The sequence below is a fragment of the Smaragdicoccus niigatensis DSM 44881 = NBRC 103563 genome (assembly GCF_000380645.1).
GTDB classification, from domain to species: domain Bacteria; phylum Actinomycetota; class Actinomycetes; order Mycobacteriales; family Mycobacteriaceae; genus Smaragdicoccus; species Smaragdicoccus niigatensis.
Window position 1 is genome coordinate 115,344 of the sequence record NZ_AQXZ01000011.1, and the last position, 56,552, is coordinate 171,895.

Below are 56,552 nucleotides of genomic sequence, written 5' to 3' on the forward strand. Positions count from 1 at the left end.
GGGTCGTCGCAGCGATGGGCGACTGGTGGTGCGCAACCCGCTCGACGGCCTCCTGGCCGGGCCAGCCGACAAGGGTCTGACGCCGGTGGTACTGACTGTCCTCGGTTCGACGGCATTTGACGGCATCACGCGACTGGGGTTCTGGTCGAAAATGGACAGCGCAGCCAAAGCTTCCGAGCTGCGGCCCTGGCCGTCGATCCTGCTCGGCACGACCGGGCTCATCGTGACGATCCTGCTCATCGCGGGTCTGTACGCCAGCACGATCTGGGCCATGGAACGCTTCGTCAAGCCGGAGACCGGATCGGCGTTCGATCTGTTCGTGCACACGTTGATCCCGATCATGCTCGGGTACACCATCGCGCACTACTTCTCGTTCGCGCTGTTCCAGGGCCAAGCCGGCTACCGGCTGATCTGGGGCGATTCGACGATCGACTACACGGTCGTCGGTACCGCGACGATCGCGTTCGTGCAGATCATCGGCATCGTCGCGGGCCACATCGTGGCGGTGTTCTCCGCGCACGATCAGTCGGTCAGCGTGCTCCGGCCCGGGTTCATCAAGTTCGGGCAGATCCCGATGATGGGCCTGATGATCAGCTACACGATGGTGGGAATCACGCTGGTCAGCGCCGGCTAGTTTCTCGCCCTTGCCCACTCGGCGAACGTTCCGGTCCCGACGGCTTGCTCCGGGCAGGTCAGGCCGCCGGCCCGGAGCGCTTTGCCCAGCTTGCCCGGCACCCGAAGTCCCAGAACGGGCTTCTTCTTGCCCTGGATCTCGACGTACGTCTTGGCCATGTCTTTCAACGTCGTCACGGTCGGTCCGCCGATGTCGGCGACTCGGCCCTGCGGTGCCTGGACCGCAAGTTCGGCGAGACGGTCCGCAACCTCGGTGACCTCGATCGGCTGGATCTGCGCACCCGGCGCGATCACGAACGGAAGCTTGCGCTGCGGCTCGAGAAGCATGGTTCCGACGAGGTCGTGGAACTGCGTCGCACGAAGGATCGTGAACGGAATTCCCGAGTCCTCAACCAGCTTCTCCACCTCGAGTTTGATGCGGTAGTACGGCATCGGGATCTTCTCGATCCCGACGATCGAGATGTAGATGAAATGGTCCACGCCGGCACTCTTTGCGGCAGTGAGGAGGTTCCGCGCCTGCTCGACGTCGGTCTTGCCGAAGCGCTTGGTGTCCGACGCGCAGTGCACGATCGTCGTGACGCCTACCAACGCGGTCGCGAGACCGTTTCCAGTCGTCAAGTCACCAGCGATATCGTTGGCACGCTTCGGATTTCTCGTCAGGACCCGAACCTGAAGACCACGCTTGGAGAGGTTCTCGACGAGGGGCTTGCCAACGGTTCCAGTACCACCAGTCACGAGGATCACAGCGCAACCTTAAGCTCTTCGACACCCTTCCGCAGAGCCACATTGATCTGTTCGGTGATCGATTCGATCGTCGCGTCGGGTCCGATCTCGAGTGGTTCGAAGATCAGAATCCGGTGTTTGGTTCGCTTGAGCCACTTCAGCTTCTTGTTGTAGAAGTCGAACGATTCGTGCACGCCCCACTGCACAACAGGAATCACCGGAACACCGGGCGCAGCGAGCGCGATGCGGGCCGCGCCGGTCTTCGCTGGCTGCGGCCAGTATTCGGGGTCTTTCGTGATCGTTCCCTCGGCCATGATGCCGACGATCTTGCCGTCGGCGAGGGCTTCGGCCACCGTCTCGATGACCGCATCCGAACCACCGCCACGCTTGACCGGGATAGCCCCGATGCCACGAATGGCTCGCCCGAGGATGCTGTCGAACATCTCCTGCTTGCCGATCATCGTCGGCAGTCGCTTGGCGTCGCCGACCATCATGCCGACCATGATCGGGTCAACGTGCGAAATGTGGTTGCTCACCAGCAACGCGGGACCGGTCTTCGGTATGTTGGCGAGCCCCCGGTAGCGAACCTGCACCAACATCCGGAAGAAGCCACCGATCAGATAACCGAAGTAAAACCAGAATCCGGGAAACTTCTCGCCGCGCCACACACGCAGTGGCCACGGAATCGGCTTCTCCCAGGTCTGGGCATCCTGCCTCGCCATATGAATATGAAACCCGCTGCCCGACAACGATGTATCAGAGTTCGCGCAAACCCGTGTCAGGCGATGCGAACACCTCGACCGAGCACACCCGCCGGTGCCCGCAACCGGCGTATGGTCGTCGCCACCGCGAGTGCGCCGATCAGCACATCCATCGCCAATCCGACGGTCCACGCGGGCACCACTGACTGTGCCGGTTCGTAGGGTGGACGCCGCGTCGATTCGACCGAGTTGGCGATTCCAGTCATGGGATCGAGGTCGTTGGCGACGAGTCGCCCAGACCGGTCGAGGTACGGCGGTGCAGTCGGCGCGGCATCGGCCAGGATGACGAACGGGTTCGGCGCCAGGAGCCACCACACCTTCTCGAACTGCGGGCGGTTCGCGGCGTAGCGCTCGGTGTGCCACTGCGCCGGAGTCGTCGAACCGTCCGGATTGACGCAGGTTTCGGGATGAATCGAATCGAGGTGTCCCTCTTCCGCGCACGCCGGGAATCGGTACATCTTTTCCACGTATTCGCTGGTCGCCGAAGCTGCCAACCCGAATCCGATGACCGATCCGACCGTCAGCACAAACACGGCGACGTACGACATCACCGCCGAGGTGGTGCCACGCAGGAAGATCGCCGAGAAGCATTGGGCGATTGCGCACACGATCCCCAGCAGGATCACGACCACGAACAGCGTGACGACGGCCTGCAGAAACCCGACTCCACCTTCGATCATCGCCCACACGACCATCGGCACGGAGACCAGCACGAACACCGCGGCGGTCGCCCACGCGGCCAGCAGCTTCCCCAGTGCGATATCGGCCGGCGTCAATAGAGTCACCTGCAAGGACGCGAGAACTCCGCGCTCACGATCGCCGTTGACCGACTGCGACGTGAGGGCCGGCACCACCAGAAGTCCGAGCCCGAGCAGGAAGAGCATCAAGCCGCCGAACATCGGCGTCCCGATCTTCGGGCTGTTGGACGTGACGAGCGCCTCGCGAAGCAAAGCGGTGAACGCCAACAAGACGGCGAACCAGATTCCGAGAATCCAGCGCCACCGCCCAGCGCGAAGGCGCAACCGGAACTCGTGACGCGCGACAGTCGCGATTCCGTTCCAACTCACCAGAGCAGGGCTGATCACAATCCGATCTTCCACCTCAGCCCAGGTCCCCGTCGACACTTCGAGGCGGACCTGGGCCTTCTCGTGCGGGTGCGGGAATCCGTCGCGCTAGGCCAACTGTGCAGTCAGGAGACCCCGCCGGCAGGCGGCTGAGGAGGCGCTTCGCGCTGCCAGCGGGGCGTGATCTTGGAACTTCAGTTCGGACGCGGTCTCGGGTGCGTCGTCACTGGTGGCAGTCAAGAACCGATCCGGCAGAGCTAGCTTGTGGATGGTTCTCAGCGTGAGCAGGTACTGATGCGCAAGCCCGCCGGTGGTGTATGGCAAGTCGTATTTGGCGCACAGCGCACGCACTCTCGTAGAGATCTCGGCGAGTCGGTTGCTGGGCAGATCCGGGAAGAGGTGGTGTTCGATTTGGTAGCAGAGATTTCCGCTCGTGAACGCCATCACCCGGCCCGCCCGGAAGTTGGCCGAACCGAGCATTTGCCGTAGGTACCATTCCGCTCGGGTTTCGTTCTCGATTGCCGCTCGCGTGAACTTTTCAGCACCGTCTGGGAAGTGTCCACAGAAGATCACGAGGTAGGCCCACAGATTACGGAGCAGGTTGGCCACAGCGTTTGCGGACAGCGTGCGGCGCCACCGACGTCCGCTCAGTGCCGGCACCATCACATAGTCTTTGCCGACCTGTCGCGCGATCTTTGCGATGAATACTCGGGTGACTGTCTTCTTCTCCCGGGCAGTCGCGGCACGGTCGCGTTCGGCGTGATAGTCGGTGAGCGCGATACCCCACTCGAAAGTCGCCGCGAGAATGACATTCTGCAACGGCTGCAGCAGGTACCCCTTCTTCCACGGCTGGTCTCGCGTCATCCGCATGACACCGAAACCGACGTCATCGTCGAGCCCAAGGACGTTGGTGAATACGTGGTGGCGGTAGTTGTGTGCATACCGCCACTGCTTCGATGGCCCCGCCATATCCCATTCCCACGTCTGGGAATGGATTTCCGGATCGTTCATCCAGTCCCATTGGCCGTGGGAGACGTTGTGGCCGATCTCCATGTTTTCCACGCTCTTGGCCAGGCCAAGTGACATCGCACCGATAGTCCAGGCGATTTTCGAACGCGTCACGCCGATGAACACGCGCGCTGCAACGTCGAGAGCGCGCTGGAACGCGATGGTCCGTCGGATGTAGTTGGAGTCGCGAGTGCCACGTGATTGTTCGATGTCGCAGCGGATCGCATCAAGTTCATACCCCAACGCCTCGACATCCGCGTCGGTCAGATGTGCATATGCCGGGACGTCCGTGATCGCCATTAACTGTCCTGACAAGTCACTAGTACTGACGGCGACCGAAAGTGGGTCGACCCATCGAGCCCATCACGAGCAGAACCACTCCAGCGACAACAAGGACGAGTCCGATGGTCGTGATGACAGGCATTCCGAGGAAGATCCCGGCGAGAAGGAGTACGACCCCGAAGACAGCCCCGACGACTTCCGCTCTGTTGATTCCGCGCGTTGGCGACAAGAGCGTGTTCTTCAGTTTCACGCCCGCTTGTTTCGAGTTGCCCCTGGCCTGATCGACTGCACCCCCGGCCTGAAGACTGCGGTTGCGGGTGACTCGGCCAAAGTTCTTCTTCATCGAGCCTTTGGCGGCCTCGGCCTTATTGGCCATGTTCTTTGCGATTCCCATGACGGCAACCAGCCTTGCGATACAGCTTCTTGATGAAGCCTCTGCGGCAAGTCTACGCCGTATACAGACGTCGTAGTTCTACGGCTCTTAGTCGTCTGAGGAGTTGTGCTGCAGGAGCCACGCGAGCGCTGCAATGGCGAGAACCGCGACGACCATCCAGATGAAAGTCCCAGCGTCCATCTTTGTTCCTCACGGCCAGATACCCCCATTGCACGCTGGCTTTGTCGCCATGTCAATGCCGTAGGACTACACTGCCAATATACAGCGTAGACAGTCTCCTTCAATTGATTATGGAAGCCAGGTGTCGATTCTGATGATCGAACCACCGACCGAATCCGGCACCTCCGACCTGAGTCAAGGTAGGGGGCCGCCCAAGTCTGGCCGCCTCACCCGCGCTCTGGTGCTGGCCGCAGCACTCGAGGTCATCGACCGAGACGGCATCGATGCGCTGTCTATGCGGCGACTTGGCGATGCGCTGGGACGGGACCCGATGGGCCTCTACCGGCACACCCCAAGCAAAGCGGCCCTGCTGGACGGCGTCGCCGAAATGGTTCTCGACCAACTCGCGGTCGATACCACCCAGGGCGACTGGGCCGGCCAACTGCGGAACCTGGCACGCGACTTCCGGATGCTGGCACTGGACCATCCGAATGTGGTGCCGCTCTTGGTAACCCGGCCACTGGCCACCCCGCTTGGACTGCGCCCGCTCAGCTCACTACGACCGCTGGAGAGCATCCTCACCCTGCTCACCCGGGCGGGGTTCTCCGTCACCGACGCTCTGCACATCTACCGCGCCCTGTTCGGGTTCCTCTACGGGCACGTCCTCAACGAACTTGCGGAGCTCGTCAAGCGGCCCGAAGAAGCCGAAGATCTCTTGCGATTGGGTTTGCACCGGCTCCCTATCGCCGAGTTTCCGCTCCTGCGTGAGCTTGCCTCGATCCTCGCCGCATACGACGGCGCCAGTGAGCTCGAACGCGGCCTCGACATTCTTCTCACCGGTCCGCTCACCGACCCCGGCCATCAAACGCGTGAGGTCGTAACCTGAAGTCGAGGATGCGCAGTGCCCATTCCGGAACGAACCCAGGTCGCCTTCGTACTCGGAGGCGGCGGGATACTCGGCGCGACGCAGGTCGGGATGCTGCGTGCACTCCTCGAATCGGGACAGACCCCTGACCTGGTACTCGGCACCAGCGTCGGCGCGCTCAACGGTGCAATCCTGGCGGGTGGACCGACACTCGCCGTTGTCGACCATCTGACGACCTTGTGGACGTCCATGTCGACGAGCGGGGTATTTGCCGAGTCACTGTTCGAACGAGCTCGGACCCTGGTCAAGCACGGAACTCACCTGCATTCCCCAGGCCCGTTGCGTCAGCTGTTGGAACGGCAGTTGGCCGTAGAGCGAATCGAGGATCTGCCGATCCCGTTCCAATGCGTTGCCGCGAGCATCGAACGTGCGGCGGCCCACTGGTTCACCGAAGGCTCGATCGCAGATGCCGTACTCGCATCGTGTGCGGTGCCGGGGTTGCTGCCCCCGGTCCGGATCGACAGCGAGACCTACATCGACGGTGGCATCGTCGACAGCGTTCCGGTTGGCCGGGCGGTTCAGCTCGGCGCCACGGAGGTCTACGTGCTGCACGTGGGGCGAATCGAGCAGCCGTTGACGGCGCCCCGCCGTCCGTGGGAGGTGGGGCTGGTTGCGTTCGAAATCGCGCGGCGGCACCGCTTCGTCGAAGCGATGGCAAATTTGCCCGACGGCGTGAAAGTGCACCTGTTGCCCAGCGGCAGTGACAGCACGCCATCGGTCTCCTTGCGCTATCGCAGTCCATCCGGCGTTGCCGACCGCATCCAACGCGGCTACGACGCGACGAGCGCGTTCTTGAGCGGAGGAGCGTCACCACAATGAGCGTGCCGCTGCCGCCGCGCTGGTTGCGGCGGTCCGTCATCGTTCCCCTCTGGCTACCCGTCGGGGTCGTGCTCATTGTCGTGTTTGCACTGATTGCGATGGCAGCCGCTGTGGTGGCACCGATTACGCCGCGTCGTCGCGTGTTGCGATTGGCGGCGTTTGCGGTCATCTATCTGGCCATCGACCTCGGCCTCATCGTGGCGTGCACCGGGCTTTGGTTGCGCCATCCGACCCCGGCAGGCCACGAAACGAAGGAATGGGACAGTGTGCATACTCGGCTGTTGTTCTGGACCCTCTCGCGCCTGCTGAAGGCCGCCAGAGTGCTTTTCGCGTTTGACGTGATCGTCGAGGAACCCCCGGACGCCGCTGCCATGCGATCCGGCGGGCCGTTACTTGTCCTGGCACGCCACGCCGGTCCGGGCGATTCGTTCACGATCGCCTATCTGTTGATGTCGCGATATCGGCGCCGGCCGCGAATCGTCCTCAAAGATGTTCTGCAGTTTGATCCGGGGCTCGACATGCTGTTGAACCGCATGTCGTCGTGCTTCTTGCATTCGCGCACCGGCGCCGGTGACGACCTCGCCGACCAAGTCGCCACGCTGGCAGCCGACTTAGAGAACGACGACGCGCTCCTCATCTTCCCCGAGGGAATGAACTGGACACCCCGCCGTCGCCGACGAGCTATTCGTCACCTTCGCCGTTCACAAGAACCTGAAGCCGCCGCTGTCGCCGAAGCGATGACACACGTTCTGTGCCCACGTCCCGGCGGCGTTTTGGCTGCTCTTGACGCGCGCCCCGATGCCGGGGCGGTGATCGTGGCTCATACCGGATTAGACACTCTCGTCACCCCACGACAAGTCTGGAAACGCCTGCCGTTGATCGACACACCAATGCGTTTGCACTGGTGGTTTCAACCTCCCGGCGAGCTTCCGGCCGGCGATGCCGAGCGAGTCCAGTGGCTGGAGCGTCAATGGACTCAAGTGGACCAGTGGGTAGAAGAGCGACAGACGCCGTGACAACGAACGGCACCCGAGAACATCGAGTGCCGTCCGCGTGCACAAGGCCCGGTTACCAGGCGTGCAGGATCACGCGGTGCAATATGGCCTCGGCGTAAGGAGTCGTTGTCTTCCCCGTACGCAAGCCCACCGCGCTTGGCCCATTGAGTGGGCCTTGCTTTGCGTGGGTGCCTGGAACTCATGCTGGGCGCCACGACCTCCAGAGGAAGTGTGTCCGACCTTCGTCTGTCGTGGCGCCGTACCCTCGGTCTACCCCGCATATGCAGGGAGCGCAACCACCTGAGCTTTCAGGAGACCGCGGGATCGTTGCCGTAGAAGGAGAGATAGGCCGTCTCAAGAGCACCGGCGACCGGCGCACACGTCGTCAACTGCACGCCGTGGCTCACCAGGTTGGCGATCAGCTCGGCGGCCTCGGCGTCGGAGTCGAGCATTATTTCGGCGCTGTCCCCGATTGGCTTCGGATCGCGCCCAAGCCGCAGGAGTGCGTTGAGCAGCTCTGTCGGGTCAAGTGCCCGGAGCCGCCACTGCTTGTTTTGTTCGCGGCCCAGGTGAGCGATGGTCTCTTCGCCGATGGTCCGACCCCGGTCGACGAACACAGCGCGATCGGCCATTTCCTCGAGCTCGGCAAGGACGTGGCTCGACACGATGATGGTCTTCCCGAGGGCAGCAAGGTCCCGCAGCAGGGTGCGAAGTTCGATGCGGCTGCGTGGGTCCAGGCCAGCGGCAGGTTCGTCGAGCAGGACGACGCTCGGGTCGTGGACCAGCGCCCGAGCCAAACCGAGCCGCTGCTTCTGACCTCGGGAAAGGACGTGGACGGGTCGATCCGCCAGATCCGAAAGAAAGAGCAGAGTGAGCAGCTCCTCCGCCCGTTCCCGACCCTGATCCTTGGGCACCCGGTACACGGCGGCGACGAACTCGAGAATCTCGCGGGCGGTGAGTGTTTCGTAGGTTCCGAACGAATCCGGCATCCAGCCGAGTTGCTCGCGCACCTTTCGCGGATCCTTCGCGGGGTCGAAACCGCCAACTCTGACGTCACCGGAGTCGGCTTTCAGCAACGTGGCCAGAATGAGAAGGAGCGTGGTCTTGCCCGCGCCGTTCGGACCAACGAGCGCGGTGACCTGGCCCGGAAACGCCGTCAGATCGATCGACTCCAGCGCGGTGAACTTGCCGAACGTCCGCCGGACGTTGCGACACTGGACGCCGGGTTCGGGCGCGGTCATATTCGCGACAATACAGACGACTGCTGAGCGAATCCTGAAGCTGGATCATGGACTTCGCGGTGAGGGCCTCGCAACGGAATGCGACTGTCGGAGGTCGGCCGTAGCATCAGACCTATGCAACCCGGCCCCGGCGAACCTGGTGCGAGCCAGCCGAAGCCCTCGCCGTTGGCGGACACGCGCCGCTTCGCCGCATACGAACGCAAGTCCGTGATCGACTGTGCGGTCTACGTCGACGGCTGTCGCCAGCCCGGTAACCCGGCGTTCGATGAAGCGCTCGCCGAAGTTCGCGAGAATGGTCAGGGATTCTGCTGGCTCGGCCTGTACGAGCCCAACGCCCGGCTAATGACGAGCGTCGCGAAGACGTTCGGGTTGCACGAGCTGGCCGTGGAAGACGCCGTCCACGCACGTCAGCGACCGAAACTCGAACGCTACGACGACCAGCTCGTGATGGTCCTCCGGACCGTTGCGTACGTCGCCGCCAACGACCTCAGCGCGAGCAGCGAGATCGTCGAAACCGGCGAGATCATGATCTTCGTCGGACCGGACTTCGTCATCACCGTCCGGCACGGTGCACACGGCACGCTGCGCGGGGTTCGTCGTGCTTTGGAAGCCCGGCCGACACGCCTGGCACAGGGCCCTGGGGCGGTGCTCCACGCCATCACCGACCACGTCGTCGACGACTATCTCTCTGTCATCCGCCGCGTCGAAGCGGATGTGGACCACATGGAGGAGCTCGTCTTCACCCCGGGCAACCAGAGCATCATCGCCTCCGTTTACCTGCTCAAACGCGAGATCGTCGAGATGCGACGCGCGGTTCATCCGCTCGGAAGCCCGCTGCACACCTTGGTGACGAACACGGACCTCGGGATTCCGAAGGAAATCCGACGCTACTTTCGAGATGTCGCAGACCACCACACGCAGGTGACCGAGCGCATCGCGGAATTCGACGGCGCCTTAACTGCCCTCATCAACGCCGCCCTGGCCAAAGTCACCAATCAACAGAACGATGACATGCGCCGGATCTCGGCGTGGGTCGCGATCATCGTCGCGCCGACGCTCATCGCCGGCATCTACGGCATGAATTTCGACCACATGCCCGAACTCCACTGGCGGTACGGCTACGAACTCGCGCTCGGTCTCATGGCCTTCATCGGGATCGGGCTGTACCTCGGGTTCAAGCGCAAAGACTGGATCTGACTAGGGTGGGCCGAGCCCCGACCGACGTGCCAGCGCGATCGCCTCATCCCGGGAGTCGACGCCCAGCCTGCTGACCATCGTCGAGATCCGATTGCGGATCGTCTTTGGCGCCAGAAAGAGCCGCGCGGCGACCTGCCCCGTCGTCAGCCCTTGGGCCAACAGCTCGAGAATCTCCATCTCACGCGCATCCAACGCCCCAAGTACGTCGAGACGAGGTGCTGACGCGGCCGCGGCAACCACCGCGCGACTGGCACCCGGACCGAGCACCATCGAACCCCGTGCGACCGAATGAATCGCGGCGAGAAGGTCTTCGGGATCGGAGTCCTTGAGAACGTATCCGTCGAGTCCGGCTCCGAGACTTCGAACAACGGCACTGTCGTCGGCGTGCATGGTCAGAATGAGCACTCGGAGTCCTGGATTCGCTCTCTGCAGCTCGACGCCGAGAGAAATGCCGTCGCCATCGGGCAACTGGAGATCGACGACGGCGACGTCAGCAAGGGCGCCGATAGATCGCGCTTCGGTCGCCGTTCTCGCTGTCCCGACAACAGCGAAGGCGGGATCCGACTCCACGAGGGCAACCAAACCGGAGAGGACGATCGGATGGTCGTCGACAAGGATCACTCGAGTCACGAACGCTCCCGCAGCGGCACTGTCAGCCAAAGCGTTGTGCCCTCGTCGCTCGATTCGACGACGAGTCGGCCACCGAGTTCCTCCGCCCGCTTCTGCAGTGACGTGAGCCCGATGCCGGGCGCTATCGGTCCACCGATCCCGTCGTCGACGACCGTGACGCTGACGTCGGCCCGAGAAGCCTCTACTCGAATCGAAACTGATTGCGCTCGAGCATGTCTCATTGCGTTCGTGATCCCTTCCGCCGCCGTCCGATAGATCGCGACCGCTGCGTCGGCCGGAACCGGCACGTCAAGAGACACGTCGAGCGACACGGCCGGATCTGCGCCATCAAAGGACCCCACGAGCCGATGCAGGGCCGCCTCGAGGTTGCCATCATGCAGGGCTGACGGGGTCAGCCCCGACACAATGCGCCGCAGATCCCCACGACACTCCGAGAGATCCGCCGCCAAGGTTCGCAACCACTCTGCCGGATCCGAACGCAACCGTGCCTGCACTTTCATACTCATCCCCGCCAAGACGGGCCCGACGCCATCGTGGAGATCTCCGAGAATCCGCGCTCGCTCCGCTTCGCGTTGCCGGACCGCATCTCGCCTCGCATGATCGGCTTCAACGGCCAGCCCGACTGCCTTCGCGACGAGGGCAACGGTCGGAATCAGCTGGTCGACGGTTCGAATCTGACGGAACTCTGGCCCCTCCGGGTGGACCGGAACGAGCACCAGGTCACCAACGTGATCGCCACCGACCACGAGGTGATGGACGACGGTGCCGGAGGGGACCTCGTCCCCTTCTTCCAGAACGATCCGTACATCACGATGCCCGCTGGCGGTCGCGACCATCGTGGCGGCTTTACCGAGGAGCAACCGTGGATCCGGGTGGCGATGCAGGTCGGCGGTAATGGCCGCGACGTCGTCGGGGGTCAGGGTGCCCCGCCCATACCGTCTCTCCAAGAACACTTTTCGTGCCGCCAATAGCGCCGGAAGCGACAGCGCTGCGGCCGAAACTGCCGCGAACATGACGGGCACTTCACTGTGTCGCATGCCTGCATTGTCGGCGAGGAGCCGAGCCAGCACTCCGACGCCGGCACCGATGACCAGCGGAATAACACCGGCTGCAACGTCGACCAACGGCTCATCGATCGGACGGAGCTGATCGGCCATCCCGAGAACCGCGATGACTCCCGAAAGAACCCACAGTCCGAACATCGTCGCGTCTGCGGCAAGGGCTGCGTCACCGACCATCCAGACAACGACGAGAACGGCGACGAATGCGCTATCCCAGACCACGAGCCAGGTAAGTCGGCGAACGGACAAGCGATCCGGCGCGTATCCCACGGCCCAACCGATGGCCGCAAGGACTGCGACGATGATCGCAATTCCGAGTGTGCGCCAAGTGGTCTCCAGCTGCGCCCACGAGGGTAGTTCTCCGTGTCCGATCGCTGTTCCGAAGAAGACGACAACCGGCACCAGCGGAACCATCGCGAGCGTCCAGCCGAGCCGAGTCCGTGGATCGCGATCGAGCAACAACGCCGCGGGGACCGCGAATCCGAACCACCCCGAGCCGAAGAGCGATGCCGTCGTAAGGCCGTTTCCGCTGGCCGATTGAATGAAGATGAACATGCCAGGGGTCGCAATCAACGCCGCAATGATGACTCCAGGAGAGATCGCGACGGGCCGGGGCTCGATGTGAGGCACAAACAACATCAGATGCGATTCGGGGCGTATGCGCCAGTGCTCCCCACGTGTGCGGGACAGTGCGGGACGGGACGGGACGCCACGGGTCTCGTTGACGGGACACCCGCTATCTCACGATGTGACGAGAAGCAATCACCGCCGAAGGAGCACACAATGTCTGCCGCCACCCGTAGCCGCCAGCTGCCCGCACCGATTCTGGTTTGGGAGCGTACTTCCTGAGCACCGCTGTCAGCGTGCTGATCTTCGTTGCGATCATCCTGATCACGAACGTCGACCCTCACAAACCCGAGGGTCCCATCGAATCGATCACCGGGATCGCCATGTTCGGCTCCTTGGCGCTGATCGTCGCGCTGGCCATCGGTTTCGCACTGCGCGGGCCGCGCTCGAACATTGCCGCGATCGTGCTGGGCGCTCTGGCCGTCATCACGCTCCCGTTCTTCTGGTCGGGCGCACCGGCCACCTTCGGTGCAGCCGCAGCCTGGCGAGCCGGCTTCGTCCAAGGCGGTGAGCCTCAGACCGGCGCTGCGCGCGGTTTCGGCATCGTCGGGATCGTCGTAGCCGTGCTGGTGATCGTCGGCGGATGGGCTGGGTTCGGGGCCTCGATCATCAGCGGAAACTACTGAGCGGATTGCTGGCCGATCGAGTCACGGAATCAGGCGGTAGAACCGCCAGAAATCGTGCTCGATCGGCAAGATGTCAACCTGCGAGAACCCGGCTTCCTGCGCATATTTTCGCACTGTGCTCGGCCGGATGACCGTGCCCGTCGCCGCGGTGCCGGGCTCCCCCATCGCCGCCGCCAGACAGTGCAATGCACTCCATCCGTAGTTGAAGCGCTCGAGCTCATCGCCCGGCGCCGCGAACTTCTCGGCGACCTTCTCATCACCGACCAGGACCGCTCCCCCGTCGGTCAGCATTTCGCGGGCCGCGCTCAGTGCAGCAACCGGATGTGCCATGTCGTGCAGCGTCTCGAAGAAGGTCACCACGTCATACCGGCCGGCGAAGGACGGACCGGCCGCATCTCGACAGATGAATGTCACCCGATCTGCGAGATCGGGTTCGGCTGCGAGCGCTGCCGCGGCTTCGGCAATCGACGCTTCGTCGAGGTCAAGGCCGTCGACATGCGCTTGCGGATATCCGCGGGCGAGGGACAACGTCGAACAACCGGTCCCGCACCCGAGGTCAGCCGCCCACCCACCGTTGCGCAGGCGCTCGTCGATGTCGGGCATCGCCGGAATCCATTCCGACACCAGGTGATTGACGAACATCGGCCGGTTCAGCCGGGCGATGCCGACGCGGACGTCCGCGCCATAGTCGGCGTAGGGCACCGCTGCGCCCGTCCGAAATGCCTCCACGACCTTCGGCAGCGCCGCCGCGACCCCGGCGATCAACTGCGCACCGGCCGCCATCTGAAAGTCGCTGTCCGGGTTGCACAGCACCTCCTCCGCTTCTGCAGACAGGGCGTAGCGCCGATCGTCCGAAACGTCGATGACCCCGGAAACCGCTTGTTGCTCAAGCCATTCCCGCGCGTACCGGGGGTTGATGTTCGCGGCCGCAGCGAACTCGTCGGCGGTCACTTCGCCACTCGCTGCCAGCGTCGAATACAGCCCAAGGCGGTCTCCGACGTACACGTGGAAGATCTCGAGGGCGCCCAGCATCGACGTGAAGATCTGCTCGGCGAGTGCGGCCCTGCGGTCGGTCGTGGTGGTCATCGGGGATGTCCTTTCGCGTGCTCTATCGCGATTGTCGCGGTCCGCCACAGAATCCGACAGAGGGAACAAAGCGGACATCCCCGAATCGCCGGGATTCTTGGGAAAAGTTGTTTGGCGCGGCCCACGGGTGTGCGCCCGGCCAAGTCGCTCAGTCGCTCACTGTCGCTCGTACTGGTGGCTGCCGAGGCTTGCGGCCCCGACAACAAGATCGCCTGCCCCGGTGTTCCCTCGCGGACAGGTAGCGTTTGGAGTGACTGGAGGTCTTGAAGCATGGTTGGGCGAACTGCGACCGACGCGGAGCTCTGCTCTCGAATTCTCGAGGGCGACAAGGCAGCTTTCGCGACGGTTTATGACCGCTACGCCGACCCTCTTTATGACTACGCATATTCGGTGCTTCGTGATCACCGCGAGGCAGCGGATGCCATCCAAGAGACGTTCCTCGTCGTCGCCAACCGCTTGAATCAACTCGACGACCCGGATTGCCTCCGCCCGTGGCTCTACGCCATCACGCGAAACTGTGCACTGCACACGATCCGGGAGCATGAACGGGAAGTTCCCGACGAGGTGGAACGGGAAGCCGAGCTCAACGAGTTGCGGGACCTCGTGTGGGCCGCAGCGGCAGAACTGAGCGAGAACGAGCAATCGCTCCTCAACCTGCACCTCCGCCACGGCCTCACAGACACCGAACTCGGTGCCGCGCTGGGCATCTCGTCGATTCAGGCGAACGTGACGGTGTCCCGCCTCCGGGATGAGGTCGAGAAGTCGATCGGCGCCCTGCTTGTCACGCGCCAGGCCCGAAAGGACTGCGATGGACTCCGGCAGCTGCTCGGCGACCGGAAGCGCGTGGTCCGACATGTCGAAGCATGTCCGACATGTTCGGACCGACGCAAGGCTCTCGTCTCACCGCTGGTTCTGCTCGGTTCTATTCCGTTCTTCGTGGCTCCGCCGTCGTTGCGGGATCGGGTGCTGAGCAACGTCCAATTGGTCGCGCTCTCCACTCCGATCCCTGTCTATCGGCGCCCGAAGATCGTCGCGTCTGCGGCGTTGATCGTCATCGTTTCGATCATCCTGGCGATCCTGCTGTGGCCGCGTCCGAAGGCCGAGCCGCGCCCAGTCTCGCTCGCCGACGTGACGCCGCCCGAGATCTTCAATCAGTACGCCTCGGCCACCGCGATTTTCGAGGACGGTTGCCAACCCCAGCAGGTCATCGTCAAGGCTGACGTCACCGACAACGACAGGCTCGAAACCGTCGAGATCCACTGGGACGGACCGGCTTCAGCTCCCATGGAGTACCAGGACGGCGACTGGTCGGCGACCCTCGGCCCGTTCGAGAGTGCACAACTCATTCACTGGCAGATCGTCGCGACCGATGTCGCGGGCAACGTCCGGTTCGGCGATGACCAGGTGCTGCGGGTCGAGGCGTGCACCGGCTAGCGCCTACTCGCCTTTACCGGCCTTCGGCGGCAGTCCCGCGGCAATGCGCTCCCGGTACTTCTTTGCGGTCTTCTTCCGCCCCGGAACCACATACGGTGCACGACGCCGGATCTCCTCGGTCACCCGCGTAGCGAATTCGGCTGGCGTCTCGTCGGGTCGCTTCTGCCCGCCCTCCGGCTCGAAGAAATCGATCCGAATCTTCGGTCGCTTCGGAAAGCGCACGATGTCGACGCTGCCCGTGATCGCACCGAGGACGACACGACACTCCGGCACCGCCTCGGCCAGTCGACCGGCACCACTACGCGGACGCAGGTAGGCGCCGCGGGAGATCGTGCCTTCCGGGAAGATGCCGATGCACGATCCGTCCGCAAGTTCCCGGATCGCGACGGCGAGCGCCTCAGCATCGCCCGCGCCCCGCTTCACCGGGATCTGCGCCATGCCGGTGACGACTTTCGCGACGAGCTTGTTCTTCCAGAGCGAGTCCTTGGCGAGGGCGCGGATCTGTCGGTGTTCCCTGCCGGCCACACCGAAAATCACCGGGTCCCAATAGCTGTCGTGGTTCCCGATGGCCAGCACCGGATCCGGGCCGTCGAGCAGTTCGAGGCCCGTGGTCTCGAGCCGGCCCCACGTCTTGACGATGGGTGCGGCGAAGGCCATGACGCGGCGGTAGGCCGGGGTGAGTGTCGTAGACATGCTGACCAATCTAGTTGCAGCGAACGTGTCAGCCCCCAGTCCTACCGTCGAAGAGTGGATCTGACGAAGACACCTGCTGGTTGGATCGAACCCGCCCCGGAACGTTGTCCGAATGGTCACCAATTGGTCGGCCAGGCGTTGGTCGGTTGGCAGTGGTGTCTGTGCGGCGGTCATCGCACATTCTTCTGCCGAACGTGCGAAACGATGAGCTATCTACCGCCCTGGACCGACCAGTGCCATTCCGCGAACTTCGACGGGAGGTGAGTCAGGCCCGTACGTACGCCTCGATGGCGTTCGAACGTTGGTAGTCGTCCATGCCCATCAGCGCGATCGCCGGCGAGACCTGCGAGTACATCGAGGCCAACGCCGCGATCTTCTGATCGAGAACCTCACCCGACAGCTTGACGCACAGATCGACCTCGGCCTCGGGGACCCCGATCGGCCGCTCGTCGGTCATGAACACGCCCCACTCTTCATACCGCTGCTGCCACACCGCGTAGTGCTCACTCGTCCCCACACAGTGCAGAAGTCGAGCCGTCGGCCGGTACGTGTGCACGGCTTCGGTAACCCACTTCGACACTGTCTGATGGTCGGGGTGGTACGTCATGCCATCGGGACCGAACGTCAGGACCGTGTCCGGTCGGACATCCTCGAGGAGGGCACGAAGCTTGCCGATCGGTTCGGACGGGTCAAGGGCGGCAAGCCCGCCGTCTGGATAGCCGAGAAAGCGATGCTCCGCGACACCGAGGACAGCCATCGCGGCCGCGGCCTCCCACCGTCGTAGCCGACCCAAACGATCGGGAGGCCAGACGTCGGGATCCGGCGTGCCGAGCTCACCCGCAGTCGCGCTGACGCACACCACCCGCTGACCGTTCCGCCGCGCGAGGGCCATGATGCCGCCGGACAGATACGTCTCGTCGTCGGGGTGAGCCCACACCGACAGAATCGTGCCGAGTTCGGCGACTTGGGTACTCATGACGGAATCCGAAGCTGCAGGTAATAGCCTGATCCGACCTTCTTGAGGACCCGGCGTGCAACCGGCGAAGCCCAGCTGACCTCGGGGTCGTGAATGACTTCGGGCCGGTCGAGCGTGATCGTCTGGCCGCGGTCCACGAGCGAACATCCTCCCTGAGCCACGACGTTTCGCACCCAGTCGACGCCCGGACCGTAGTCGAGCGAGATCCGGTAGCCGCCGTCAAAGCGGTGCAGGTTCACCGGGGTGCGAAATTCCTTGCCGGACTTGCGGCCGCGATGGATCACCGCACCCATCCACGGTGCACGTCCAGCGAGACGGCCGTACGTCTTGTTGAGGGCAACTCTGTTTACCCTCGCCAGCCACATGGGAAGCACAGAGACAGGATCGCACCCGATGTACTCCCGTGCGCGCTAACGGATCAGAGGGCTATGTCGGCATCCAGGCGGGTGTTCGCTCCGCGAGCTCTTCGGTGAGCGCCTTGGTCTCCGCGGACGCCTTACTCATGTGCCCACTGTCGAATGGCGGATGCGGGTCGTACTCGATGACGAGCTGAATCGCTTCGGCGTGGGCACGGTCTTCGAGTTCGGCGGCCAGCCACAGTGCAAAGTCCAATCCCGCCGACACTCCTGCCGCGGTGACGATCTTTCCGGACCGCACGATTCGCTGGTCGGCCTGCGGAATTGCACCCAGTTCCGCGAGAACCGAAAGGGCTTCCCAATGGCTCGTCGCAGGTACGCCGTCCAGAATTCCGGCGGTCGCGAGGACCACGGACCCGCTGCACACCGAGGTCGTCCACGTGCTCGTCTCGTTGACCTTGCGCAGCCAATCGAGCAGTTTGTCGTCCCGGGCAGCCGTCATCCGCACCACGGGTGATCCACCAATGAGCACGATGTCCGGCGCTGGCGTCTCGTCGAACGTATGCGTCGCACTCAGCTCCAGAATCCCGCTGTCGGTCATGACCGGACCTGGCTCGTGCCATACGAATCGGATGTTCACGTCCTTCACCAGACGGAGAACTTCGTACGGTCCGACGACGTCGAGAGCAGTCATGCCTGGGTAGAGCACGATCGCGATTTGCATACCTTCATCGTGCCGAACTATCCGCTTCGTCCCAATAGCTCGCTAGCATTTGATTTGGCGCCCAATGGAATTTGAGGAGTCGCCATGGCGAGGGTTTCCGGCAGTCGAATCGGGGCCTGGTGGCTGCTCGCCGCGACCCCGGTAATCCTCATCCTCACGCATTACGCCGCGGTCCTCCCGCACGAGTTCGGGCACTCGTTCATGGCGTGGGCCTTGGGCCTCAAGCCCGATCCGCTGAACATTCACTGGGGCGGCAGCAGCATCGCGAACGTCCTCCTGCTGATCAATATCGACGAGCATGTCGACTACTCGGCCGCGTTCGACGCGGGAAAGAACTGGCAGGTCGCGGCCGTCGCCTTCGCCGGTCCCGGACTCGCCAACGGCGGGATGCTGCTCCTGTCCCGATGGGGGCTGACGAGGCGCTGGCTCCGGTCTCATTCCATCGCGGGTTATGTGCTGTTCTGGTTCTACTTCTTCAACGTGGTGAACCTGTACTGCTACATCCCGCTGCGGGTTTTCACGACAGGTGATGTCCACAACTTCATTCGGGGCACGGGGATTTCGCCCTGGGCGGTCTACATCGTCGGCACCTACGTGGTGGCGTGGGCAATGGTCGATCTGTACCGCAACGCTCTGCCTTGGGTGCTGGCTACCTGCGGATTCCGGAAGGCACCCCAACGGGCCATCATGCTCGTCCTTGTCACCCTGATCGCATTCGTTTACTACGACGTACCGGCACTTATGAAGGACGACGTGGCGACGACGCTGCTGGCCCGTACCTCGTTGGCGCTCGTACCCGTCGTATTGCTGTTCAACTGGAGACAGATCGTGGGATCGAGGAGCCGACATTGACAGACCTGGCGAACGACCGACTCGAACTCCTCGCCCGTTTCCGAACCATGTACGAGCAGTGCCATTTCGACCTCGACCTCTTCGACGTCGACGGCGGACATCTCCAGACCACCCTTTCCGATGACGCGAAGATGCCGCTGCGCTTCTTCGTCGAGTACAACAACGTCTGGTGGTTCGCCATCATCACGGGCGTCACCGTGCCGTCCATCGGATACGACGCCGAAACCGACACCGGCTCAATCGTTCTCGATATCCACTACGAGGGCGATCTGCTCCGGGCGATGCAGCACGTGCACTTCGGCGACGGCGTGATCGACAAGATCCGAACGTACGCGTCGTCGAGTTTCTTCGCCGGACACAGCCCCCTCGTGCGGCTCGATGCGCGCGGAAATTCGATCTGGTTAGAGACGGGATACGACCTCGAGTCGTCGAGGCGGACTGCGGAGATCTTCCTGGAGACGCCGCTGGGGAAGTACTTCGCGGAGCTGCCGGCGACGGCTGCCGCGGTCGAGCGGATCAAGGTGAATCTCGCTGATCTTCGGGAGCGTTCAGCCCGCTGATCCTGATACTTGGGCGGGGCCTGGACCCCGTTTATGTATCAGGATTCCGCGGCAAGGGCTTACCGCCAGACAAGCCCCACGAACATGATCGCGACCGCGATCATGTCGGTGATCCCCACCAGGATGAGCATCGTGGTGACGATTCCCTCGTGAACGGGCTTGCCGGTCCGTCCACCGGAGCCGATCGGCGAGATCTTGCCGGTTCCCCAAATCGCCGCGAGGAGGGTCGCGCCCCAGTTCGCCCAGGTGCCGTAGAGAAGGCACCAGAAAGCGATCTGAAGCCACACATCGGACAGATCGATCCGATCCCAGATCAGGCCGGCGAGGATGAGGAACATCCCGTTGCTGGTGCCCTCGAGGTGGCTCGTGAGACCCATGCGGGGGATGGCGAGCTTGGGGATGACGAGGCCGCTGACCAGGCCTGCGAAGAACAGGGCGAGGCCAGAAGCGAGGAGAGCATCGACCATGGCGTCACGATAACTGCGGGCCCGGGCAAATATCAGAAAAAGGCCCCGCTACCGAACTGGTAACGAGGCCTTTTGAAGTGCGCCCGAAGAGATTCGAACTCCTAACCTTCTGATCCGTAGTCAGATGCTCTATCCGTTGAGCTACGGGCGCGTGTGTATTCAGTTATGTGGCGGAGGCGAGAGGATTTGAACCTCCGGTTCCCTTTGGGGGGAACAACTCATTAGCAGTGAGCCCCATTCGGCCGCTCTGGCACGCCTCCTCGCACTCGACCTTACGGTCTAGTGCGTGGTGGTCCTCGTTGAACCGCCGGACTGGAACGTTACATGGTCCCGCAGCGGCAACGCAAAACGCCTGGTCAGCGTAGGTAACTGTCGAACCAGTCGAGAATTCGGTTCTGCGACTCGATCAACGCATCGGCCGAAGCAACGACATTCGACGCCACTCCCGAACGCCCGGCGGCCTCACGCAGGAGACTGAGATGTTCAGCCGGGATATCGGGATCGTCGGTGGCGTACAGCCCGAGCCACGGCACTCGGATATTGGCGGCCGCGTCGACGAGCGTCGGCGCATCCTCCGCAACCGGTGTCAGGATTCCGCGTGCGGCAATGCTGATCGCGGCCCCCAGGGGGCGGTTCGTCGCCACGACCAGCGCCGCAACTCCGGCGTCATTGAATCCCAGAACGCCGACCGTGTCTTCGAACACTCCCCGACCGACGAGCCAGTCGTGGCAGGCATCGAAATCGGCGAACAGGTCCGCACCGAAAACCTCACCGTCTGTCTTGCCGCGATGAAACAGGTTCGGCGACACTACGATCCAGCCTTCGCCCGCGAGCAACGCCATGACCTCGAGAAGGCCCGCAGGCAGGGTGTTGGCTTCGTGCAGCAAAATGATGCCACCGCGTGGCGGCCGATCCGGCTCAATGGCCGTCAGCGGCACAGAACCCGCGGCATCTCGCAGCGGCGCCTCGTCTTCGTAAAAGCCGGGCATATTTCCAAGGGTAGGACGCTGTGAGTCGTTCGCCCAGGACTGATTTACTACCACCATGACTGTGCGCCTCCGCGGAGATCTGAGCTCATTGCCTAGCTATATCCCGGGCGTCAGCAGGCCAAACGCAATCAAGCTCGCGAGTAACGAATCCACCGCTTCGTCGCATTCGAAAGTGGTCGACGCGATCACTCAAGCGGCACAGGGCATCAACCGCTACCCGGACAACGGGGCAGCCGCGCTGACCGATGCGCTCGCGGATTTCCTCGGGGTCGACCCGGCGAACCTCGTGACCGGCTGCGGCAGCGTGGCGTTGTGCCAGGAACTGATCCAGATCACGTGCGAGTCACCCGAAGACGAAGTCGTGTTCGCGTGGCGATCCTTCGAGGCCTATCCGATCGTCACTAAGGTCGCCGGCGCGACTGGAGTTCCGGTTCCGCTCCGGCCGGATCACAGTCACGACCTCGGTGCCATGCTCGCCGCGATCAACGACCGCACGCGATTGATTCTGGTCTGCAACCCGAACAACCCGACCGGCACCGTCGTCACGACGGAGGATCTGACCCACTTCCTCGACGCCGTTCCGTCGGACATCCTCGTCGTGCTCGACGAGGCCTATGCCGAATACGTTCGCGACCCCGACAGCCCGAACGGGATCGAACTGTTCCGCACGCGACCGAATGTGCTTGTCCTGCGCACGTTCTCGAAGGCTTACGGCCTCGCCGGAATTCGCGTCGGCTACGGCATCGGCGCACCGGAGATCGTCGATGCACTACGGAAGGTCCACCTCCCGTTCAGCGTCAACGCCATCGCCCAAGCCGCGGCTCTTGCCGCGCTCGAAGTTCGCGACGAACTTCTCGAGCGCACGAATGACGTTGTCGCCGAACGCGAACGCGTGAGCGCCGCACTCACCGATATGGGCTACCCGGTGGCGGCGACCCAGGCGAACTTCGTGTACCTGCCGCTCGGCGAAGCATCCGTCGACTTCGCGCGCCGGAGCGCGGAAGCCGGCGTCATCATCCGGCCCTACGGGACAGACGGCGTGCGGATTACCATCGGCGACCCGCACGAGAACGACGCTTTCCTGTCGTTTGCGACAACCGTCAGCCGAGAGTTCGCTTGACCCACTTCGGGAGTTCCTTCTTCGCCCCGGCGGACCGCGCGATGCGGTGGTTCTTGCCGGTGAGAAGTCGGGCCTGAAGAACACTCTCGGTCCAGAAAGCTGACCGCGGGGACTCGGTCCACGTCTCGTGGAACAGCTTCTTCGTCGCGGCAAGGGCGTCCGGCGAACGCTGGATGAGTTCCTTCGCGAGCGCTTCCGCCGCCGCCATCGGGTCCTCGGACACCTCAGTGGCCAGACCGTATTCCTTGGCCTTCGCGCCGTTGAAGATCTCCGCGGTCATCGTGAGGCGCTTGGCGAGATCCATCGGCAGGAGTTCGCGGAGGGTTACCGAACCGGTCATGTCCGGGATGAGGCCCCAGCGGCCTTCCATCACCGAGTAGTTGCAATCCGGGGTGGTGAACCGGAAGTCGGCCGCGAGGGCGAGCTGAAGACCGCCGCCGTAGCAGTGACCGTGCGTCACGGCGATGACCGGAACCGGCAGCTCGCGCCACTCCCAGCAGCACTTCTGGAACAGGTTCGTCGACTGGACCGGGAGCTTCGCGAAGCTCGTCAGGACCTTTTTCGTGTCCTTGAAGGACGCGAAATCGATGCCCGCACAGAACGCCTTTCCTGCGCCCTTGAGGATGACAACCCGAATCGACTTGTCCGCCGCGATCTTTGCTGGAACCGAAGCCATCGCTTCGATCATCGGGAAGTCGAGCGAGTTCAGCTTGTCCGGGCGGTTGAGGGTCGCGTAGGCGATGCCGTCAACAACTTCTACGGTGATGCGTTCGGTCACCCGGCGAGCCTAACCCGTGGCATTCCTATGCAACAAGTGGCATATGCGCTTACCGCAATCGGCGGTGGAAAAGATCCGTCGCAAGGCCGAACACCTGGCGCGCCAACTCAGCGTCGTAGCGGGCGCCTTCGTCGCGGACAAACGCGTGCTGACCATTCACTTCGTGCCAGCTGTATTCGACGCCGGCGTCGTCGAGCGCGGCGTGAATGAGTTCACGGCCTTCGCGCGGAATGTGCGGATCCTGACGTCCCCACACCGCCAGCAGTTCGCCGGAAATGTCTCCGAACCGAGTGATGGTGTCGTCGTTCGTGCCCTTGCCCAACGTGCGCGAATGAACATCGGTCGCGTAGAAGCAGACCGTGGCCTTCACATCCGGCTGGAAAGCCGTGCGCCATGCGAGGTGACCGCCGATGCAGATACCCATGGCACCGAGGGCGCCGTTGCAGGCGGGGTGCGCCGCCAGCAGGTCGAGCGCGGCGCGAGCGTCGGCGTCGTACGACGACAATTCCTTGGTGATCTTGTGGTCATTTCCGCGGTCGGCACCAGCCTGGTCGTACTCGAGGACGACCCCATGCTCGCCCTCGAGTTCGTGGAAGATCTCCGGCACCGCGACCACGTAGCCGTGCCCCGCGAGGTACTGCGCGACGCGACGAATCGGGCCCGTGACCTGGAAGATCTCCGAATAGAAGACGATTCCCGGATAGGTGCCTTCCGCCAGCGGGCGCAGCACATAAGTCCGCATCGGACCGGTCGGCGTGGCTACGTCAACGTACTGTTCCGGGGCGAGAATCATGAGCCGAACCCTATCGCTGGAGACCCTCCTAACTCGTGCAACCCAGGATCCCCAAAAGCACAATCTCGCAACAATTGTCTCGATAGACTTGCGCCATTCCCCCGCCAGGACCTCGAGGTAACCAATGATCAAGCGACCATTCGCGAAAATCCCAGTAGCCCTTGCGGTCGCCGCTGCGGGTCTCACCATCGCCGCACCGGCGTCGTTTGCTGCCGGCCCGAACGACGGTCCGCCGCCCGGCGGCATCCTCGGTCAGATCTTCGGGTTCCTGCTGTTCCCGCCGCCGCCGCAGGTCGAAAGCCCCCACCTGTTCCCGCCGGTTCCGGTCGAGGCAATCCCCTACGTCGACGTTCCGGACAGCTGGTTCGGCACGGCCAACAACATCGGCCAGCAGTCGAACGACTTCATCCTCAACAACCAACAGCCGATCGAGCAGGGTGCGGGCGCTGTCGGGGGCGCAATCTGCACGATCACGCCGATCCTCGGCGCTCCGTGCTCGCCCATCCCGTAAGCCGGTTCCGTACGAGGACGAACTACTGAATGATCCGCCGGGCGCCAATGCACCGGCGGATCATTCGTTTGCGTCCGGCTTGTCCGTCGGCTTGACGATGTCGTTGATCGCCTTGCCCGCCGCCCGTGCGCGGCCGATCAACGACGCGGCGATTCCCGATGCGACATCTGCCGCCGACGTCACCGCATCCGTGACGTTTCCCGACTGAAGATGCCCGGCCAGAATTTTGAGCGAGTTCGCGTTGTCCTCGACGAGACCCATCGAGATCTCGACCGCGCTGCCGGCCACCCCCCGAATCACTTCGGAGGTCACGATCGCCGCGTCATCGAGCGCCGCGGCCACCGCCGGATCGTGTGCGAATGTCGAGAGAACCTCACGCGCAAACCAGAACCGCTCCGCGAACTCCTCGTTCTCCGCGGCGCGCGCAGCCGCGCTCTGCAGGAGTCTCAGCGGGATACGGAACTCGACGGGAACGCCCTCACGGCGAGCGCGGTCGTGTATTCCGCTGACGATCGCGAAGCTGGCGGACCAGGCGTTCGTCAACTCTCCCGCCTTGAGCACCGACGGCAGCAGGCTCTCGAGCGGGAGGAACGCCGCCTTGTGAGACAGCTTCTCCAGCAACGGAAGTGGCACATCCGCGGCCACCCGCAACAGCTGGTTCCAAACGGCCTGCTGCTCTTCCGGCTCGAGCGCCGCACCGAGGAGGTCGTCGTCCGAGGCGCTCTCGGTGATGATCGAAATCGCTTTCTCCCGGGCCGCGATCGGCATGCCCGCCATGATTTCGAACAGTTCCGGAAGTGTGCCCTGCTCGCTGGCCTGAACCAGGGCGGTCCGCATCGCCTTCGGTGAATACTCGGCGACGATCGCGGACATGTCCACGATCGTCTCCGGCGGAAGCATCGGCACCACAGCGAGGAGGTCCGGCAAGCGGCCAGCGACGAACGATTCCTCGAAGGCGATCTCGAGCTTCTCCGCATCAAGTTCAGCCACCGCATCGGCGAAGGTCTGCCGGACGTCCTCCCCCGCGCGACGGAACAGCACGAGCGTCTCCGGGAACGCCTTCTCCACGAGGGAATCCGACACGATCTTGCCGATGACGCGGTGGTCCTGAAGTCGCGGCGCGGCAGCCAGCGCGGTCAGCGCCCGCTCGGACAGGCGGGGCAGGATCGGCAGGAGTGCGGCCACCATGTCCTCGCGGATCGCCGCGTCCATGAGCGCCGCGATGACCTCTTGCTTACGGAACGCGCGGGCCTGCGCGAATCGGTGCAGGTTGCCCGGGTTCACTTCGAGCAGAGCCGGCAGAAGCAGGCCGAGGTGGTTGCTTCGGTAGACCGCCTCGATGAAGCCATCCAGCACCGCATCCGATTGCTGCGCAACGATATTCGTCATACGGATGCGTGGTTTCGCGCCGATCGCGGCGTACATCTCGACCGCGACGTCGAGCAGATCTGCCTCGCGGGCGGTCTGCAGAATTCGGCCCAGCCGCGAATCCGACAGCAGGCTGAATATCGTCTCGAACGGTTTCGTACCCTCGGCGACCTCGAGCACGCGGAGAACCGAACGATCGTCGAAGTCCGGCAGGACGCCCTTGAGCGCCCCTGGCGTCAGATACTGGAGGATCTGGCCGACGGTGATGTACTCGCCACGCTCGAGCAGGATCGGCATGAAACGCCGCGTCGTCTCCACGGGCGTTTTCGCGATGAGGTTGGCCGCACGTCGCGCGTCGACGTAGGTGTAGGCCTCGGCGAGGAACGCCGGCGGCAGCTTCGGAATGAGCTTGAGAGCCTTTTCCGAGTCAACGACGCCCGACAGCGCCGCGGCCATCCGCGGATCGATGTGCTTCGGTGCGAGTTTGAGGATCACCGGATTCGGCACGAACTTCGTCGCCTCGGCAAGCCTGTTGAGTCGATCCTCCGCGGCCTCGAAGAACTGATCCATCACCAGATGGCGGAACTTGCGCAGGTCAGCCCAGCCGATGGGTTCCAGAAAGCGCAGCGCGTTGACGTCCTCGCCGAGTACCCGTGCGAGCTTGAGCAACTCGGACTGGGTATCGGTCGCCTCGCTCACTTCGTGCCCCCGAGGATTCCCCGTACCGGGCCTCGCAGCATCAACGGCAGGCGCGCGACCGCACGTTCGGTGCTGGCGTCGAGTTCATCGAGGTGCGCTTGTTTCGCATGACTGAGAGTCGTTGCGAGCCAACGCAACTTCTCCTCACTCAGCGCACGGAAGCCAGATGGCATCGGTCCGCCGAGTTCGTGTGCGACTTCCGAAGCCGCATCGGTCATGTCAAATCTCCCCACGCCTGGTCATTCGACCAAACTCGTATCGATTTCCTGCTCCGTTGCAGGTGGGCCCACTGGCGCCGACCGTTGTGGTTGGCTGGGGCCATGACGGGAATCAGTCTCCAAGACCACCTGTTTCCGACCATGAACTGCTTCGGCTGCGGCCCCGCGAATCCCCGTGGCTTACAGCTTAAGAGTTACCCCACAGAAGGATTCACATACGCCCTGTTTTCGCCGTGGCGCGAGCACGACAACGGGATGGGCTTTCTCAACGGTGGCATCATCTCGACGATCCTGGACTGCCACAGCGGAGCGACCGTTCTCTACGAAGCAGACCGGCAGGGCTGGCATGCGCCCGAAGGAGCGCCGCTCGCGTTCGTGACCGCAGGACTCGATGTTCGATTCCTGCGGCCGAGCCCGCTGAACTCGCCAGTGGAACTGCGCGGATACATCACCAGCGCAAGCGAATCCGAAATCGTGTGTGAGGCCGAGCTGGTGCACGACGGAAAGACCCGGGCAGCCGCGACCGCGTTGTGGAAGCGATGGCGGGCCCGGTAGCTATCTGACGCCCTCGAAGAACACCCGGTCTTCATCACCGAAACCGAGATCGATCAGGACGCTGCCCCCGACCGTGCTGTCGATCGGGACGGACCAGCAGACGTTTCCCTCGACCGTCGAATTCGGGAATTGTTCGCCCTTGTCGGTGAGGCTGTCCGGGATGACCCCGCAGTAGTCCTCCATCGAATTACCGAACGTCACGCGATTCGAACCGAGATAGCTGTCGCTCAGGTCGACCCAGGCCTCGCCGGATTTCTTTCCGAGGTATTCCGCCCGAATCCGGGCCATGACAAACTGCCGGCCCGCCGCGGGCGGATCGTTGAACTCGTTCTCCGCTTTGATGACGTCCCAGGCATCGGGATCGATCGACACCACGGTCACGTTCCACTCGTCGCCCACGGCATGCGCCGTCCCGATCGGAACCGGATGGTCGCGCGTTCCCAGGGCGGCATCGGCGGAACGGGTGGTCACCGAGATCGACGGCTTCTGTAGCCCGGACTTCGGAGCCACACCGCTTCCCGTGATCGTGTTGGCGCCACACCCCGCCAGCACCAGCAATCCCGCCGCCAAGAGAACCGCGCGGAGCTTCATGGCCGACGTGTCAGACGTCGAAGTCGAGCTCCACTTCCGAACTCGCACACTTGGATTGGCACGTCAGGATGATTCCGTCGGAGACCTCGTCGTCGGTCAGCGAGTGGTTCTCGACCATCGGAGTGGTCTCGCCGGAGACCTTCTTCGCCCGGCACATTCCGCACACTGCCTCGCGGCACGACCACGGGATGTCCTGGCCCGTGCGAAGCGCGGCGTCGAGAAGCAGTTCGTTCTCTTCGACCGCGATCGTCTCCTCGGACCCTTCGAAGCTGAACTTCAGCGTGGCAGTGCCAACGCCGACCACTTCGGCCGCCGCAGCCGCCGCCGGTGCCGGCTTGACGCCGATCGTGTTGAACAGCTCGATGTGAACCTTTTGCTTCTCCACGCCGAGGTCGGCGAGCGCCGCCTGAATACCCTCGGTCATGGGGCCGGGGCCACACATGAACCAGTTGCCGACGTCACCCTTGGTCGCCAGATCCGACAGTTTCTCGGCGTCGATTCGACCGACGGCGAATCCTGGTCCGGAATCGCCGCCCTGCTCGAGGACGTGAATGACCTTCAGACGGTCGGGATACCGGAACTGGTAGTCCGTGATCTCGCCGAAGAACATGATCGACTCTGGGTCGCGGTTGGCATAGACCAGCGTGAACCTGCTGTTCGGCTCCTCTTCGAGAACACTCGTCATGATCGAGAGGATCGGGGTGATACCGCTACCGCCGGCGATTCCGCAGTAGTGGATGAAGTTGTCCGCCGACAGCTCCGTGAAGAAGCGTCCGGCAGGTGGCACGACGTCGACCGCGTCGCCAACCTGGAGTTCGTCGACGACGTAGCTCGAGAACACACCTCCCGGCACTTTCTTGACGCCGATCCGCAGCTCCTGCTTGCCTACCGACGAGCAGATCGAGTAGTTGCGACGAACCTTTTCATCGTTGAGGAGCGCCTCGATGGTGACGTGCTGACCCTGCTTGTAGCGATACAGCTCAGCAACTTCCTCGGGAACCCCGAAGGTGACCGCGACGGAGTCCTCGGTAAGTGGTTCGATGTCGATGACCGCCAACCGGTGCACACTCTTGGAGGTCTGTGGCTTCTTGCGGGGGCGCTTTGCCGGGGCGAGCGGGTCGCCCAAGAGTCCCCAGGGCAGGAATCCGGTGGCCTTGCGGATGGCCTGCACGGGCGTGAAGTCCGCGATCGCCCGGATCGGGTTTCCGAAGCCCATGTGGTGGGTGTCGAAGTCGGCCGGCTTGGGCTGCTTGCCGGGTCCCTTACCGATGCCGGCGAGAGTGCCGCTGACGAGCCGGTTCAGGCCCGGAATCTGGGTCAACACGGACTGCGCGGCATGCATCGCGGCCGACGTGCCCAGGTCCACACCCTTGCCGAGAATGCCGCGTTCGACGTCAGCGTCCGTAATCAGGTGACACGCGCGCCACAGGCCGGCCGCCGGGCCGCCGATGAGATCGTTCTCCGCGAGGAACTCGACGACGCCCTTGCCCCAGTCCGCGCGAGCCTGGTGCATGTGCGGGTTATTGCGCACCTGACGAAGGGCTTCCTTCTGGTCGAGTCCGACCGCCGGGTAAACACCGGGGCTGATGAGCGACTCGACGATCGCGAAACCGACGACAGCGCAAATGGTCTGCTGGGCGAGCTTGTCCGCCGGGTCTAAACCGGCACGCACCATGTCCGCGATCTCTTCGCGAGCGAAACGCATGTGCCGCGCTTCTTCGGTGACGTGGATTTGATTGACGCGGCGAACGAGCGGCTCGACGCTTTCGTCGATCATTCCCTCGCGCTGCGCTTCATCGAGAATTTCTTCAGCCACCAGAATTCCGGCGTAGGCCATTGGTCCCCAGGCAATGGTCTTGAAGATCCGGCCCAGTTCGTTGAACATCTTCGAATGCCGGTGCGGCGGCATGCCGGTCTTCTCGAGGGCCTTGCCGAACATGATCGAGTGGTGGCACTCGTCGGCGATCTCGGTGAGTGCCCAGTGGACGTGCGCGGTCCGCGGGTCCATGTCGTAGATCGTTCGCAGAATCATCTGCATGAGGATCATCTCGAACCAGATGCCGGAACTGGCGATACTGCCGGCCTCGTGGCGAGTGAGCAGAATTCGCTGCTCCTGAGACATCGACTCCCACATCTCGGTGCCGTAGAGCGTGGACCGGTGCAGAGGGAGGAACGGCTTGTCGGTACTGATCGGCTGGTCCCAGTCGATGTCCGTCCACGGGTCGTAGGACTGCTTCAACGACGACTTGATCAGTCGCGACGAGATCTTCTCGGAAGCTTCGAACCGTTCGTCCATAACGCCAGTCACGGGTTCTCCCAACACGTTTCAGTGCGACGCAGCACGGCCTAGATGTGATCTAACTCACTGTTTCGGAGACTACACCTGAGAATGGGCGTGTCACGGCGGTTCGCGTACGGGAAATGACGCCGCCTCGCATTTCGACATTTGCTACGTGAATGTCGAATTCGGTGGGCGCGCAGCAGAAATCGAATTAGCGACGCTCTAGAACCGCGACCGGAATTTCGCGAGTTGACCGCTCCTGGTACGTGGCGAAGGACGGATAGGTCGCATTGACGAGGCGCCAGCACTCGGCACGCTCGGGGCCTTCGACGACGCGGAACGTCACCGGCCAGGTCTCGCCCGCCACTTTGACGGTCGCTTCACCGGCCGCGCGCAGATTGCGGAACCAGTTGGGCTCCGCCTCGTTTCCGGCGTTCGATCCGGCGACCACGATGTCGTCGCCGCGCTTGGTGAGGATCAACATGACGGTCCGGAGTTCGCCCGTCTTTCGACCACGGACGGTCATCTCGAACACCGGCGCGCCGAAGTACCGGTCGAAGAGCCTGCCGACTGGAGTTCCGTGCACCTTGACGTGCAGCCTCGCGAAGGCCCGTGCCACGGGGTCGAGACGAGTCGAGGCGAAGTTGTTGAACACACCTTGCAGGTCGAACTTCATGGTTGGAAGGTACCGGTCAGGAGTGCGTCGAGAGTGCCAGTCGGAACGTGAATCCACCCTTCCCGAGCGGCAAGACGCTCATTGTCGGCCGTCGGCATCGCGGTTCGGCCCAGCGCGACGGCCCGGGCGATGAGTGCGGACACGACTGCGTCAAAGGCGTCGTCATTCGAAGCGAAGAGGGGCCGGAACTCGCCGAGCGCCAACCATGGGGCGGCACCCTCGATCGCAGAGACAAGTGCGTCGAATCCGACGGAGCCACTCCCTTTGTAGCCCTTCGATGCCATGTGCCACGTTCGCAGGGCAGCCGCGGGATAGACCTCGCAGACCGCGCCGCGGACCCGGTCGACGTCGACGCCTATTGCACGGAACTCAGCCAACAGTCCGGCACAGCGCAGGGCCACATGCGCGATGCGGTCGGCCGAGACACTGAGCGGAACGGCACCCGTGGTGGCCTGGACAACGACGTCCGTGTGCCGCTTCGTCATCGGTCGGCGGTCGTCACGCGTGGCCAGTTTGGTGGCCGGCGCCTGGTGATCATGGTGAGCGGCCACGAATTTCACGAAGGCGTCAGGCCAACCAAACGGCGCGTCGATCCCGACACGTTCGGCCCCGGACGCCATTCGAAGAATCTGTTCGTCGCCGGCGCCGATCGTCAGCGACATGACCGTCGCCCCGCCCGCCGCCCAATCGAGAACGGCGACCGCGGTCTTCGCAGGTTCAGCGGCCAGGTCGACGCCAACGGTTCGCACACTCGGACGCTATCGGATGGCACGTCACCAGGTGAACGGGCGAACCCCCGCCAACTTCTTCGCGGCGAGCGCGGTCAACAGTGCCGCGGCCATGACGGCGAGACTTCGGCCGATCGCCGCGAAGAGCAGGCCGCCGGTCCAAGCACCGACCAGCGCACCCAGCCCCACGGCGATGGCACCGATAAGAGTGCACAGGACCGCGATGTGTTCCCGGTCCTGGTACACCAGCACCGTGCCACCTTGCCCGAAGGCGAGAACCGCGACCTGGCCGAGCGCCATGATCACGAGTTCCGGCCAGCCGACGGTGAATTCAGGACCGAAGGCGGACAGCACGAGAACCGGGGTCAGGATGAACGGTGCGGCGACGAGAGTCCCGACGAGCAGAACCCGCCGGCCCGCGGTGCGAACGAGAGCACCCATTTCCTCCCGCTGACCGTCGCTCGCGGACGCGACCTTGGGTGCCAAAACGGTGTTGATCGCGACCGACGCGATGGCGACCGCCAACGCCAACTTCGAGACCGCGGCATAGATGCCAGCCTCGTGGGGAGGGAGCACCGCCACCACGACGAGCAGGTCGATCTGGGTGGCGATGAGCCCGAGCGCGGAGAAGAGCAGCCACATCGGTGCCCGACGTGCCCAGGCACCGGTTGGGACACGCGGGACAACCGCCGCGACCCCGATCGCGCTGCTCAGCGAAACAAGCTGTACGACAACGACTATCAACGCAGCAGCGACCGAAAGGGCCAGTGCTCGCGGAACGTCCGCAACCCAGCCGGCAAGGCCCGCGACGGTCACCGCGGCAATCAGCACGGCCGGTCGCAACGTGATCGAGGCGCCATAGGTCGAGATGTTCCGACCCGCTGCGCGCCCGACGTCGCTGCCGAAGTTCACGACCGCGATCGCGATGACGAGCAGCGCGAGAAGAACCGCCGTGGGGATCGACGTCCGATAGATGACGAGCGTCGCGCAACCGGTGATCGTCCCAACGACCGCTCCCCCGACGATGCAGCCGAACAACGCGGCACCCGAATACCGGCGCGCGGCCGCGAGGTCGTCATCTCGCAGAGCGACCGGGACGAAACGCGAAGCAGCGCCGGTGAGCCCGAACGTGGCGATGAGGCCACTGATCGTCGCAATGGCGAATAACGCACTGAACGTTCCGAATTGGGCAACACCGAGCCAGCGGGCGAGAACGATCTGACTCCCGTAGGCCGCAACCGCTCCGGTGAATTGCACGATGATCGCGGGCCCGAAGGTGAACCGGCCGACCTTGAGGTCGAGGTGGCCAGCAGTCACTGTGGCACCACCATTCATCAGCGAGAGGATCGGGTCGCAGTTTACAAGGCGGCGTTCCTTCGGGAGGTTTTCGAAGACGCGGCGATAATCAACTTCTGAACTGAATTGACGACGAAGGGACGCGGGTGACCGTCGCGATCGGACTCGTCGTTGCGTCGATCCGCCCCGACGAAGCGGCCGCGCAATTCGAGTCAGTGCTCGCCCAAATGCCACTCCCGGCATATGTCAGCATCGCGTTCCAGGGGTCCGACCAAGACTTCAGGCAGTTGCGGGACGCCGTCCGGATCACCGCTGACAACGCGGGATTCACCGACTACTCAGTGGTTCACGATCGAGGCCAGGGCGCGAGCCGCGCACGCAACATCGCACTCGCGAACGTTCCCGAAACCGTCACCTGGGTGTGGACCCCGAACGACACCACACGACCCACTGAACAGTTTCTGCAGAACCTTTCGCACAGTCTCACAACGGCGACCGAGGACGTCGGCGTTGTCGGGCTGAACTATCGCGTTGGCGACCGATTCCGCCGGCACGTCTCCACGAACAAAGAGCTCACTGGGTGGCAGGTATGGCACGTCATCGAGCCCGCGACCGTGTGGCGGCGGGACCACCTGGTCCGCGCCGGAGGCTTCGACGAGCGCATCGGACCGGGGAGCGACGGCTGGACGCAGGCGGGCGAGGGCACCGATGCGATCTACCGCGTCACCGCTCGAGGCCTGACCGTGTCGTCCGCACCGCTTGCCGTGATGGGACGCGAGCAGCACCTCGATCCACGCTCGAAGTTCCAGCGGCGCAAGGAGTTCTACTACGCCGTCGGCGTCGGCTGCGTGATCCGACGGCACTACCTGACGCTGCGCGGCCTCCTCGCGATCGTGACTCCGCTCGTCAACTGGGCTATCGGACGCTCGACGCCCGGCGAATCTCGCACACTCAGCCTCGCACTCGCCGCGTCATCGGGCCGGTTCCTCGGCATCGTTCTGGGCGACCGCGCCTGCCGCATCGACCGACGCACGGAACACTGGCACTGACGACAACGCCGCGAACGTGAAGAAGAAGATGTCGAGCGGGAACACCCGATGCGGCGGCAGGTTGATCATGGCGAGCAGGAACGCGATCTGGAACGTCATGGCGGCGACGTACACCGAGCGAACGGTCCCATCCGAGGCGAGCACATGCCGGCGCAAGCGGACGACCGAGCCGATCCCCACGATGAGAAAAAGCACGAAACCGACCGCACCGAGATGTGCGATCAAGCTGACGTATCCCGACTCCGGCGGCTCGATGCCGGTGTTCGTGCCATGCAACAACGCACGCCAGCCGAGTCCGAACAGCACGTCGAGTGACTCGCCGTGGTACTCGATGCTGCCCTGCTTCTGCTGGAGAAGTCGCTGGAATTGGTGCGTCGGCACGATGAGCGCGGCGGCGGCGAGACCACAGGCAATCAGTCCGCCACCGACTGCGAGTACCGTGCGGCGATGGCTACTCCAATAGGCCGCAACCGCGACGATCGACACCGCCACACACGTTGCCACGGCCCCGGTAAACGACTGCGTCAGTAGCAAACTCACGAACACCGACACCGTCAGGCCGATGCGAGCCCACGGGCGGCGAGGCCAGACCCATGCCACGACGATCAGCAGAGCGCAAAGGATCGCGTACCCATTCGGGTCGTCGAGCAGCGATCCGAACCGGACCGACAGGCTGTGGGCGTAACCCAGCGCCGGCAGACGCCCGGTCGTGAAAAAGAGCAGAACCTGGATCGCGTCAACGATCACCGCGACGATCGCGAACACGCCGAAAATGGGCAGCAAAGCCGAGACGTCGCTTCGATAGAACTCACGCAGCGTGACGATCGTGGCCGCTACGAATACAGCGAACGCGAAGGTCAGCACATCGTCGCGGGACACCAGCCAGGCGAATACCGCCCACGCGGAGAGCACCGGGAACCAGACCACTCCGCCGGACCAGTCGCGCGGCAAGCGCCGTTGGTGGCGCCAAATGTCAAGCAGCGCAAGGCAGGCGAGCCCGCACACGGCGAGAAGTACGACGTATTTTCCGTACTGGAGCACGACCGGTGTATCCGAATACGTCGAACTCGTTCTCTTCGAATTGATCCGGAACGGATAGCGATAGGCCAGGTAGTACAGGCCCACGAGCGTGATGCCCGTGATCAGCCACGTCGCGAATCTGGAGTCGCGGAGCAGGGTCGTCACCGGCACCTAGGAAGCCTCCAACCGTTCCCGAATCACGGCCTCGACTTTGCGCGCAATCGTGGGCCAATCGAAATCATCGAGACGTGCCGGGGCGACGAAAGGATCATCGAGCGCGGCGGACATCGCCGCGGAGAATGCACCGGGATCTCTGCTGTCCTCGACCGCGAACTGACTTCCCGAACAAATGTCCGCGACCGACGTTGCTTGCACGCAATAGACGACCTTGGTGTTGGACCGCATCGCTTCGAGAACCGGCAATCCGAACCCTTCCCAACGCGAGGGGAACAGCAACGCCGAAGCGCCCCGGTAGAGCTCCGCCAGGTGTTCGTCGTCGACATCGGACAGGATTCGGGTTCGGTCGGCGATGTCGTGTCGATCCGCCAGTTCCGCGGCGTGTTCACGATCTGCGGTGACAACCACGAACAGATGGTCGCCGAAGTCGCGCATCGCGGCGAACGCGAGCTCGGGATTCTTGTGCTCTTTCAGATTGCCGACGTACAAGAAAAAATCGCGGCCAATGTCCGCAGCCGGACCGTGTGGTGTGAAGGCATCCGAACATCCGGCGCCGCAATTGATGATCGCGATCCGATCGTCGTCGAGCCACTCGCGCAGCCATTCGACGCTGTTCCTCGAGACAGTGAGCACCGCACCCGTTCGACGAATGACGGGCGCGACCAGGCGGTCGTAGTAGAGCCGATTCGCCCGTCGCCGACGCGGATCCTCGACCTCGAGGTGGGTCAGATCGTGCACCGTCAGCAACTGGCGGCACCGCGACGGGCCCGTGCTGTACCCCGGCGAGTAGAGCAATGCGTTGCGCGGCAACCGCATTCGTGAAACGTTCAGGCCGTCCCGAGCCGATCCCGGTCGCACGCCGGACACGAACGATCGACCCTCGAGATTCAAGCGCGGCAGCACCTCACGCGAGTACCGTCCGATACCGAAATTGCCGACATATCGGCGATCGACGATCAGCGGGACCGTCACCTCAGTGCGACCCGGTCCACTCGAGGATCTGGTTCTGGAACGTCGACACCGAGAACATGTCCAGCCGGGAACGGGCAGCAGCCATATCGCATGCCATCGCCAACTCGGCCGCCTCGACGAGCCCGCCGGCACCCGCCTTCGGATCGAATTCCACGCCACCGCCGAGCGCGAGAACACTCTCCCGAGCGCCCCCCTGCGCGTTGATGAGGACGGGTGTGCCCGCCGCGATCGACTCGACGGGCATGATTCCGAAATCCTCGATGCCCAGGAAAACGAACAACGACGCAGCTTGGTACAGCGCATAGAGCATCTCGTCGGAGACGCGTCCGGTGAAGTAGACCGGCACCTTCGCGTAGGTGGCGCGAGTTCGAAGATCGGACATAGCCGGACCGCCACCGGCGATCACCACCGGAAGACCAAGAGCGTCGCCAAGCTCGATCGCGCGATCGACGCGCTTGTACTTGACGAGCCGGGAGGCCCCGAGAATGAAGCCGTCGGTCGGCAGGGAGTGGAAGACCGCATCCTCGGCCGGATCGAGCTCGTGGTGCCAATTCTTCACCGAGGCAATGCGTTCCACATTGACCGGTGGGTAGATGACAGTTGCTTCGACACCCCAGCAACGTTCGATTCGGCGCTGGATGTACTGACTGTTTGCTGCGTAGCTGACACGCGGTTCGACCCCACGACGATCGAGCACACGCAGGGGTCCAGCCCCGATGCGAGCAAGCGGCCGTCGGCCGCGCGGATCGACGTCCGGCGCCCAGATGTAGCGCGCCGGCGTGTGCACATAACTGAATGCGCGTCGTCCGGATCGCGCCGCGCGGGCCGCGAGGTGATGCGCGAACGCATGCGACAGCGCGACCACGGTGTCGTAGCCATGGAGCGGTACCTGCTTCCACGCCACCGGCATCGCGGGTAGCGCCAAGTTCTTGCGGCCCCGCAGCCACGACTGCGCCAGACGCGTCTCGGTGACCGGGGCTCGGCGGTCTCCGTCCGTTTCATCCCACAGGCACACCGCGTCGGCCGCGGGCAGGCACGCGCGGATATTGCTGAAGACCTTGTCGGCGCCGCCGGTGTCGGACATCCACTCTTCAGCGATCAGCGTTGCGGCACCGCGGGTTTGGGTAGGAGGCAGGGCGGGGACCAGGATCGGAGCTCCTCAGCTGGTTGCGTCCAGGTTGCTGGAGAACCGCGCGTCCATGGACGATTCCTCAGAAACCATAACGAATGTCCGAGTTCGAGTCATTCACTGGATTATCGAAACTGCCGATTGTTCACCGAATCGGGAAGAGCGATCCCCAGCTGAGCCGCCCTGGCGAGGTACGACTCGATTCGCTCCTGGCAGTATTCGACGGTCGTCCAGTTCGCGAGACGCGCCTTCATCTCGTGCTTCTGATTCTGGGGTCGGCCCAGGACTTTGCTGGTCGCACGCGTCGTCTCGATCCGAAGGTTCTCGAACATCCGGCTGACCGACGGCCACGAGTTCAACTCGGCGAGAGTCACCTCGTGCAGCCGGGCGTGCGGATGTTCGATCCGGAATCGTTCCGTTCGGGCCTCGATGTCGACCAGGTACGCAATGCAGATGTCGAATTGATCGAGGTCCGCATCGGGAGCGATGCAACGGATTGCTGACGTCGCTGCGTTTGGACTACTCATCCAGTCGGGCCACGCCTCGCTCGACCCGAAATACGAGAGTTCGACAAAGCTCTTGAGCACTTCGGCGAGCGGTCGTCGAAGGACGATCACGTCGACCTCGTCGAGTTCAGCCATCACGACATCGCTGAAGGTCTTGAGGAACATGTGCGACGTTTCAGCGTAGACATGCGGGAACGTCCACGGCGCGAGCCTTTTTCGCCACCGTGCCCGACCAGTTGGCGAATCGAAGTAGGCGCGCAGCGTATCGGCCTTGAATCGGCGCAGCTCGTACGTGTCGGTGTACGCGCGATCATTGATCATTTTCAGGTAGTCACCGGTCATGCGCGGCTCGGCCTCATGGAACGCTCGCACCCGACGACCGGTGTTCAGCAACCGCGCGAGGTACTGCGAACCGGCTCGCCCCGAGTTGATGCTGAAGATGAACCGTTGGTCAGACACGGCGCAGCCTCGACCACAGGTCCCGACGCGGCGGGAAGTACTGCCACAACGCCGAGCGGCCATAACCGTCCGGCAGCGCGATGCCGTATCGCAGTCCGTCGATCACGCCATTCGCCGTGATGTCCGGCCCGATCGTCGGCTCGCCGAATCGGACCAGACTCCTCGTCGTCGAGAACGCTCGGTGCACATGATCGCCGGCTAACAGCGCGCGATGAGGTTCGAAAATCGGGTAGTCGTCGGCATCGACGTCGACGAAGATCTCGCGCAGGATGCCGGCCCGAATGAACTGGTGGTGCCAGAATCCGCGGGCGAGGATGGCCCGATGCTCGTGGATGCGTTTCCTTCGGCCCAGCGTCCGAGGCGTGTGGTTGACCAGCCGGAGCGAATCGAATTCCGTTGCGCCGTCGACAATCTGGACGAAGCTGCGGAGTTCAGCCAGGTCGTGCACCTCGGCGAGGTAGCGGTCGTCGGTGCACCAATAAACGAACTCGTCGTCCGCGATTCTCGCGAGCAATGCGGACATCGTGTGCTTGATCTGCGGCCGAGTCTCGATGTATTCGACCGGGTGACCCGAGCGAAGCAGCGGCCGTTCGGTGTTGAACGGAATGCGAAAGACGAGCCCGCTGTCGGGCCAGTGCTCGTCGTACGACGAGAGAACCAACTGGGCGAACGGCAGTCGGGCCTGGTGAGTCAGAACGATGGCGTACATGTCACCCGATTCCGCAACACGTCATCGACCTTCTGCGCGGCAACCGGCGTGCTCAACCGATCGATGAAGTCGGACCGCCCGTTCTCGACAAGCGACTGACGCAGGTCGCGATCGTCGAGCAACTGCCCGACAGCATCGACGAAGCCTTCGACGCTGTTCGGGGTCATCCCATTGACCCCGTGCCGGAAGAATTGCGCATGGTCGAGAACGTCGTGGGTCACGACCGCGACATCACTCGCCAGGTACGACAGTGCCTTCCCGAACGACTTTCCGTGGCTGTACGGGTTCGCGAGGCATACCGGGTGCAGTCCGACCGCCACATGCTGCAAGGACCGGAGATACGAACGGTAGGACCGCCGGAAGTCCAGCACGCGAACCGTCACTCCCGCTTTGCGCAGCGGCTCCACATACGAGTCCCACTCCCCTGCGAATCGACTTCCGTAGAGCCAGAATTCGAACGATCGTCGCTGGGCGACCCCGAGCACGACGTCGTGCACGAACTGTGCCTCGATCGGATACCGCCACGGTGCCGCGTGCGCCCACGCCACGACGTCCCGGCGCTCACGGTTCGCCGTCCGCACCGGCCGATTCGGCACCGGGTGACTAACCCACACGACCTCGACATTCGCGTTGTGCTGCCGCGCCCAATCGGCCGTGACCCGATTTCCGGCCAGAACCGCCACACTCTCCCGACAGCAATCGACCGTCTGCTGCGCCTCATCGGGCAGAAGGTAATCGGCGTCGTCGAGCACGAACACGGTCGGCACGTCCGGATACAGGCTGGGGCGGTTGAGCGGGTGGCGACCCTTGATCATCAGAATCGCGTGCGGTTTCTCCGCCGCGATGACGCGGCGCCGCTGGACCAGGTCGAGTTCGGGCGGAATGACGATCACTCGCCATCCGATTCGCCGGAGTTCGATGGCGAGTTCGCGTCCCCACAGCAGATTCGAACCCGTCGCCGGACCGTTCGGCAGGATCACCAGACGCTTGTCTGACGACGGGCCCAGCCGGCGAAGATGAACTCCACCTTCGATGACCCGCCGCGCGGCGAACTTGAGTAGCTGCGCGTTCACCGGTCCTGGCTCCCAGTGTCGAGTGTCAGTTGTCTGAATGACTGTGACGATAATGCAGACCATGACGTCGGAACTTCGCCGACTCGCGTCCACTGGGCGGTGGGTCCTGCACCGAACCTGGATCGCAAACCGGCCGGTGGCGATCGGGCTCATCGCGATCGTCGTTTCCCGGGGCGTCCTGCCAGCGGGTATCGCACTCTCGATTCGCGGCCTCATCAACGCGGCATCGGCCGGCAAACCGATGCTCGGCTGGCTTCTTGTCGGCTTCGCGGTGGCACTTTTCGAGGCCCTCACGCCGCTCGCCAACCGCTACCTCCTGCAACGCGCCTTCGACGACCTCAACCTCGACATCACCGCCGACGTCCTGCGCCACAGCTCGACGCTCGACGTCGCCACGTTGGAAGATCCCCGGCATCGAGATGCGTTCGACCGCATCGAACAGGACGCGACGGGCCCGGTTTCCCAGTTCCTCGCGAACTTTCAGGCTGCCTGCATCGCCACGACCGAGTCCGTTGTGATGCTGGCCGTCCTCACATTCCTCGAACCGTGGACGCTCGTCATCGCCGGTCCGGTCGCGGTCCCGTACCTCTATTTCCGCTGGCGGGGTGCCCGGCTGCGCTACCGCGACGATGTCTCCTGGACGACGAAACGTCGATGGTCGCGCTATTTCGTCTCGCACGTCATGGGCCACGAGCACGCCGCCGAAACCCGCATGCTCGGGCTTGGCCCGCTCTTTCAGGCCAAGTTCAACGGGGTCATGGGAGACGTCCACGCCGCTGCCGGCCGACACTATTTGCGCGATTTCGTCGGTGCTGTGGCCTTCGCTGCCATCACCACGGCATGCATCTATCTCCTGTTCACGCGCGTTGCCGGCCACGTTTCGAGCGGCGAACTCACCCTGGGTGACATCGCGGTCTTCGCCGGTGTGAGCGCACGATTGCGGTCGACGCTCGAACAACTGGTGAGCGCGGCCAGCGTGTTGGTCGAGCAATCGCTGCACGTCGACGGCCTGCTCGGCTTCTTGGGGCTCGCCCCGCGACAGGCAATCGGCGGCGGTACGACAGAAGGGTTCAGTCGCGGCGAGGTCGCGCTCGACGACGTCGTGTTCACGCATATCGGTGCGAGCGAGCCGACTCTCGATGGCGTCTCACTCCGGATCGCCGAAGGCGAAGTCGTCGCGCTCGTCGGCGAGAACGGGGAGGGGAAGTCGACGCTAGTCAAGCTCATCTCGGGGCTGTACCAGCCAGATTCGGGAACGATCCGCGTCGACGGCGTCGACGTCCGCGACTGGTCGACGGAGCACCTCCACCGCCGAATTGCGTTCCTGTCCCAGGACTTCGCGCGCTACGAGGCTTCCGCCGCCGACAACGTGGCGTACGGCGATTGGTCTCGACTGCTCGACGACGAAGACCAAATCACTCGCGAAGCAACGAAGGCCGGAGTCCACGACCTCATCGGCACGCTGCCGCAGGGCTACGCCACGAAACTCGGACCGCTGTTCGGTGACCACGAACTGTCCGGCGGCCAATGGCAGGCGATCGCCGCCGCCCGAGCGCTCGTGCGGGACGCCGCGATCGTCATCCTGGACGAGCCGACCGCGCACCTCGATGCTCGCTCGGAGTTCGCACTGTATTCACGGTTCCGAGAGTTGGCGGCTGGGCGAACGGCGATCGTCGTGACGCACCGGTTGTCGACTCTCGCGATGGCTGACCGCATTCTCGTCCTCGCCGACGGCCGCGTCGCCGAAGACGGGACGCACTCCGAACTACTCGCGCTCGATGGGATCTACGCGGAGTTGTCGCGGCTGCACCATCGGCAGCTCACGGCAGAACCCCCAGCGCGCGGCCATACGCGGCCGACTGTGTGAGGACGTCATAGCGCTCCTGCGCGAACCGTCGGGCATCCGCCGCGATTCGGGAGCGTACGGCCGGGTCGACGAGCGTATCGATGCAGGTCGCGGCTGATTGTGGATCGTTCGCCGCGAACACGAGTCCGGTCACGCCGTGCGTCACGAACTGCGGTGCGCCGCCGGCATCCGGAACGATCGGGACGACACCGCTGGACTGCGCCTCCGCGACGACTCTCCCGCTCGGCTCGCCGTCATTGCAGTGCAGAAGGCCATGGAGGCCGTTGAGGGCGCTGGTCTGTGGAACCCGGCCGTCGAACCGGAATCGGTCGCCGAGGAGACGCCCGCCGAGTTCCAGCACCGCGGAAACGTAGTCGTCGCCGCCGGCGAATGGCCCGCCGCGAAGCACAATCTGCGGTCGTGACTCCGCAGCCGCTGCCGCTTCAAGCGCGAGTTCGATCTTCTTGACGGGGTCGATCCGGCCGACGATGCCGATCGTGAAGTTCGAGGGCGGATTCGGGTCCGCGATGACCGGCGACATCGGCCGCCACACCACCGTCTTCCGAACCCGCGGACTCAGCTGGTCGGCCATGAACTGACTGACGCACAACGACATGTCGACTCCGCGAGCGGCGAGCGCGATCCCCCGCCGCCTTCCACCCAGCCCCTGATCGACATGGAAGTCGAGAGCGGTCCGAATCCGGTGCCGCTGCAGGTACGGCCGCATCACCGCGAGCGTCGGAGCGAGCGAGACGTCGAAGCTGACGACCGTGGAGTCGTTGGGCAGGTCGCCGATCATTCGAAGCAGGCGGCGGTTCTTCGTATACGCGCGAATTCCAAGGTCGATCAGGCGCCCGCGGCCTTCCCATCTCTCGATCAGTTCGTCCGACTGTGCCCAGACCTCGACGTCGACGCCGAGTTTGTCGAGGCCATGGGCGATATGAAGGAGGCTGTGCTCAGCTCCCCACATCGCTTCCGACGTGCTGAGGAAGACGACCCTAGGACCCATCGGTCGCTTCGAACTGACTCTTGAGGCCGGTTTCGATCGATACCAGCGGGAACCAGCCGAGCAATTCGGCCGCCCGAGCGGTCGATGCATTCGTTCGTCGCGCATCACCGCGGGAGTGTGGGTGCGTAATCCGCTCGACTGCCTCACCGTGAAGGCCCGCCAGAACGTCGATGCAGTCGTTGAGCGAGACCGCCGAGCCGCCGGCGATGTTGATGATCGAAGCCGTCGGGGTCGGGCGTTGCCAGGCCAGGATTGTCGCCCGGACGACGTCGTCGATGTAGGTGAAGTCACGCACTTGATCACCCGTTCCGAAGACCTCGATCGGGAGGCCCTGGTGAATCCGTGTGCACATTCGCGCAAAGGCCATGTCCGGCCGCTGGCTGGGTCCGTACACGGTGAAGTAGCGAAGCGATACCGCATCAATCCCGTGACCGTGCGCATAGGCCGAAACAAGTTGCTCGGCGGCAAGCTTCGTCACGCCATACGGACTGAGAGGGTTGGTCGCTCGATCCTCGGTGACCGGCGATTCTCCGACGTCGCCGTAGACCGACGACGACGAGGCGTTGACGATCTTCGCGCGGTTTCCGCTGGCGACGACGGCTTCCAAGAGGCGCCGCGTCGCGCGGATGTTGTCATCGACGTACGTGTCGAAGGCGCGTCCCCACGCCGGCTGAACCCCGGCCTGTGCCGCCTCATGGAAGACGACGTCGACGCCGTCCAGAAGCCGGACCAGGTCGAGAACAAGCAGGTCGCCCTCGACGAATTCAAAGGCAGCACAATCAATTCGGGCAAGATTCCGGCGCTTGATCGCCACGTCGTAGTAGTCCGACAGGCGATCGACGCCGACCACTCGGTCCACACCGGACTCGAGCAACGACGCTGCGAGACGGGAACCGATGAACCCAGCGGCACCCGTCACCAGCGCGGTCGTCGTCACCCGAAGCACCCTATTAGGACAAATCCGCCGACACAACGATCATGGGTTGCAGTTCGTCACCCCTGGTCCGCCCGACGGGTTGGTGCACAAATCCGAGCCAGTGCCTCCGTCGCTCGTGTTGGTGCCGGCACCGCCGTTGAGGACGTCGCTGTCGGCATTTCCGAACAGAGCGTCGTTTCCGCCCTCCCCGGAAAGCCGATCGTTGCCCGCTCCGCCCTCGAGGCGATCGTTGCCGTCGCCGCCGTAAAGCGTGTCCGAGCCGTCACCGCCGCACAGGAGGTCGTCGCCGCCCAGTCCCCTGAGGACGTCGTTCCCGCCCAGACCGAAAATGGCGTCCTTACCCGGCGTTCCGGTGACGATGTCCGGACGGCTGGTCCCGTTGAGGACGTTGTATCCGGCGGCTGCGAGGTCCGAAGGAGAAGTCGCACACGTCGGGTTCACCGCGTACGTGATGGTCACTTTCCCGTTGCCCGACTGCACCCCGCGCTGCGCGGAAGCGTTGCTGGCAGTCGTGGCGATGAAGCTGCTGCCGCCGCCTCCGGCCGCACCACCTGCGCCGCCACCGGCGTAGCCGCCGCCGCCACCGCCACCGGCTTCGGCACCGCCGCCACCACCGAAACCGCCGGCACCTCCAACGGCTTGACCGGCTCCGCCGGCACCACCGAGTCCACCGCCGCCACCACCGGAGCTACCCGCGCGCGGCGTACCTCCGCTCGTTGCTTGGCCGCCGAAGCCGCCTTGGCCGTTGCCGCCAGCGCTGCCGTCACTGCCGGCACCGCCACCGCCACCACTGCTGCCCGCTCCGGTAGCCCCGCCCCCGCCACCGGAGCCGCTTCCACCGAGACCAGGGTCGCCGGCCGCACCGGCCGAACCGCCACCGCCGCCGAGTCCGCCACCGCCGGCACCGCCGGAGGGGCCCGCGCCGCCGTTTCCGCCGCCGCTGGTGGTGCCAGCAGTGCCCGCGGTTCCGCCGTCGGCGCCACCTCCCGCGCCGCCAAAGACACCCGTTCCGGTTCCGCTACCTCCGCCGGCTCCACCGGCCGCCGCCCCCGAAGCACCACCGCCGCCGCCCGCAGACAGAACCCGATCAGCAAGAGTGAATGCGCCGGTTCGCACGTCGCTGACACCACCGCCGCCACCCCCGGCGCCGGGGTTCGCGGAGTTGCCGGCGAGTCCGCTGCCGCCGACGTTGATCTGGAGCGTCCCGCTCACCGGCAGGGTCGCCGTGACGAGTCCGCCCAGTCCACCGCTCGTGCTGGAACCGCTCGCGCCGCCGGCCCCGCCCGAAACACTGAACGTCGCCGACGTGACGCCCGGAGGCACCACCCACGTCTGAGCGGCACCGGTGCTGTCGAACGTGCAGACCGTCAGGTTTGGGCCGGATGGAGAGCAGGAACCGTCTGCCGCGGCGGGGATCGCCAGCGCGGTGAGACCGGCGGAAGCGAGCAGCGCGCCTGCCAAGACATGTCCGAGCCGTGCTCGGTGATTGATGAGAACTCGCGGGACTGAAGTGGTCTGCGGTGTCATAGAGAAACGGTAGGCCTGGCTCCGCTTAGCCGCAGCGGTCCGAGTCACGGTTCGGCGTCTCTCTGCGGTCTTCCCCACAGTGCGCGAACCACCCGAAATCAGGACACTGGTGATCATGCTGACGCACGGGCTCTTGGTCGCCATCATCGCCATCTTCATCATCGGATGGCTCATTCGTCATGCCATCACGATCATCCTGGCCGGAATCGCGATCGCAGTGCTGCTGTCGATCACGGGGGCGCACACGTTGACGGATCTCGTGCCGGACCCGCATGTGGTTGCCCAACAGATCAGCTCGCTGATCGACGAGGTGTCCGGAAATTCTGCTCCGGCTCAGTAGTCGGGCGTTTCGTCCGGATCTGATGTTTCGAGATCTCTTGGAGTGATAGACCACTTCTGGTGGCTCGCGCGCCACCAGGCACTGCGCGGGGGTGGCAGCGCCTCACCCCTTCGATCGAGGAGATCTGTGATGCACGTCGTCACCCGCACACTCGTTCACGCAGTACTCGCCACTGCCGCCACCGCGGGAGCCATCTCCGTCATCGGAAGTGGTACGGCAAATGCTGCTCCAAGTGCCTGTTGGGCGAGCAGTGGAAGCCAGTTCGTCGATCCCTACAACAAATCGATTGGCACTGGCAGCTCCTGCGTCGTCACCGGTACCGACACGAACAACCGGGCCATCGCGCTGAACGGCGGTTACGCGCAGGCGGGGAATGCCGACTCGAACGTCGACAATTACGCGTTCGCGAACGGCGGAACGGCGCAGACCGGCTTCGGCAGCAACAACACCGCGATCAATGTCGGCTCCGGCAACGCCGTGGCGACCGGCAGTCACAGCTTCGCGTACAACGCGGGGTCCGGCAACGCCTTTGCGTTCGTGTCTGGCTGCCGCACCATCAACCGCGGCAGCGGAACCACGACCTGCCCCTAAGGCTGAGGCGAAAAAATTTAGCCCTGACCTGCACACAAACAGGTCAGGGCTTGAGCGGAAGCGGAGGGATTTGAACCCCCGGTCGCTCTCACGACGCACGCTTTCAAGGCGTGTGCATTCGGCCGCTCTGCCACGCTTCCAGTGGTGGCAATAGTAACCGGTTCAGCTGGCGAGCTGACGCACCGCGTGTACTGCAGGGCGTTCGAGTGCTCCGGTCACCTGCTCAAAGATCGATTCGAGGATCTTCAGCTGGTCGCCGCTCAGTGCCTCAATGAAGTGCCGGCGAATGGCGTCCGCGTAGGTGACCTGGGCTTTCTCGAACCAGCGAGCGCCGCGGTCGGTGAGGTGCGCGATGACCCCGCGGGCATCGGAGTCGCACGCGGACCGATGAACGAGGCCAAGTTGCTCCATGCGCCCGACCTGATGCGTGAGCTTGCTGCGCGACGACAGAACGCCGTCTGCCAGGTCGCTCATGCGCAGGCAGTTGTCGGGTGCCGCGATGAGGAGCTCGAGCACGCGAAACTGCGAGAGCGACAAGTCGTGTCGCGCCTGCAATTCGCGGTTGAGCACCTCCGTGAGGACTGTGCCACTGTCGAGAAATCCACGCCAGGCTCGGTCCTGCGATGAGGTGAGGGTACGGTCCGGAGAAATCATCCCGTTCGGTATGTTTTGCACGAACTGAGCATAACCGACCAAGTGGTATTTAAACACTGTGAATCGTCAACTAGTGTCCTCGAGTCGCAATTCGGCTTCAAGATCGGGCAATTCGGACCGATCTCGTCGCACATGAAGAAACCCCAGGCGATGGTACTCTACCTGGGGTTTCCCCTACCAACTGAAACCTAAACCACGAATCTTTCGGCAGGACTTCCGAATCCGCGACACTAACGGGCTGGAACGAATTCCCCGCCCTCCATTTCCTCTTCCGCGCGGATGACGTGCATGACCGCGTTGATCTGGGCGAGGTGCGTGAACGCCTGCGGGAAGTTGCCGAGGTGCCGGCCGGTCTTCGTGTCGATCTCCTCGGCGTACAGCTTGAGGGGGCTGGCGAATGAGAGCAGTCGTTCGCACAACTGCTTCGCCCTCCGGAGCTCGCCGATTTCGACCAATGCAGACACCAGCCAGAAGGAACAGATGGTGAACGTTCCCTCTTCGCCCTCGAGTCCGTCGTCGGTCTCTTCGACCTTGTAGCGCAGGACCAGGCCATCGACGGTGAGTTCGTCGGCGATCGCGAGGACCGTCGCACGCACTCGCGGATCGGTGGGTGGCAGGAAGCGAACCATCGGGATCATGAGGTTCGCCGCATCGAGCGCCTCGGTGTCGTAGTGCTGCGTGAAGACACCGCGCTTGTCGACACCGTTCTCGAGAATGTCGGCCTTGATCTCTTCCGCGATCTTGGCCCACTCGAGGGCGATCGCCTTCTCACCGTGCATCACCGCGAGCCGCGACCCGCGGTCGAGGGCGACCCAGCACATCATCTTGGAGTTGACGAAGTGCTTGGGTTCGCCACGGACTTCCCAGATGCCGCGGTCCGGGAGACGCCAATGCTTGATCGCCTGCTCGACCTGCAGTTTCAGGATCGGCCACAGGTTCTCCGGCACGTGCTCGCGGGACTTCACGTGCAGGTACACGGAGTCGAGCATCGCGCCCCACACGTCGTGCTGCTGCTGATCGAACGCGCCATTTCCGATGCGCACGGGACGAGCATCGTCATAGCCCGACATATGGTCGAGCGTGCCCTCGGTCAGCTGCGTTTCACCACCGAGGCCGTACATGATCTGCAGCGGTCGCGGCGTTCCGTCCGGGTTCTGGGTGACGTCCTCGATGAAGTGGAAGAAGTTGTTCGCTTCCCGGTCCAACCCCAGCGTGTACAGACCCCACAGCGCGAACGTGGAGTCGCGGATCCACGCATACCGATAGTCCCAGTTCCGAACGCCGCCTGGAGTTTCTGGGAGCGACGTGGTCGAAGCGGCCATCAGAGCGCCGGTCGGGGCGTACGTCAGACCCTTCAACGCGAGCGCGCTCTGCTGCAGGTAGCCACGCCACGGGTGGTCCGGGAACTTGCCCACGGTGATCCACTGCCGCCAGAACTCGGAGGTGTTGTTGAGGCGCTCCCACGCCTCTGCCTGGTCGCGCGGACCTGCGGCGGGAGACCATGACATCGCGACGAACTTCTCGTCGCCCTCCTGCATCCGGGTACGCGACTGCGCTTCCCGGCCCTCGAGCCCCAGGCGCATGTTCGTGTTGAGCCGCAGAGTCGGCTGCACCGAACCAAGGGGGGTCTCGGCGTTGACCCGAACGCGGTCGACACTGCCCTCGGTGGTCGCCGTCGCCTCCTCGTAGCACGAGCCCGTGTACTCCCACCGCGCGTGCTTGCGGCTGTAATCGAACGACGGTTCGCACGTCACCTCGACCTCGACGACACCGCTGACGCACTTGATGATGCGGAGCAGGCAGTGCTCGGCATCCCAGTCCGTCGGCGTGCGGCGATGGGTCTTCGATCGACGATCGGCGTTGTGCCACGGGCCGATGAGCAGTGCGTCATAGACCTTGAGCCAGCCGGTTTCGGTCTGCCACGTGGTCTCGACGATCAGTCCACCCGGGCGGTAATGACGCGCGGCGGGCACGTACTGCCCGTACGGACCGACCCGGAAGTGTCCGGCGCCACGGTCGAGAATCGCACCGAAGACACTCGGCGCATCGGGACGCGGAAGGCACATCCACTCGACCGCGCCGCTCGGCGCGATGAGGCACGTGGTCTCGCAGTCGGAGAGGAATGCGTAGTCATCGATCGGCGGGAACGGGCTGCGTTTCGCCTTCGGAACACCTTGAAATGCCGGCTCGGGACTGGGAGTCGGGGTCTCTACGGGTGATTCACCGTTGACCGTCGTCGTCATGTCAGCCACTACACTGTCGGCCACTTTGACGCTCCTTCTCTTGACTCGAGACTTGCCCTCAGCAGGTCGCTTCTCAGCGCGCACCATCTGGCAATCATCCCGTCGAGGCCTCGTGATCGAAGCCGATTCAGACAGAAATACTTGCATTAGCCTGCAGGTGTGCGAGCGATGACGATGAGCGCACCGGGCGGTCCCGAAGTCCTCCAGTGGACTGAGGTGAGCACACCGACGGTGGGCGACGGACAGGTTCGAATCGACGTGGCAGCGACCGCGGTGAACCGCGCTGACCTGCTGCAACGTCAAGGTTTCTACCCTCCGCCGCCGGGCGCGAGCGACATCATCGGTCTCGAATGCTCCGGTACGGTCAGCGAAATCGGGCCCGGTGTCGACCAGTGGCGCATCGGCGACGAAGTTTGCGCACTGCTCGCTGGCGGCGGTTATGCCGAACAAGTCGTCGTCGATGCGCGGCATGTTCTCCCCAAACCCGCCGGCATCAGCCTGGTTTCCGCCGCGAGCCTGCCCGAGACCGCGTGCACCGTTTGGTCGAACCTCCTGATGCGAGCGGGCCTCCATGCCGGACAGCACGTCCTCATTCACGGCGGCTCGAGTGGAATCGGCACGCATGCGATTCAGATCTGCCGGGCACTCGGCGCCACCGTCGCGGTGACGGCCGGCAGCACCGAAAAGCTCGATGCCTGCGCGGAACTCGGTGCAGAGATCCTCGTCAACTACCGCACCGAAGACTTCGCCGAACTCGTTCGCGCCGACCTCATCCTCGACATCATGGGCGCGAAGTACCTCGCACAGAACATCCGGGCGCTCCAGCCGGACGGTCAGCTCGTCATCATCGGAATGCAAGGCGGCATCTCGGCCGAACTCCCGATCGCCGAACTTCTCGGCAAACGTGGCACCGTCCACGCGACGAATCTCCGCGGACGCCCTGCTGACAACAAAGCCGCGATCGTCGCCGCGGTCCGGGAACACGTGTGGCCGCTCATCGCGGACGGGACGGTCAGACCCGTTGTGTACGCCGAACTCCCGATCACCGAGGCGCCCGAGGCCCACCGGATGCTCGATTCGGGCTCGGTCATCGGGAAGGTGGTGCTGGTTGTCGGCGCAGAAGCGGGCGAGCCCGTTCGGTAGCGTGGAGGCATGACACATCCAGATGGAGAGAACCCCGTGGTCATCGGCCCGGACGGACAACCTCTGGAAGTGAACGCAGACGCGATCGAGGATTCCGGGGATCCCGTAACCGACCTCACGGACATGGTCGAGCAGCCGGCGAAGGTCATGCGCATCGGCACGATGATCAAGCAACTGCTCGAGGAAGTCCGCCAGGCACCGCTCGACGACGCGAGCCGGACCCGGTTGCGCCAGATCCACAAGTCCTCGGTAAGAGAACTCGAACAGGGACTCGCACCCGAGCTCCGCGAAGAGCTCGAACGCCTGGCCCTCCCGTTCAGTGAAGATTCGATCCCGTCGGATGCCGAGCTCCGGATCGCCCAGGCACAGCTCGTCGGATGGCTCGAAGGACTGTTCCACGGCATTCAAACCGCACTCTTCGCCCAGCAGATGTCGGCCCGCGCGCAGCTGGAGCAGATGCGTCAGGGCGCACTCCCGCCCGGCCAGCATGCCCGCGACCCGCGCGCCCATCACCCCGGTACCGGTCAATATCTGTAGGCCGGAATCGGGCCAGTCCGACTCACCTTTCAGCGACCTTTCAGCGGTCGGGTGCCACCTTGTGGCGTAACTCGAATGCTGAAAGGTTCCGCTGTGGATATCTCCAAGATCAATGGGCTGCCGGCTCACCCCCTGCTCATTCACGTCGTCGTCGTGATGGTGCCGCTGGCCGCAGTGCTTCTGTTGCTGTCTGTCGTGTGGCCGGCTGCGCGTCGAAAGCTCGGCATCATCACCCCGATCGCCGCGCTGATCGGACTGGCCTTTGTACCCGTCGCCCAGGAAGCCGGCGACGCCCTCGAACACAGCTTGCCGCACTCGGCTGTGATCGAACGTCACGCCGAGTACGGCGATCAGGTGCTCGTCGGCGCCTCGCTGTTGTTCGTATTCGCCGTGGCGTGGTGGACGATCCATCTTCCGGTCATCGCCGACCGCCTGCCCGGCGCAGCGGGCCGTCGTCCCACGTGGGTTCGATTGGCCGTCACCGTGCTCGCGGTGCTGTCGATCGGATCGGCGACGCTGGCGACTGTGCAGGTCTACCAAGCCGGCGACACCGGTGCCCAATCCGCTTGGGGAGACGTTCAGATGACCAACGGAAAGTGATCAGAAGCGGGTCGCAGCACGCTGATTCGATGCTGTGTCGCAGCTCAGTGCGCATGCGACCCGCTCCGACTACCGAGTAGGCTCGCTTTTCGTGCCGGTAGCCTCCGCCTCGAACGCTGAACCCGACGAGATCGTCAACGACTCGTTCACGTTCAAGCGTGCTTTCAAAGATCTTCGAGATGGCTTTGGCCAACGCGAATTGTGGTTGTCGCTGGGCTGGCAGGACATCAAGCAGAAGTACCGCCGATCCGTCCTCGGGCCGTTCTGGATCACGCTGGCGACCGGTGTTCAGGCCGCCGCGATGGGGTTCCTGTACTCGGCGCTCTTCAAGCTCGACGTCGTCGACTTCCTGCCGTACGTCACCGTCGGCCTGATCGTCTGGAATCTGATCTCCGCGGCGATCACCGACGGCTCCGAGGTGTTCATCGCAAACGAGGGCCTCATCAAGCAGCTCCCCTCGGCGTTGAGCGTGCATGTCTACCGGCTGGTGTGGCGACAACTCCTGCTGTTCGCGCACAACTTCGTCATCTACTTCGTGCTGCTCATCGTTCTCGGAACGTGGCGCAATCTGCACTTCTCCGTGCTGCTTGCGGTCCCGGCGATGGCGCTGATCGCACTCAACGTCATCTGGGCGTCCCTGGTGATCGGCATCTTCTCCACACGCTTCCGCGATATCGCGCCCATTATGCAGAGCCTGACGCTGCTGCTGTTCGTCCTGACTCCGATCTTCTGGACGACGAAGAGCCTGCACAACCAGGGCGGTTCGATGTCCGAGCGCGCCAAGCTCGCCGAACTGAACCCGCTGTTCCACTACCTCGAGATCATCCGCGGGCCGCTCATCGGCGAGCATGTGGCCGCGTACCACTGGTACATCGTCATCGTGATCACGGTGGTGGGGTGGCTGCTGGCTCTCTTGTCCATGAAGAAGTTCCGCTCACGCGTTCCGTACTGGGTCTAGGGCACAGGGTTTAAGGGTCACTACATGGTCAGCATCGAAACCCGCGACGCGTGGGTCGAATTCCCGATCTTCGACGCCAAGGCGCGGTCGCTGAAGAAGGCCTTCCTCGGAAAGGCGGGCGGCGCGATCGGCCGCAACTCCTCCGACGTCGTCGTCGTGGAAGCGCTGCGCGAAATCAACCTCGACCTCAAGACCGGCGACCGCATCGGCCTCGTCGGACACAACGGCGCGGGTAAGTCGACGCTGTTGCGTCTACTCAGCGGAATCTACGAGCCCTCCCGCGGAAGCGCCAAGATCGAGGGCCGCGTCGCCCCCGTGTTCGACCTCGGTGTCGGCATGGACCCCGAGATCTCCGGCTTCGAGAACATCGTCATCCGCGGTCTGTTCCTTGGCCAGACACGCAAGCAGATGATGGCGAAGATCGACGAGATCGCCGACTTCACCGAACTCGGCGAGTACCTCAACATGCCGTTGCGCACGTATTCGACCGGTATGCGGATCCGCCTCGCCATGGGTGTCGTGACCAGCATCGACCCCGAGATCCTGCTGCTCGACGAGGGACTCGGCGCCGTCGACGCGGAATTCATGAAGAAGGCCCGCACCCGGCTCGAATCCCTGGTCGAACGTTCCGGCATGCTCGTGTTCGCATCGCACTCGAACGAGTTCCTCGCCCAACTGTGTGACACCGCGATCTGGATCGACCACGGCCGCATCCGGATGACCGACCGGGTCGACAAGGTCGTCGAAGCCTACGAAGGTCATGACGCGGGCGAGCACGTGCGCACGATCATGCGAGAACTGGGCAAGCTCTGATGCCGGACACCGTTATTGCCGTCGTCGTCACGCACAAGCGGATCGACTATCTGCGCAATTCGCTCGAGGTTCTGACGACGCAGTCACGTCCGATCGACCACCTGATCGTCGTCGACAACGCCTCCGAGGACGACGTCAAGGAGCTCGTCGAATCGCAGCCGGGCGCGGTCACCTACCTCGGTTCGAAGCACAATCTCGGCGGTGGCGGCGGTTTCGCGCTGGGCATGCTGCACGCGTTGGCGCTCGGCGCGGACTGGGTCTGGCTCGCCGACGACGATGGCCGTCCCGAAGGCCCCGAGGTGCTCGCGACGCTGTTGGCCTGCGCCGAGAAGTATTCGCTCGACGAGGTCTCCCCGGTCGTGTGCGACATCGACGAACCGGACCGACTCGCCTTCCCGCTACGCCGTGGCGTCGTGTGGCGCCGCTTCCGGTCCGAACTCGGCGAGGAGGACTTCCTGCCGGGGATCGCCTCGCTCTTCAACGGAGCGGTGTTCTCGGCATCGGCGATCGACTCGGTCGGCGTCCCGGATCTGCGCCTGTTCATCCGCGGCGACGAGGTCGAGGTTCACCGCCGTTTGGTTCGGTCCGGGCTCGAATTCGGCACCTGTCTGCAGACCGCCTACCTCCACCCGAACGGCGCGGACGAGTTCAAACCGATCCTCGGTGGCCGCATGCACGCGCAGTATCCGGACAACGAGACGAAGCGGTTCTTCACGTACCGCAACCGCGGCTACATCATGAGCCAGCCCGGCATGCGCACGCTCTACCTGCAGGAATGGCTCCGCTTCGGGTGGTTCTTCCTCTTCACCAAGCGCGACATCAAGGGTCTGCGCGAGTGGCTGACGCTGCGCAAGCAGGGTCGTTTGGAACGCTTCCGCCGACCCTGATTACTCGCCGGGGTGGAAAAGGTGCGTCCACGCATCTGCGCTGGTCAGCTGGGGCAAGGCGTCGCGGTATTGCTGCTTGACCTCGCCTGCCCGACGCCGAAGCTGCCAGCTGACCTTCGCCGTCCGCTTGAAGAGCCGAGCCGCCGTCTCCTTGTCGCGGCGGAGAACGCGCACGCCCTTCTGCGAAGCGTCGGTCACGATGGCGTTGTCGAAGTTCGCGACGTACCACCAGCGAGCGTCGTGCGCAGGAATCGAGACCGGTCTCCGTTGCGCCCGGCCGAGGTACTGGTAGACGATCCGCTTCGCGCGAACGAGGCCGATCTTGTCCGGGTTCGGAGCGGCAGGCATTCGCGTGATCTCGGTATGCGGGTTGCTGTCCGCACCCGCCTGATCGGCCGGCACGATTTTCGTGTCCGAGTACGGTTCCCGCAGCTCACGCAGCACTTTCAGCTTTGAGGTTCCGCCGTCGACCAGCACGGACGGGCCGGCGAGGAAATCCTCGACCGCGAGAAGCAGCGTTTCTGCCAAGCCGTACTGCATCGACGAAACGAACTCTGCGATCCGGTTGAACACCCAGCCGGACCAGTACTTCGCGTCGAACTCGGTGTACAGCGACTGCACGATGAGCCCGTTCCGCCAGGCGAAATATCGGCTCCAGTCGTTGTAGTCCTTGAGGTGGAAGTCGGCGTGCCAGACTCCCGCGTTCGGCAGGGTGACCGTCGGGAAGCCGGCGCGACGAGCGCGGATGCCGTATTCGATGTCGTCCCACTGGAAGAACATCGGCATCGAATAGCCCAGCTGCAGCACGGCCTCGGGTGGGAGCAGGCACGACCACCAGCCGTTCCAGCCCGCATCCACGCGCAGGTCCTGATGCTTGGTCAGTGCGTTGAGCCCCGCCTTGCCGCCGGGCGACAGGCGACCGCCCTCGATCGTTCCGACGTCCTCCCACTCTCCGGTGATGTGGACGCGGTACGTCTCGGACAGCAGCAACATCTGCGCGCCGACCAGCATGGGCCGCGTCGTGAAGTTCGCGAAGGAGTTGATCCGGAAGATCGACTCGGGGTCGCACAGGATGTCGTCGTCCATGACGATGATGTTGGTGTTGCACTCACCCGACGCCGTGAGCTCGTACATCCCGCGCGTGAAGCCGCCGGCACCGCCGAGGTTTGGCTGCGTGATGTAGTGCAGCTTCGATCCGAGGCGCGCCACGAGGTCGCTGAACCCGGCCTCGCCCTTGACCTGCTCGGTGCCCTGATCGACGACGTACACCGCATCGATCTGGCTCGTCACATAGGAATCGCTCGACAGTGCACTCGTGGTGACGACACAGTCCGCCGGGCGGTTATGCGTACAGATGACGACGCTCGCATTGCGCTCAACTCGCGCCGGTTGGGTCGCGAACCACTGGACGCCGCCGACGGTGACCGCCGCCGAATGCGCGGTGATGTCGAACCACAGGCCACCGCCATCGACGAAACGGTCGACGGCGAGTTCAAGTTCGTGCGTTCCGGACCCGGTGAGTCGCACTTCGCGGATCGGACGACCGCGCCCATTGGCGTCCGACGCGTTGACCTGGAGGAGGAGTTCGCCGCCCTCCGCGCACTCGTAGGCAAAGGACAGGACTACCGCGTTCAAACCCGTGTAGCGCTGCCAGTAGGACGCCGCGAATCTGCCGAAATAGGTATTGAGAGAAGCGGTTGCCCCGCGGCCGACGGTGATTTCGGTCCGGGAATTACGAATGTCGGCGTCGTCGGCTTTCACGTACATCGCCGTCACGACAGGTGGGCTACTCGGCGCGAAGTGCGTGCGCTGGATCAGCGTTCTGGCGTTATCCATCGGCTCTTCTCCAGATCGATTCAAAGACTTCTCAGGGCGCGATCGTCTTTTCTCCGCGCTCACGGTAGCCCTGTTCGGTCCGTTCCTTCTGGTGACGCCACCAATCCTCATGGGACCGATACCACTCAATTGTCGAAGCTAGTCCATCGGTAAAGGACTCGTATTTCGGCGCCCAACCAAGTTCTTTACGCAAACGGGACGAATCGATCGCGTAGCGCAGGTCGTGACCGGGACGATCGGTCACTTGGTCGAAGTCGTCGGCGTCCCGACCGAAGGCCTGCAAAATCAACTGCACGACCGTGCGATTGTCGTGTTCGCCGTTCGCCCCGATCAAATAAGTCTCGCCGATTTCACCCCGATCAAGAATCGTCCAGACCGCGTCGTTGTGATCCCACACGTGAATCCAGTCGCGAACATTCTGGCCGGCGCCATAAAGGCGGGGCCGGATTCCATCGATGAGATTCGTGATCTGCCGCGGAATGAACTTCTCGACATGCTGGTAGGGCCCGTAATTGTTCGAACAATTCGAGATCGTGGCCCGGACACCGAACGATCGGACCCAGGCCCGCACCAAAAGGTCGCTCGAGGCCTTCGTCGACGAGTACGGACTCGAAGGGTTGTACGGCGTGGACTCAGTGAAC

General features: G+C 63.9%; 59 protein-coding genes and 3 tRNA genes (2 of these 62 cut by a window edge). 22 read left to right on the forward strand and 40 right to left on the reverse strand.

Annotated features, from left to right (window positions below):
• Nucleotides 1–634 carry the end of a hypothetical protein gene (locus F600_RS0103840; RefSeq protein WP_018159270.1) on the forward strand. It extends 671 nt beyond the left edge of the window, so 634 of the gene's 1,305 nt are visible here — the last part of the coding sequence; its start codon lies beyond the left edge, outside the window; its stop codon occupies nt 632–634.
• On the opposite strand, the gene F600_RS0103845 is transcribed toward F600_RS0103840, so the two are convergent.
• The 5 genes from F600_RS0103845 to F600_RS32290 all read right to left on the reverse strand — a co-directional run bounded on the left by F600_RS0103845 (nt 631) and on the right by F600_RS32290 (nt 4,865).
• Nucleotides 631–1,377 (reverse strand): SDR family oxidoreductase, encoded by a 747-nt coding sequence (locus F600_RS0103845; protein ID WP_018159271.1) that lies wholly within the window; start codon nt 1,375–1,377, stop codon nt 631–633. The two genes, F600_RS0103840 and F600_RS0103845, sit on opposite strands and share 4 nt — an antisense overlap.
• The gene (locus tag F600_RS26855; protein WP_018159272.1) at nt 1,374–2,078 is read right to left on the reverse strand and encodes a lysophospholipid acyltransferase family protein; all 705 of its coding nucleotides are present in this window, start codon (nt 2,076–2,078) and stop codon (nt 1,374–1,376) included. Before F600_RS26855 ends, F600_RS0103845 begins: the two co-directional genes overlap by 4 nt.
• Before the next feature lie 56 nt (nt 2,079–2,134).
• Nucleotides 2,135–3,202: an ABC transporter permease gene (locus F600_RS0103855; RefSeq protein ID WP_211220036.1), complete on the reverse strand. Its 1,068-nt coding sequence runs from the start codon at nt 3,200–3,202 to the stop codon at nt 2,135–2,137.
• Nucleotides 3,203–3,289: 87 nt separating this feature from the next.
• Nucleotides 3,290–4,489, reverse strand: a complete 1,200-nt coding sequence (locus F600_RS0103860) for a fatty acid desaturase family protein (RefSeq protein WP_018159274.1) — start codon at nt 4,487–4,489, stop codon at nt 3,290–3,292.
• A 19-nt stretch (nt 4,490–4,508) separates the two neighbouring features.
• Entirely contained in the window at nt 4,509–4,865 is a 357-nt protein-coding gene (locus F600_RS32290) for a CsbD family protein (RefSeq protein ID WP_018159275.1), read from the reverse strand.
• A 313-nt stretch (nt 4,866–5,178) separates the two neighbouring features.
• Here F600_RS32290 and F600_RS0103880 point away from each other — a divergent pair, with 313 nt between their 5' ends.
• From F600_RS0103880 to F600_RS0103890, 3 genes are read left to right on the forward strand one after another with little or no spacing between them, the layout of a single operon-like run.
• The gene (locus F600_RS0103880) at nt 5,179–5,910 is read left to right on the forward strand and encodes a TetR/AcrR family transcriptional regulator C-terminal domain-containing protein (RefSeq protein WP_081628708.1); all 732 of its coding nucleotides are present in this window, start codon (nt 5,179–5,181) and stop codon (nt 5,908–5,910) included.
• Nucleotides 5,911–5,925: 15 nt separating this feature from the next.
• Nucleotides 5,926–6,768 (forward strand): patatin-like phospholipase family protein, encoded by an 843-nt coding sequence (locus F600_RS0103885; protein ID WP_018159278.1) that lies wholly within the window; start codon nt 5,926–5,928, stop codon nt 6,766–6,768.
• The gene (locus F600_RS0103890; RefSeq protein ID WP_018159279.1) at nt 6,765–7,784 is read left to right on the forward strand and encodes a 1-acyl-sn-glycerol-3-phosphate acyltransferase; all 1,020 of its coding nucleotides are present in this window, start codon (nt 6,765–6,767) and stop codon (nt 7,782–7,784) included. Before F600_RS0103885 ends, F600_RS0103890 begins: the two co-directional genes overlap by 4 nt.
• 287 nt (nt 7,785–8,071) lie before the next feature.
• Here F600_RS0103890 and F600_RS0103895 read toward each other — a convergent pair whose 3' ends face one another.
• Nucleotides 8,072–9,004, reverse strand: coding sequence for an ABC transporter ATP-binding protein (locus tag F600_RS0103895; RefSeq protein ID WP_018159280.1), 933 nt, complete (start codon nt 9,002–9,004; stop codon nt 8,072–8,074).
• A gap of 114 nt (nt 9,005–9,118) precedes the next feature.
• Here F600_RS0103895 and corA point away from each other — a divergent pair, with 114 nt between their 5' ends.
• On the forward strand, nt 9,119–10,201 hold the full coding sequence (gene corA, locus F600_RS0103900) for a magnesium/cobalt transporter CorA (protein WP_018159281.1): 1,083 nt from the start codon (nt 9,119–9,121) through the stop codon (nt 10,199–10,201).
• Here the strand turns inward: corA and F600_RS0103905 are convergent, their stop codons facing one another.
• Nucleotides 10,202–10,831, reverse strand: a complete 630-nt coding sequence (locus F600_RS0103905) for a response regulator transcription factor (RefSeq protein ID WP_026306140.1) — start codon at nt 10,829–10,831, stop codon at nt 10,202–10,204.
• On the reverse strand, nt 10,828–12,522 hold the full coding sequence (locus F600_RS26865; protein WP_162141384.1) for a sensor histidine kinase: 1,695 nt from the start codon (nt 12,520–12,522) through the stop codon (nt 10,828–10,830). The genes F600_RS0103905 and F600_RS26865 overlap by 4 nt, the downstream gene beginning before the upstream one ends.
• A 233-nt stretch (nt 12,523–12,755) precedes the next feature.
• Between F600_RS26865 and F600_RS0103915 the strand changes: the two genes are divergently transcribed.
• Nucleotides 12,756–13,145 carry a hypothetical protein gene (locus F600_RS0103915; RefSeq protein WP_156024401.1) on the forward strand — a complete coding sequence of 130 codons (390 nt, stop codon included), beginning with the start codon at nt 12,756–12,758 and terminating at the stop codon, nt 13,143–13,145.
• A gap of 21 nt (nt 13,146–13,166) precedes the next feature.
• Here F600_RS0103915 and F600_RS0103920 read toward each other — a convergent pair whose 3' ends face one another.
• On the reverse strand, nt 13,167–14,231 hold the full coding sequence (locus F600_RS0103920; RefSeq protein WP_018159285.1) for a class I SAM-dependent methyltransferase: 1,065 nt from the start codon (nt 14,229–14,231) through the stop codon (nt 13,167–13,169).
• 270 nt (nt 14,232–14,501) lie between these two features.
• Between F600_RS0103920 and F600_RS26870 the strand changes: the two genes are divergently transcribed.
• Nucleotides 14,502–15,665, forward strand: a complete 1,164-nt coding sequence (locus tag F600_RS26870; protein WP_040630390.1) for an RNA polymerase sigma factor — start codon at nt 14,502–14,504, stop codon at nt 15,663–15,665.
• Between the two features lie 3 nt (nt 15,666–15,668).
• Here the strand turns inward: F600_RS26870 and F600_RS0103930 are convergent, their stop codons facing one another.
• From F600_RS0103930 to F600_RS0103945, 4 genes are all read right to left on the reverse strand, one after another.
• Nucleotides 15,669–16,358 (reverse strand): lysophospholipid acyltransferase family protein, encoded by a 690-nt coding sequence (locus tag F600_RS0103930; protein ID WP_018159286.1) that lies wholly within the window; start codon nt 16,356–16,358, stop codon nt 15,669–15,671.
• A gap of 265 nt (nt 16,359–16,623) precedes the next feature.
• Nucleotides 16,624–17,334, reverse strand: coding sequence for a PIG-L deacetylase family protein (locus F600_RS0103935; protein WP_018159287.1), 711 nt, complete (start codon nt 17,332–17,334; stop codon nt 16,624–16,626).
• Nucleotides 17,331–17,699 carry a PNPOx family protein gene (locus F600_RS0103940; protein ID WP_040630393.1) on the reverse strand — a complete coding sequence of 123 codons (369 nt, stop codon included), beginning with the start codon at nt 17,697–17,699 and terminating at the stop codon, nt 17,331–17,333. The genes F600_RS0103935 and F600_RS0103940 overlap by 4 nt, the downstream gene beginning before the upstream one ends.
• 61 nt (nt 17,700–17,760) lie before the next feature.
• Nucleotides 17,761–18,414 (reverse strand): DJ-1/PfpI family protein, encoded by a 654-nt coding sequence (locus F600_RS0103945; RefSeq protein ID WP_018159289.1) that lies wholly within the window; start codon nt 18,412–18,414, stop codon nt 17,761–17,763.
• Nucleotides 18,415–18,498: 84 nt separating this feature from the next.
• Between F600_RS0103945 and F600_RS30090 the strand changes: the two genes are divergently transcribed.
• Entirely contained in the window at nt 18,499–19,266 is a 768-nt protein-coding gene (locus F600_RS30090; RefSeq protein WP_018159290.1) for a zinc metalloprotease, read from the forward strand.
• Nucleotides 19,263–19,826, forward strand: a complete 564-nt coding sequence (locus F600_RS0103955; protein ID WP_018159291.1) for a hypothetical protein — start codon at nt 19,263–19,265, stop codon at nt 19,824–19,826. The genes F600_RS30090 and F600_RS0103955 overlap by 4 nt, the downstream gene beginning before the upstream one ends.
• Before the next feature lie 59 nt (nt 19,827–19,885).
• Here F600_RS0103955 and F600_RS0103960 read toward each other — a convergent pair whose 3' ends face one another.
• The 4 genes from F600_RS0103960 to F600_RS0103975 all read right to left on the reverse strand — a co-directional run bounded on the left by F600_RS0103960 (nt 19,886) and on the right by F600_RS0103975 (nt 21,282).
• Nucleotides 19,886–20,293, reverse strand: coding sequence for a styrene oxide isomerase (locus tag F600_RS0103960; protein ID WP_018159292.1), 408 nt, complete (start codon nt 20,291–20,293; stop codon nt 19,886–19,888).
• Nucleotides 20,294–20,371: 78 nt separating this feature from the next.
• Nucleotides 20,372–20,444: transfer RNA gene (locus tag F600_RS0103965), tRNA-Arg, on the reverse strand.
• Between the two features lie 17 nt (nt 20,445–20,461).
• Nucleotides 20,462–20,553: transfer RNA gene (locus F600_RS0103970), tRNA-Ser, on the reverse strand.
• A gap of 96 nt (nt 20,554–20,649) precedes the next feature.
• A complete protein-coding gene (locus F600_RS0103975; RefSeq protein WP_018159293.1) occupies nt 20,650–21,282 on the reverse strand; it encodes a dienelactone hydrolase family protein in 633 nt (210 codons plus the stop codon).
• A 55-nt stretch (nt 21,283–21,337) separates the two neighbouring features.
• Here F600_RS0103975 and hisC point away from each other — a divergent pair, with 55 nt between their 5' ends.
• The gene (hisC, locus tag F600_RS0103980; RefSeq protein WP_026306142.1) at nt 21,338–22,402 is read left to right on the forward strand and encodes a histidinol-phosphate transaminase; all 1,065 of its coding nucleotides are present in this window, start codon (nt 21,338–21,340) and stop codon (nt 22,400–22,402) included.
• On the opposite strand, the gene F600_RS0103985 is transcribed toward hisC, so the two are convergent.
• The gene (locus F600_RS0103985) at nt 22,383–23,180 is read right to left on the reverse strand and encodes a crotonase/enoyl-CoA hydratase family protein (RefSeq protein WP_018159295.1); all 798 of its coding nucleotides are present in this window, start codon (nt 23,178–23,180) and stop codon (nt 22,383–22,385) included. The two genes, hisC and F600_RS0103985, sit on opposite strands and share 20 nt — an antisense overlap.
• Before the next feature lie 49 nt (nt 23,181–23,229).
• On the reverse strand, nt 23,230–23,973 hold the full coding sequence (locus F600_RS0103990; RefSeq protein WP_018159296.1) for a dienelactone hydrolase family protein: 744 nt from the start codon (nt 23,971–23,973) through the stop codon (nt 23,230–23,232).
• Nucleotides 23,974–24,097: 124 nt separating this feature from the next.
• Here F600_RS0103990 and F600_RS0103995 point away from each other — a divergent pair, with 124 nt between their 5' ends.
• Nucleotides 24,098–24,484: a hypothetical protein gene (locus F600_RS0103995; RefSeq protein WP_018159297.1), complete on the forward strand. Its 387-nt coding sequence runs from the start codon at nt 24,098–24,100 to the stop codon at nt 24,482–24,484.
• A gap of 60 nt (nt 24,485–24,544) precedes the next feature.
• Here the strand turns inward: F600_RS0103995 and F600_RS0104000 are convergent, their stop codons facing one another.
• Together F600_RS0104000 and F600_RS0104005 are read right to left on the reverse strand one after the other, a co-directional pair.
• The gene (locus F600_RS0104000) at nt 24,545–26,551 is read right to left on the reverse strand and encodes a hypothetical protein (protein ID WP_018159298.1); all 2,007 of its coding nucleotides are present in this window, start codon (nt 26,549–26,551) and stop codon (nt 24,545–24,547) included.
• Nucleotides 26,548–26,769, reverse strand: a complete 222-nt coding sequence (locus F600_RS0104005; protein ID WP_018159299.1) for a hypothetical protein — start codon at nt 26,767–26,769, stop codon at nt 26,548–26,550. The genes F600_RS0104000 and F600_RS0104005 overlap by 4 nt, the downstream gene beginning before the upstream one ends.
• A gap of 102 nt (nt 26,770–26,871) precedes the next feature.
• On the opposite strand from F600_RS0104005, the gene F600_RS0104010 reads away from it, so the two are divergent.
• Nucleotides 26,872–27,324, forward strand: coding sequence for a PaaI family thioesterase (locus F600_RS0104010; protein ID WP_026306143.1), 453 nt, complete (start codon nt 26,872–26,874; stop codon nt 27,322–27,324).
• Here F600_RS0104010 and F600_RS30095 read toward each other — a convergent pair whose 3' ends face one another.
• The 5 genes from F600_RS30095 to F600_RS0104035 all read right to left on the reverse strand — a co-directional run bounded on the left by F600_RS30095 (nt 27,325) and on the right by F600_RS0104035 (nt 32,917).
• On the reverse strand, nt 27,325–27,915 hold the full coding sequence (locus F600_RS30095; protein WP_018159301.1) for a hypothetical protein: 591 nt from the start codon (nt 27,913–27,915) through the stop codon (nt 27,325–27,327).
• A 10-nt stretch (nt 27,916–27,925) separates the two neighbouring features.
• The gene (locus F600_RS31030; protein ID WP_156024402.1) at nt 27,926–30,223 is read right to left on the reverse strand and encodes a diiron oxygenase; all 2,298 of its coding nucleotides are present in this window, start codon (nt 30,221–30,223) and stop codon (nt 27,926–27,928) included.
• A 184-nt stretch (nt 30,224–30,407) separates the two neighbouring features.
• The gene (locus tag F600_RS26895; protein ID WP_018159303.1) at nt 30,408–30,872 is read right to left on the reverse strand and encodes a nitroreductase/quinone reductase family protein; all 465 of its coding nucleotides are present in this window, start codon (nt 30,870–30,872) and stop codon (nt 30,408–30,410) included.
• Nucleotides 30,869–31,621 carry a DUF429 domain-containing protein gene (locus F600_RS0104030; RefSeq protein ID WP_018159304.1) on the reverse strand — a complete coding sequence of 251 codons (753 nt, stop codon included), beginning with the start codon at nt 31,619–31,621 and terminating at the stop codon, nt 30,869–30,871. The genes F600_RS26895 and F600_RS0104030 overlap by 4 nt, the downstream gene beginning before the upstream one ends.
• 24 nt (nt 31,622–31,645) lie before the next feature.
• On the reverse strand, nt 31,646–32,917 hold the full coding sequence (locus F600_RS0104035; protein ID WP_162141385.1) for an oligosaccharide flippase family protein: 1,272 nt from the start codon (nt 32,915–32,917) through the stop codon (nt 31,646–31,648).
• A gap of 125 nt (nt 32,918–33,042) precedes the next feature.
• On the opposite strand from F600_RS0104035, the gene F600_RS0104040 reads away from it, so the two are divergent.
• Nucleotides 33,043–33,945: a glycosyltransferase family 2 protein gene (locus F600_RS0104040; protein ID WP_018159306.1), complete on the forward strand. Its 903-nt coding sequence runs from the start codon at nt 33,043–33,045 to the stop codon at nt 33,943–33,945.
• On the opposite strand, the gene F600_RS0104045 is transcribed toward F600_RS0104040, so the two are convergent.
• From F600_RS0104045 to F600_RS0104070, 6 genes are all read right to left on the reverse strand, one after another.
• Nucleotides 33,868–35,136 (reverse strand): hypothetical protein, encoded by a 1,269-nt coding sequence (locus tag F600_RS0104045; RefSeq protein ID WP_018159307.1) that lies wholly within the window; start codon nt 35,134–35,136, stop codon nt 33,868–33,870. The two genes, F600_RS0104040 and F600_RS0104045, sit on opposite strands and share 78 nt — an antisense overlap.
• Nucleotides 35,137–36,114 carry a glycosyltransferase family 4 protein gene (locus F600_RS0104050; protein ID WP_018159308.1) on the reverse strand — a complete coding sequence of 326 codons (978 nt, stop codon included), beginning with the start codon at nt 36,112–36,114 and terminating at the stop codon, nt 35,137–35,139.
• A 1-nt stretch (nt 36,115) separates the two neighbouring features.
• A complete protein-coding gene (locus F600_RS0104055) occupies nt 36,116–37,198 on the reverse strand; it encodes a glycosyltransferase (RefSeq protein ID WP_018159309.1) in 1,083 nt (360 codons plus the stop codon).
• Nucleotides 37,199–37,368: 170 nt separating this feature from the next.
• Nucleotides 37,369–38,208, reverse strand: a complete 840-nt coding sequence (locus F600_RS26900; protein WP_018159310.1) for a hypothetical protein — start codon at nt 38,206–38,208, stop codon at nt 37,369–37,371.
• The gene (locus tag F600_RS0104065) at nt 38,201–38,917 is read right to left on the reverse strand and encodes a hypothetical protein (protein ID WP_018159311.1); all 717 of its coding nucleotides are present in this window, start codon (nt 38,915–38,917) and stop codon (nt 38,201–38,203) included. Before F600_RS0104065 ends, F600_RS26900 begins: the two co-directional genes overlap by 8 nt.
• Nucleotides 38,899–39,990: a glycosyltransferase gene (locus tag F600_RS0104070; RefSeq protein ID WP_018159312.1), complete on the reverse strand. Its 1,092-nt coding sequence runs from the start codon at nt 39,988–39,990 to the stop codon at nt 38,899–38,901. The genes F600_RS0104065 and F600_RS0104070 overlap by 19 nt, the downstream gene beginning before the upstream one ends.
• A 61-nt stretch (nt 39,991–40,051) precedes the next feature.
• On the opposite strand from F600_RS0104070, the gene F600_RS30100 reads away from it, so the two are divergent.
• A complete protein-coding gene (locus F600_RS30100; RefSeq protein WP_162141386.1) occupies nt 40,052–41,857 on the forward strand; it encodes an ABC transporter ATP-binding protein in 1,806 nt (601 codons plus the stop codon).
• Here the strand turns inward: F600_RS30100 and F600_RS0104080 are convergent.
• Genes F600_RS0104080 through F600_RS32295 form a run of 3 tightly spaced genes read right to left on the reverse strand, consistent with a single transcriptional unit; the run spans nt 41,811 to nt 45,309 of the window.
• Entirely contained in the window at nt 41,811–42,845 is a 1,035-nt protein-coding gene (locus tag F600_RS0104080; RefSeq protein WP_018159314.1) for a glycosyltransferase family 4 protein, read from the reverse strand. The two genes, F600_RS30100 and F600_RS0104080, sit on opposite strands and share 47 nt — an antisense overlap.
• Entirely contained in the window at nt 42,835–43,782 is a 948-nt protein-coding gene (locus tag F600_RS0104085; RefSeq protein WP_156024404.1) for an NAD-dependent epimerase/dehydratase family protein, read from the reverse strand. The genes F600_RS0104080 and F600_RS0104085 overlap by 11 nt, the downstream gene beginning before the upstream one ends.
• 39 nt (nt 43,783–43,821) lie before the next feature.
• Complete coding sequence (locus tag F600_RS32295) at nt 43,822–45,309, reverse strand: calcium-binding protein (protein WP_018159316.1); 1,488 nt, start codon at nt 45,307–45,309, stop codon at nt 43,822–43,824.
• Nucleotides 45,310–45,424: 115 nt separating this feature from the next.
• On the opposite strand from F600_RS32295, the gene F600_RS0104095 reads away from it, so the two are divergent.
• Both F600_RS0104095 and F600_RS0104100 read left to right on the forward strand, forming a co-directional pair.
• Nucleotides 45,425–45,649, forward strand: coding sequence for a hypothetical protein (locus tag F600_RS0104095; RefSeq protein WP_156024405.1), 225 nt, complete (start codon nt 45,425–45,427; stop codon nt 45,647–45,649).
• Between the two features lie 129 nt (nt 45,650–45,778).
• Nucleotides 45,779–46,240: a hypothetical protein gene (locus F600_RS0104100; RefSeq protein ID WP_018159318.1), complete on the forward strand. Its 462-nt coding sequence runs from the start codon at nt 45,779–45,781 to the stop codon at nt 46,238–46,240.
• A gap of 55 nt (nt 46,241–46,295) precedes the next feature.
• Here F600_RS0104100 and F600_RS0104105 read toward each other — a convergent pair.
• From F600_RS0104105 to F600_RS0104115, 3 genes are all read right to left on the reverse strand, one after another.
• Nucleotides 46,296–46,380: transfer RNA gene (locus tag F600_RS0104105), tRNA-Ser, on the reverse strand.
• 22 nt (nt 46,381–46,402) lie between these two features.
• On the reverse strand, nt 46,403–46,915 hold the full coding sequence (locus tag F600_RS0104110; protein ID WP_245541461.1) for a MarR family winged helix-turn-helix transcriptional regulator: 513 nt from the start codon (nt 46,913–46,915) through the stop codon (nt 46,403–46,405).
• Nucleotides 46,916–47,124: 209 nt separating this feature from the next.
• The gene (locus F600_RS0104115) at nt 47,125–49,137 is read right to left on the reverse strand and encodes a glycoside hydrolase family 15 protein (RefSeq protein WP_018159320.1); all 2,013 of its coding nucleotides are present in this window, start codon (nt 49,135–49,137) and stop codon (nt 47,125–47,127) included.
• A 159-nt stretch (nt 49,138–49,296) separates the two neighbouring features.
• Between F600_RS0104115 and F600_RS0104120 the strand changes: the two genes are divergently transcribed.
• The 6 genes from F600_RS0104120 (at nt 49,297) to glfT1 (ending at nt 54,075) form a co-directional block, all read left to right on the forward strand.
• Nucleotides 49,297–50,280 carry an NAD(P)H-quinone oxidoreductase gene (locus tag F600_RS0104120; protein ID WP_018159321.1) on the forward strand — a complete coding sequence of 328 codons (984 nt, stop codon included), beginning with the start codon at nt 49,297–49,299 and terminating at the stop codon, nt 50,278–50,280.
• Between the two features lie 9 nt (nt 50,281–50,289).
• Nucleotides 50,290–50,817 (forward strand): bacterial proteasome activator family protein, encoded by a 528-nt coding sequence (locus tag F600_RS0104125; protein WP_018159322.1) that lies wholly within the window; start codon nt 50,290–50,292, stop codon nt 50,815–50,817.
• Between the two features lie 93 nt (nt 50,818–50,910).
• On the forward strand, nt 50,911–51,417 hold the full coding sequence (locus tag F600_RS0104130; RefSeq protein ID WP_018159323.1) for a DUF2231 domain-containing protein: 507 nt from the start codon (nt 50,911–50,913) through the stop codon (nt 51,415–51,417).
• 91 nt (nt 51,418–51,508) lie between these two features.
• Nucleotides 51,509–52,375, forward strand: a complete 867-nt coding sequence (gene wzm, locus F600_RS0104135) for a galactan export ABC transporter permease subunit Wzm/RfbD (protein WP_026306145.1) — start codon at nt 51,509–51,511, stop codon at nt 52,373–52,375.
• Between the two features lie 24 nt (nt 52,376–52,399).
• On the forward strand, nt 52,400–53,188 hold the full coding sequence (gene wzt, locus F600_RS0104140) for a galactan export ABC transporter ATP-binding subunit Wzt/RfbE (RefSeq protein WP_018159325.1): 789 nt from the start codon (nt 52,400–52,402) through the stop codon (nt 53,186–53,188).
• The gene (glfT1, locus tag F600_RS0104145; RefSeq protein WP_018159326.1) at nt 53,188–54,075 is read left to right on the forward strand and encodes a galactofuranosyltransferase GlfT1; all 888 of its coding nucleotides are present in this window, start codon (nt 53,188–53,190) and stop codon (nt 54,073–54,075) included. Before wzt ends, glfT1 begins: the two co-directional genes overlap by 1 nt.
• Here glfT1 and F600_RS0104150 read toward each other — a convergent pair whose 3' ends face one another.
• Together F600_RS0104150 and rfbB are read right to left on the reverse strand one after the other, a co-directional pair.
• A complete protein-coding gene (locus F600_RS0104150) occupies nt 54,076–55,911 on the reverse strand; it encodes a glycosyltransferase (RefSeq protein WP_018159327.1) in 1,836 nt (611 codons plus the stop codon). It abuts the gene before it with no gap.
• 31 nt (nt 55,912–55,942) lie between these two features.
• Nucleotides 55,943–56,552, reverse strand: partial view of a dTDP-glucose 4,6-dehydratase gene (rfbB, locus tag F600_RS0104155; RefSeq protein WP_026306146.1) — the 3' portion only. Its footprint extends 401 nt past the window's final position; only the last 610 of its 1,011 coding nucleotides appear in the window; its start codon lies beyond the right edge, outside the window — the gene reads right to left on this strand; its stop codon occupies nt 55,943–55,945.

Coding starts and splice junctions, on each gene's coding strand:
- F600_RS0103975 (WP_018159293.1), bottom strand. CDS start 21,282: ATGCCCGGCTTTTACGAAGACGAGGCGCCGCTGCGAGATGCCGCGGGT.
- F600_RS0103990 (WP_018159296.1), bottom strand. CDS start 23,973: ATGATTCTCGCCCCGGAACAGTACGTTGACGTAGCCACGCCGACCGGT.
- F600_RS0104125 (WP_018159322.1), top strand. CDS start 50,290: ATGACACATCCAGATGGAGAGAACCCCGTGGTCATCGGCCCGGACGGA.
- F600_RS0104010 (WP_026306143.1), top strand. CDS start 26,872: ATGACGGGAATCAGTCTCCAAGACCACCTGTTTCCGACCATGAACTGC.
- F600_RS0103930 (WP_018159286.1), bottom strand. CDS start 16,358: ATGTCTACGACACTCACCCCGGCCTACCGCCGCGTCATGGCCTTCGCC.
- F600_RS0104065 (WP_018159311.1), bottom strand. CDS start 38,917: ATGTACGCCATCGTTCTGACTCACCAGGCCCGACTGCCGTTCGCCCAG.
- F600_RS0104095 (WP_156024405.1), top strand. CDS start 45,425: ATGCTGACGCACGGGCTCTTGGTCGCCATCATCGCCATCTTCATCATC.
- F600_RS32295 (WP_018159316.1), bottom strand. CDS start 45,309: ATGACACCGCAGACCACTTCAGTCCCGCGAGTTCTCATCAATCACCGA.
- F600_RS0104150 (WP_018159327.1), bottom strand. CDS start 55,911: ATGGATAACGCCAGAACGCTGATCCAGCGCACGCACTTCGCGCCGAGT.
- F600_RS30090 (WP_018159290.1), top strand. CDS start 18,499: ATGGCGAGGGTTTCCGGCAGTCGAATCGGGGCCTGGTGGCTGCTCGCC.
- F600_RS26870 (WP_040630390.1), top strand. CDS start 14,502: ATGGTTGGGCGAACTGCGACCGACGCGGAGCTCTGCTCTCGAATTCTC.
- F600_RS32290 (WP_018159275.1), bottom strand. CDS start 4,865: ATGGGAATCGCAAAGAACATGGCCAATAAGGCCGAGGCCGCCAAAGGC.
- F600_RS0103880 (WP_081628708.1), top strand. CDS start 5,179: ATGATCGAACCACCGACCGAATCCGGCACCTCCGACCTGAGTCAAGGT.
- F600_RS0103945 (WP_018159289.1), bottom strand. CDS start 18,414: ATGCAAATCGCGATCGTGCTCTACCCAGGCATGACTGCTCTCGACGTC.
- F600_RS0104080 (WP_018159314.1), bottom strand. CDS start 42,845: ATGGGTCCTAGGGTCGTCTTCCTCAGCACGTCGGAAGCGATGTGGGGA.
- F600_RS0103890 (WP_018159279.1), top strand. CDS start 6,765: ATGAGCGTGCCGCTGCCGCCGCGCTGGTTGCGGCGGTCCGTCATCGTT.
- F600_RS26895 (WP_018159303.1), bottom strand. CDS start 30,872: ATGAAGTTCGACCTGCAAGGTGTGTTCAACAACTTCGCCTCGACTCGT.
- corA (WP_018159281.1), top strand. CDS start 9,119: ATGCAACCCGGCCCCGGCGAACCTGGTGCGAGCCAGCCGAAGCCCTCG.
- F600_RS0103960 (WP_018159292.1), bottom strand. CDS start 20,293: ATGGTCGATGCTCTCCTCGCTTCTGGCCTCGCCCTGTTCTTCGCAGGC.
- F600_RS30095 (WP_018159301.1), bottom strand. CDS start 27,915: ATGAAGCTCCGCGCGGTTCTCTTGGCGGCGGGATTGCTGGTGCTGGCG.
- F600_RS0104055 (WP_018159309.1), bottom strand. CDS start 37,198: ATGTCCGACACCGGCGGCGCCGACAAGGTCTTCAGCAATATCCGCGCG.
- hisC (WP_026306142.1), top strand. CDS start 21,338: ATGACTGTGCGCCTCCGCGGAGATCTGAGCTCATTGCCTAGCTATATC.
- F600_RS30100 (WP_162141386.1), top strand. CDS start 40,052: ATGACGTCGGAACTTCGCCGACTCGCGTCCACTGGGCGGTGGGTCCTG.
- F600_RS0103940 (WP_040630393.1), bottom strand. CDS start 17,699: ATGTGGCTGGCGAGGGTAAACAGAGTTGCCCTCAACAAGACGTACGGC.
- wzt (WP_018159325.1), top strand. CDS start 52,400: ATGGTCAGCATCGAAACCCGCGACGCGTGGGTCGAATTCCCGATCTTC.
- F600_RS0103920 (WP_018159285.1), bottom strand. CDS start 14,231: ATGACCACCACGACCGACCGCAGGGCCGCACTCGCCGAGCAGATCTTC.
- F600_RS0103860 (WP_018159274.1), bottom strand. CDS start 4,489: ATGGCGATCACGGACGTCCCGGCATATGCACATCTGACCGACGCGGAT.
- F600_RS0104100 (WP_018159318.1), top strand. CDS start 45,779: ATGCACGTCGTCACCCGCACACTCGTTCACGCAGTACTCGCCACTGCC.
- F600_RS0103935 (WP_018159287.1), bottom strand. CDS start 17,334: ATGAGTACCCAAGTCGCCGAACTCGGCACGATTCTGTCGGTGTGGGCT.
- F600_RS26855 (WP_018159272.1), bottom strand. CDS start 2,078: ATGGCGAGGCAGGATGCCCAGACCTGGGAGAAGCCGATTCCGTGGCCA.
- F600_RS0104115 (WP_018159320.1), bottom strand. CDS start 49,137: ATGACGACGACGGTCAACGGTGAATCACCCGTAGAGACCCCGACTCCC.
- F600_RS0103895 (WP_018159280.1), bottom strand. CDS start 9,004: ATGACCGCGCCCGAACCCGGCGTCCAGTGTCGCAACGTCCGGCGGACG.
- glfT1 (WP_018159326.1), top strand. CDS start 53,188: ATGCCGGACACCGTTATTGCCGTCGTCGTCACGCACAAGCGGATCGAC.
- F600_RS0104005 (WP_018159299.1), bottom strand. CDS start 26,769: ATGACCGATGCGGCTTCGGAAGTCGCACACGAACTCGGCGGACCGATG.
- F600_RS0103995 (WP_018159297.1), top strand. CDS start 24,098: ATGATCAAGCGACCATTCGCGAAAATCCCAGTAGCCCTTGCGGTCGCC.